Consider the following 57,242-nt stretch of genomic DNA (forward strand, 5'->3'; position numbering starts at 1 on the left):
CCCCGACTGGAGGCCCGTCACCAGCTGGTGACGGGCCTCCAGTCCGTCACGGGGTCGCGACGAATTCCTCCGCGGTGCCGCGGAGGGGCCTACCCCGAGAGCCTGCGGGAGGCAGCGCGTACCGTCCGGTGCATGACGAAGCACTGGGTGGCACCGCGGTTCGGCGGCAGCGAGGTCCTCGAGTACACCGATGCAGAGGTTCCCGCGCCCGGCCCCGGCGAGGTCACCATCCGCGTCCGCGCTGCCGGCATGAACCCCGCCGACACGAAGCACACCCGCCAGGGTGACCCGTCCGACCTGCCGATCGCCGTCGGCTACGAGGTCGCCGGCACCATCAGCGCGATCGGGCCCGACACCGAGATCGCGTCCGGAGGGGGAGCCGTCGGTGACGATGTCCTCGCGTTCCGCGTCCAGGGCGGGTGGGCCGAGGAACTGACGGTGCCTGCGCGCGACGTGTTCGCGAAGCCCGCCTCGCTCGGCTTCCCCGAGGCCGCGAACCTCCTCCTCGCCGGGACCACCGCGGCCGACATGCTCCGGGTGACCCGGGCCTCCGGGAACGACACCGTCCTCGTGCACGGCGCCGCCGGAGCCGTGGGGATCAGCCTGCTCCAGCAGCTCCGCCTGCTCGGCGCCCGGGTGATCGGGACCGCGTCCGAACGGAACGCCGACGTGGTCGCGGATTTCGGCGGAGAGTGGATCGCCTACGGGGACGGGCTCGAGGAGCGGGTCCGAGCGTTGGTCGCGGACGGCACGGGCGACGGCGTCGACGTGGCGCTCGACTGCGTCGGCACCGACGAGGCGGTGGACGTCTCCCTCGCGCTCGTCGCAGACCGCTCGCGCATCGTGACCATCGCAGCGCCCGTCCGGGCGGAGTCCGACGGCATCCGGGCGATCGGCGGCGCACAACCGGAGAGCAAGGCGTTCCGTGACTCCGTGCGGCAGCGGCTCATCGACCTCGCGGGTGCCGGGCACCTCGAGGTCCCGGTGGCGCGGACGTTCCCGCTGGCGGAGGCGAAGGCGGCGTCGGAGCTGCTGGAGTCCGGGCACCCCGGGGGCAAGCTCGCGCTCCTGCCCTGACCGCACGGTCGGATCAGGTGCACGGTCGGGACAGGAGTCGTCCGCACGGATGACGCTCGCCGGCTCGGGGGAGTGCCACACTCTGTGTGGACCGACAGCCCCCGCCGGAAGGAACGCACCGATGAGCGACCAGTACCCGTCCCGCGACCCGTACGGGCAGCAGCCGGGCCCGTACGGACAGCAGCCGTGGGGCCAGCAGCCTCCGGCGCAGTACGGGCAGTCGGCGCGGCCCGGTCCGGGGCAGCCGAGTGGTGGGAGGTCCGAGCCGCCGCTCTGGGCGCCCTGGTACGGCATCCCCTTCCCCCAAGCGTTCCTGCGGTTCTGGAAGAAGTACGTGCGGTTCGACGGTCGGGCCAGCCAGTCGGAGTACTGGTTCTGGGCGCTCTGGTACCTCATCGGCTCGGCGGTCGCCGGCATCATCGGCAGCGGGTTCGACGTGCTGCCGTTCGTCGACGACGGTTCGGACGGCCTCGGCAGCTTGTGGAGTCTCGCCTGTGCCCTCGGGTTCATCGCGTTGACGGTTCGGCGGCTGCACGACGTGAACCGCAGTGGCCTGCTCGCCCTGCTGTTCATCGTCCCGCCGATCGGCATCCTGTTCTCGCTGATCATCGGGCTGATGTCCTCGAACCCTCAGGGGCAGCAGTACGACCGCCCGCTGCAGGGCTGACGCGCGGACCCGGTTCTGACGGCCCCTCAGGAGTTCTGGTTGACTCGGACGAAAACGCCGGACACCACTCGAGGGGGACCACGTGAGCGACCAGTACCCGCAGGATCCGAACAACCAGCCGAACGCCCAGTTCGGCGGCGCACCGCAGTACGGCGGCGTACCGCAGTACGGCCAGCAGCCGCCGACCGGGCCCGACGGCGAACCGCCGCTCTGGGCGCCGTGGTACGGGATATCGTTCGGCAAGGCCGTCGGTCGCTTCTTCAAGAAGTACGCGACGTTCAGCGGTCGTGCCAGCCGGAGCGAGTTCTGGTGGTGGTACCTGGCGAACGGGATCGTGTTCGTCGTGCTCAGCATCCTGTACGGCATCGGTATCGGCACCTCAGAGCGCTCGACCGTGTCCACGTCGACCGCGACGTCCACCAGCGTCCAGTCGACCGTCACCGACCCGTCGGCACTCTTCGTCATCTCGGGCATCCTGTTCCTGCTCTGGGGCCTCGCGATCATCGTCCCGACGCTCGCCCTCGGATGGCGTCGCCTGCACGACGCGAACCTCCCTGGTGCGCTGTGGATCATCGCGCTCTTCGTCGGCATCGTCGGCATCGTCTTCGGCCTGCTGCCCTCGAACCCGCAGGGTGCGCGGTACGACCGCCCCGACTCGAGCCGATGAGCAACGACGGGACGCCCCAGTGGGGCCAGCCCGCGGGCGATCAGCAGCAGGGGCAGCCGGGCTCCGGGCAGCAGCCGGGATACGGGCAGCAGCCCGGTTACGGGCAGCAGCCTCAGTACGGGCAGCAGCGTCAGTACGGGCAGCAGCCGGGCTACGGACAGCAGCCGCACCAGCAGCCGTACGCGCAGCCGTACGCTGACCCGTACCCGCAGTTCGCGCAGCCGGTCCCGCTCGGGCCCGACGGTGTCCCGCCGATCTGGGCACCGTGGTACGGCATCGGGTTCCTCGACGCGTTCACCCGGTTCTTCAAGAAGTACGCCCGGTTCGACGGCCGCGCCAGCCGGAGCGAGTTCTGGTACTTCGTGCTCGCCAACGCCATCGTGACGATCGTGCTGTTCGGCGGGTTCTACGCCGTCCTCTTCGCGACGGTCGGGACGAGTGGCGCCGTCGACGAGTACGGCAACCCCACGGGGAGCAGCGCGCCGTCGCCGTTCGCCTTCGTCCTGCTCGCGCTCTACTTCATCTGGTGGCTCGCCACGATCGTGCCGGGTATCGCCCTCGGTTGGCGTCGCGTGCACGACGCGAACCTTGCAGGCCCGTTCTGGTTGATCGCGCTCTTCGTCAGCGCAGCTGCGATCGTGTTCGGCTGCCTGCCGTCGAACACTGCCGGTGCGCAGTACGACCGTCCCGACCTGCGCTAGCTCCACGAACCAGAACAGCCCGCCCCGCGCATCGAGCGCGGGGCGGGCTGTTCGTGTGTCGGCGGAGCTCAGACCGCCCGGAGACGGACGAGCGCACCGTCGACGACCAGGTCCCGAACGGTGGCCGAAGGGTCGGCGATCTGGAAGCGCAGCGCGCCGCCCGGCTGCTCGAACCACGGCTGGACGAAGCGGACGTTCACCAGGAACGGCCGGTCGACGACGTACCGGTGGGTCTCCGGCGACGCCGCCACGTGCGGGGGCAGCGACCGGCTGGGCAGCGGGGTATCGAGCGGGTGCAGCAGGTAGCCGTCCGGGCCACCGATGCGGTCGACGGGCACACCGGCCGGGATCTGGATGGTCAGCCCCTGCTCGCCGGCCTGCGCGACCTGCTGCGCGAGCTGCGGGTAGGTCGACGCTGCGCGGTCGCGGAGCCCGTCGAGCTCGTGGCGGGGGATGTCACGCGGTTCCGGGAACGGACGGTTCAGGAACCGGCGCAGCATCTCGACCGCGTCGTCCTCACCCGTGGCCTGCGCGAGACGACGAGCCGTGCCGTAGTCGACGACCTCGAGTGCGTAGCCGGAGGCGTCGGTCTGGACGACGCGGAGCGCTCCCTCGACCGGCGGTTCGTGCAGGGTCTCGCCGGGGAGCTGCACGTACCGGGTCGTGTAGCCGAGCTGGTCGAGGATGGGGCGGGTGTCCGCGAACGTCATGGTCGGGAGCCTATCGGTCGGCGTGGTGCTGGGCCTCGGACGGAGCCGGGACTACGCCCGGCCCCGCATGATCGCCTGCTTGACCTCGGAGATCGCCTTCGTGACCTGGATGCCGCGCGGGCACGCGTCGGTGCAGTTGAAGGTCGTGCGGCAGCGCCAGACGCCTTCCTTGTCGTTGAGGATGTCGAGGCGGACGTCCGCGGCGTCATCGCGGGAGTCGAAGATGAAGCGGTGGGCGTTCACGATCGCGGCGGGACCGAAGTACTGCCCGTCGGTCCAGAACACCGGGCAGGACGACGTGCACGCGGCGCAGAGGATGCACTTCGTGGTGTCGTCGAAGCGGGCGCGGTCGGCGACGGACTGCACACGCTCCTTGCCGGGCGTCGGGGCTGAGGACGACTGCAGGAACGGCTGGACCTCGCGGTAGCTCTGGAAGAAGGGCTCCATGTCGACGACGAGGTCCTTCTCGAGCGGCAGACCCTTGATCGCCTCGACGTAGATCGGCTTCGAGACGTCGAGGTCCTTGATCAGGGTCTTGCACGCCAGTCGGTTGCGACCGTTGATCCGCATGGCGTCGGAACCGCAGACGCCGTGTGCGCAGGATCGGCGGAAGGTCAGGGACCCGTCCTGCTCCCACTTGATCTTGTGCAGGGCGTCGAGGATGCGGTCGGTCGGCAGCATCATGACGTCGAAGTCCTGCCAGCGCGGCTCGTCGTCGACGTCGGGGTCGAAGCGACGGACGATGACCGTGACGGAGAAGGATCCGGGAGGGGCGTCCTGCACGGTGTCGGTGCGGGGCGCTTCGGAGACCAGGGTGTCGGTCATCTCAGTACTTCCTCTCCATCGGCTGGTACCGCGTGATGACGACGGGCTTCCAGTCGAGCGTGATGTGGTCGTCGGCGAGGGACGAGTGCGGGTCGCCCGTCAGGTACGCCATGGTGTGCTGCATGTAGTTCTCGTCGTCGCGCTTCGGGTAGTCGTCGCGCATGTGGCCGCCGCGGCTCTCCTTGCGGTTGCGTGCGGAGTACACGACGACCTCGGCCAGGTCGAGCAGGAACCCGAGCTCGACGGCCTCGAGCAGGTCGGTGTTGAACCGCTTGCCCTTGTCCTGCACGGAGACCTGCATGAAGCGGTTGCGGAGCGTGTGCAGGGTCTCGGTCACACGGGCGAGCGACTCGTCGGTGCGGAACACCTGCGCGTTCTTGTCCATCTCCTCCTGCAGTTCCTTGCGGAGCGCGGAGACGCGCTCGGTGCCGGTGGAAGCACGGAGCTGGTCGAGCATGGTGCGGACGCCGGCAGCCGGGTCTTCCGGCAGGGGGAGGAACTCGGCGGTCTTGACCCACTCGGCGGCGTTGTTGCCCGAGCGCTTGCCGAAGACGTTGATGTCGAGCAGCGAGTTCGTGCCGAGGCGGTTCGACCCGTGCACGGAGACGCAGGCGCACTCGCCGGCGGCGTAGAGGCCGGGGACGACGGTGGTGTTGTCGTACAGCACCTCGGCGTCGGTGTTGGTCGGGATGCCACCCATCGCGTAGTGCGCGGTCGGCATCACGGGCACCGGCTCGACCACGGGGTCGACGCCCAGGTACGTGCGGGCGAACTCCGTGATGTCCGGGAGCTTGGTCTCGAGGACCTCGGCCCCCAGGTGCGTGCAGTCGAGCAGCACGTAGTCCTTGTTCGGTCCGGCACCCCGGCCCTCGGCCACTTCCTGCACCATGCAGCGCGCGACGATGTCACGCGGAGCGAGGTCCTTGATGGTGGGGGCGTACCGCTCCATGAAGCGCTCGCCCGAGGCGTTCCGGAGGATCGCGCCCTCGCCGCGGGCGCCCTCGGTCAGCAGGATGCCGAGCCCGGCGAGCCCGGTCGGGTGGAACTGGAAGAACTCCATGTCCTCGAGCGGCAGGCCCTTGCGCCAGACGATGCCCACGCCGTCGCCGGTCAGGGTGTGCGCGTTCGAGGTGGTCTTGTACATCTTGCCGAAGCCGCCGGTCGCGAAGATCATCGCCTTGGCGTGGAAGACGTGCAGCTCACCGGTCGCGAGCTCGAACGCGACGACGCCGGCCGGCTGCTGGCGGGTGACGCCGTCGTCACCGACGACGTCGACCATGATGAGGTCGAGTGCGTAGAACTCGTTGTAGAACTCGACGCCGAGCTTCACGCAGTTCTGGAACAGCGTCTGCAGGATCATGTGCCCGGTGCGGTCGGCGGCGTAGCAGGCGCGGCGGACCGGGGACTTGCCGTGGTCGCGGGTGTGCCCACCGAAACGGCGCTGGTCGATCTTGCCCTCGGGCGTGCGGTTGAACGGCAGGCCCATGTTCTCGAGGTCGATGACGGCGTCGATCGCCTCCCTCGCGAGGATCTCGGCGGCGTCCTGGTCGACCAGGTAGTCGCCGCCCTTGATCGTGTCGAAGGTGTGCCACTCCCACGAGTCCTCTTCGACGTTCGCGAGGGCCGCGGCCATCCCGCCCTGCGCCGCACCGGTGTGCGACCGGGTGGGGTAGAGCTTCGAGATGACGGCCGTCTTCGCCTTCGGGCCGGCCTCGATCGCGGCTCGCATGCCCGCGCCTCCGGCGCCGATGATGACGATGTCGAACTGGTGGTGGTGGACGGTGGTCTCGGTCACAGGGGTCTTTCCGTAGACGGTGGGAACGCGGGCAGTGGCGGTGGTGGTGCTACTGCGCCGGGCAGAAGGACGGCAGGTCGGCGGCAGCCGCGCCGGCGGGGCACGGGTCGAAGGTCCAGCAGACGAGGAGCCCGAGGACGATCAGCACGACGCAGGCGGCCAGGATCGCGACGAGCAGCGTCTTGCGGATGCCGGGCTTCGACACGTAGTCGTTGACGATCGTGCGCATGCCGTTCGAGCCGTGGATGAGGGCGAGGACCAGCATGAGCGAGTCCCAGACCTGCCAGAAGGGATTGGCCCACTTGCCGGCGACGAAGGCGAAGTCGATCTGCTTGACGCCCTCGCCAGCCACCATGTTGACGAAGAGGTGGCCGAAGATCAGCACGACGAGCAGCACGCCCGAGGCGCGCATGTAGATCCAGCCCCACTTCTCCCAGTTGGTGGTGCTGCGGGCGGCTGCGGCCGAGCGGGGAGGTTCGACGATCTGCGTGGTCATGTCCGTGCCCCTCAGTTGAAGTCCGCGACGAGGTTCATGAGCTGGCGGGGCAGGAAGCCCGCGATCGCCACCGCCCACAGGACCATGACGATCCAGAACATGGCCCGCTGGTACTTCGGGCCCTTCGACCAGAAGTCGATCAGGATGATCCGCAGGCCGTTGAAGGCGTGGAACACGATGGCCATGACGAGCGCGATCTCGCCGAGGTTCATGATCGGGGTCTTGTACGTGCCGATGACCGCGTTGTACGCCTCTGGGGAGAGCCGCACGAGCGCCGTGTCGAGGATGTGCACGAGCAGGAAGAAGTAGATCGCCACGCCCGTGATGCGGTGGAGGACCCACGACCACATCCCGATCGAACCGCGGTAGAGCGTGCCCTGTGGCGTCCGAGAAGCCCGAGGGGCTTCGATCGAGACGTCGGGCACCGCGGTTGCCGTACCCCCGCCGGTGTGCTCAGCCATGAGCTCGTCCTTCCATAGGACGGGCTCGCCCGATCGGCGAGCCCTTGCCGTTCGTGTTCGTGTGGAACACGACCCATCCTATGCGCGGGCGCTGACCTTCTCGTCCCGACCGGCCCGGAGGCCCCGTCCGACGGGCGGCGCGCCGATGGTGCGGGCCGTGTCGTGGTGGTCGAGGAGCTGGTCGCCGACGGCTTCCCAGGTGGTTCCCTCGACCCGGAGCCGTCCGGCGGAACCCATCCGCTCCGCCAACGCGCGGTCGTGGTGCAGCCGCAGGACCGCGTGCCGCAGGGCCTGCGGAGCACCGGCGTCGTAGAGCTCGCCGTCGAGCCCCGGGGCGACCAGGTCGAGCGGGCCGCCGGACGCCGGTGCGATCACGGGCAGGCCGGAGGCGTGGGCCTCCTGCAGGGTCTGCCCGAAGGTCTCGGCCGGGCCGGTGTGCACGAACAGGTCGAGCGCTGCGTACGCGTCGGCGAGGGCGTCGCCGCGCAGGGGGCCGGTGAAGGTGACGTCGAGGTGCCGGAGCCGACGTTCGAGCATCGCCCGCGACGGACCTCCTCCGGCCACGACGACCCGGATGCCGGGGACGCCGCCGAGTTCGGCGAGCCGCTCGACCTCCTTCTCCGGGGCGAGTCGGCCGACGTAGCCGACGATGGTCTCGCCGTTCGGGGCCAGGCGGCGGCGGAGCGTCCGCACGTGCCCGGTCGACCGGCGCGCGGGGTGGAACAGCTCGGTGTCGACGCCGCGACCCCAGCGGGCGACGCGGGGCACGCCCTCCTCGGCGAGCATCGCGGCCGTCGCGCTCGACGGGGCGAGCGTCAGCGAGGCCCCGGCGTGGATGCGTCCGAGGATCTTCCGCACCAACGGGACGGTCGCGGTCAGGCCGTTGCGGCGGGCGAACCCGGCCACGTCGGTCTGGAAGACGGCGACGGAGGGGATGCCGAGCCTCCCGGCTGCCGTGATCGCGCGTCCACCCAACAGGAACGGACTGGCGGCGTGGAGCACGTCGGCGCCGGAGGCGGCGAGGATCGTGTCGAGCACCGGGTGGGGGAGTGCCACCGGGAACTGGCGGTAGGCGACGGCGGGGATGCGGTGGACGTCGAAGGAGCGGTAGCGCTCCACGGCGCTGCGCGACCGGAACTGGGCGAGCCCGGGGGTGTCCGGTGCGATCACGACCGCGCGGTGGCCCCGTCGTTCCAGGTGGTCGAGGACCGCCAGGACACTGGTGGTCACGCCGTTGAGGGTGGGCAGGAAGCTCTCGGTCACGACGGCGACGGTCCGGGGGGACGTGCCGCGCTCCACGCTGCGTGCGCTCATGGTGCTGCCCATGCTCCGGGCGGGACGTGACCCGGCGGGGCCGACGACGTGAACGGGACGCGCGCGCCGGGTGAACAACGCGGCGGCCGACGCTGCGGGAGCCCGCATGCGGGAATCGTGCGGAGACCACCCAGGATCCGCCCGGCGGGACCGGTACGGTGAGCGCGTGGCTGACGCTCTCGAAGACTTCTACGCGATCATCCCCGCAGGGGGCATCGGATCGCGCCTGTGGCCGTTGTCGCGTGCGGACGCACCCAAGTTCCTGCACGACCTGACGGGCTCCGGTACCTCGCTGCTGCGGCAGACCTGGGACCGCCTGGCGCCGCTCGCCGGCGACCAGCGGATCATGGTCGTCACCGGCCGTGCGCACCGGGTCGCGGTGGAGTCGCAGCTGCCCGGCGTCGAGGACCACAACGTGGTGCTCGAGAGCGAGCCGAAGGACTCCACGGCCGCCATCGGCCTGGCCGCGGCGATCCTGGTGCGCCGCGAGCCCGACGTCGTCATCGGCTCGTTCGCCGCCGACCACGTCATCGGGGACGCCCGTGGCTTCCGCCGTTCGGTGCGCGAGGCCGTCGCCGTCGCCCGCGCCGGCTACGTCACCACCATCGGCATCACCCCGACGGAACCCGCGATCGGCTTCGGCTACATCAACGCCGACACCGTCGCGCTCGACATCGAGGGCGCCCCGACCGCACACGCGGTGAAGTCGTTCGTCGAGAAGCCCGACCTCGACACCGCCCGCTCGTACGTCGAGCAGGGCAACTACCTCTGGAACGCCGGCATGTTCATCGCGCGCGCCGACGTGCTGCTCGCGGAGATCGGCCGGACGAAGCCGGAGCTGCTGGCGGGCATCAACGAGCTCGCCGACGCCTGGGACACCTCGGCCCGCGGCGCCGTCGTCGATGCCGTCTGGCCGATGCTGGAGAAGATCGCGATCGACTACACCGTCGCCGAGCCGGCCGCCGCCGCCGGACGCATGGCGGTCGTCCCCGGTGACTTCGACTGGGACGACGTGGGTGACTTCGCCTCCCTCGCCAAGTTGCAGTCCGGCGGTCGGCCGAACAACCTCGCCGTGCTGGGGGACGGTGCACGCATCCTGGCGGACTCGTCGAGCGGCATCGTGATCTCGCACAGCCAGCGACTCATCTCGCTCATCGGCGTCGAGGACATCGTCGTCGTGGACACCCCGGACGCCCTGCTCGTCACCACGAGCGCGAACGCGCAACGGGTGAAGAGCGTGGTGGATGCGCTGAAGATCAGCGGCCGCGGCGACGTCCTGTAGCGCTCCACCGACAAACCCCTCGAACTGGGGGTCTGTGCGCGACCCCGCGTTACGGGCGCGTTTCGGCGGGGTCGCGATCCCGTAACCGATCCGCAGGACCCCCGCAACGGGTCCTGTACCGACCCGACGGTCGTGTACTGTCGCCACGATCGCCCGGAACGCACGTGGTCCGGGCACGCTCCCCGGAGGAACCAACCCGTGACATCTCGTACCCGACAGGTCGTCCTCAGCGGCCTCGCGCTCGCCGGCACCGTCGCCGTCCTGGCCGGCTGCGCCTCGGCGCCGTCCACCACCGACTCGGCGAAGAAGACCGACTTCCGCCCCTGCATGGTCTCCGACGCCGGTGGGTTCGACGACAAGTCGTTCAACCAGCTCGGCTACGAGGGCATGAAGGACGCCGCCGAGGAACTCGGTGCCACCTACAAGGAGGCCGAGTCGAAGGACGCCACCGTCTACGACTCGAACATCGAGCAGCTCATCGGCCAGAACTGCAACCTCGTGGTGACCGTCGGCTTCAACCTGGCCGACGCCACGAAGAAGCAGGCCGCTGCGAACCCCGACACCGACTTCGCGATCATCGACGACAACTCGATCGACGCGAAGAACGTCAAGCCGATCACGTTCGACACCTCGCAGGCGGCGTTCCTCGCCGGCTACGCCGCGGCGTCCTACTCGAAGACCGGCGTCGTCGGCACCTTCGGCGGCATGCAGATCCCGACGGTCACCATCTTCATGGACGGCTTCGCGGACGGCGTGAAGTACTACAACGAGCAGAAGGACAAGGACGTCAAGGTCGTCGGCTGGAACGTCGACACCGGCAAGGGCTCCTTCACCGGTGGCTTCGAGGCCGGCACGCAGGCCAAGTCGGTCGCGCAGACGCTCCTCGACCAGGACGCCGACGTGATCCTCCCCGTCGGTGGCCCGATCTACCAGTCCGCTGCCGAGGCCATCAAGGACGCCGACAACGGTTCCGTCCTGATCGGTGCGGACAGCGACCTCTACGAGGCCGACCCCCGCTACAAGGACATCGCCTTCACCTCGGTCGAGAAGGGCATGCGCCCGGCCGTGAAGGACGTCGTCGAGCAGGCGGCTGACGACAAGTTCTCGAAGGACCCGTACGTGGGCACCCTCGAGAACGAGGGCGTCGGCATCGCCCCGTTCCACGACTTCGAGTCCAAGGTCGACAAGGGCCTGCAGGGCGAGCTCGACGACGTGAAGGCCGGCATCATCGACGGCTCGATCAAGGTCAAGACCCAGTCCTAATCCCATGGACGCGGGCGGGGGATCTTCCCTCGCCCGCGTTCTTGTGCGCCCGCGTGGCGCACGCGAGACAGAAATAGACTCCCGAACATGAAGCTCGAACTCCGCGGCATCACCAAGCGTTTCGGCGCCCTGGTCGCCAACGACCACATCTCGCTCACCGTCGAGCCGGGTGAGGTCCACTGCCTCCTGGGTGAGAACGGCGCCGGCAAGTCCACCCTGATGAACGTCCTGTACGGCCTGTACGACGCCGACGAGGGCGAGATCCTGCTCGACGACGTGGTGCAGGACTTCGACGGCCCCGGTGACGCCATGCGCGCCGGGATCGGCATGGTGCACCAGCACTTCATGCTCGTGCCGGTGTTCACCGTCGCCGAGAACGTGATGCTGGGGCAGGAGCAGACCACCTTCGGCGGGCGGCTCGACCTGGCCGGTGCCCGCAAGCGCGTGCAGGAGATCTCCGACCGCTTCGGGTTCGACGTCGACCCCGACGCCAAGGTCGAGGACCTGCCCGTCGGCGTGCAGCAGCGCGTCGAGATCATCAAGGCGCTGTCCCGCGACGCATCCGTGCTGGTGTTCGACGAGCCGACGGCCGTCCTCACCCCGCAGGAGACCGACGAGCTGATGGGCATCATGCGCCAGCTCCGCGAAGCCGGCACCGCGATCGTCTTCATCACCCACAAGCTGCGCGAGGTGCGCGAGGTCGCCGACCGCATCACGGTGATCCGTCTCGGCAAGGTCGTCGGCGAGGCGTCGCCGACCGCCACGAACAACGAGTTGGCCGCGCTGATGGTCGGCCGTGCCGTCTCGCTCGTGGTCGACAAGGCTCCCGCGGCCGGTGGCGCCGACGCCCTGGTCGTCGAGAACCTGACCGTGACCGACCCGTCCGGCATCGTGCTCGTCGACGACGTCTCCTTCACGGTGCGCCGGGGCGAGGTCCTGGCGATCGCCGGGGTGCAGGGCAACGGGCAGACCGAGCTCACCGAGGCGATCATCGGTCTCGAGCCCGTCCACGCCGGCCGCATCACCCTCGACGGCAAGGAACTCACCGGGCGGAGCGTCAAGCAGGTGCTCGACGCCGGCGTCGGCTTCGTCCCCGAGGACCGCAAGGAGGACGGCCTGGTCGGCGAGTTCACGATCGCCGAGAACCTGATGCTCGACCGGGCCGACCACGCCGAGTTCGTCCGTGCCGGCACGATCCGCGCCGCCGAGCGCGACGCCTTCGCCGACGAGAAGATCGCGGAGTTCGACATCCGGACCCCGGGGCGCACCACCGCTGCCGGTCGGCTGTCCGGCGGCAACCAGCAGAAGATCGTCCTGGCGCGCGAACTGAGCCGTGAGCTGCGGCTGTTCGTCGCCGCGCAGCCCACCCGCGGCATCGACGTCGGCTCGATCGAGTTCGTCCACAAGCGCATCGTCGCCACCCGCGACACCGGTGTGCCGGTCATCGTCGTCTCCACCGAGCTCGACGAGGTCGTGGCCCTGGCCGACCGGATCGCCGTGATGTACCGCGGCGGCATCGTCGGTATCGTCCCCGCGACCACCCCCCGTGACGTCCTCGGCCTCATGATGGCCGGGGAGATCCCCGAAGGAACGGAGCTGGCCGCGTGACCACCCCACCGCCAGACAACACGCAGCAGCCGACCCCGGCTGCGCACGGCACCGCGGAAGCCCCGCTCACCGACGACCGTCTGCAGGAGGTCGAGTCGACCCCGCACCTGATGACGGACTCGGCAGCGGACACCGAGCGCCGCAACGGCGCCGGTGGTGACCGCTGGCAGGCCGCCCTGCAGGGGATCCTGAACGGCTCCGTGCTCGTCACGGTGCTCGCCGTCGTCCTCGCGCTGGTCGCGTGCGGCATCCTCATCGCGGTGACCGACGAGAACGTCCGTGCCACCGCCGGCTACTTCTTCGCCCGCCCGACGGACATGCTCCAGGCGATCGGCACCGCGGTCGGCGGCGCCTACGCCTCGCTGTTCCAGGGCTCGGTGTTCAACTTCGGTGCGGACTCCTTCCAGCAGGCGATCGGGCCGCTCACGCGCTCCGTCGACTACTCGGTGCCGCTCATCGCCGCCGGGCTCGGGATCGCGCTGTCCTTCCGCGCCGGGCTGTTCAACATCGGCGGCCAGGGTCAGATCCTGATGGGGGCCGCGGCCGCCGGGTGGGTCGGGTTCTCGTTCGACGGACCCGCCGCGATCCACATCCCGCTCACGATCATCGCCGGCATCGTCGGCGGCGCGGTCTGGGGCGGCATCGTCGGGGTGCTCAAGGCCCGGACGGGCGCGAACGAGGTGGTCGTCACGATCATGCTCAACTACGTCGCGCTCTACCTGGTCAGCTACCTGCTCCGCACCCCGGGCCTGCTGCAGGCCCCGGGCAGCAGCAACCCGATCTCACCCGCCACGAAGGACAGCGCGCTCCTGCCGCAGCTCTTCGGCGTGCGGTACGGCGTGGACCTCGGGTTCATCGTCGCGATCATCGCGGTCGTCGTCGTCTGGTGGCTCGTCAACAAGTCGTCGCTCGGCTTCCGGTTCCGCACCATCGGTGAGAACCCCCGCGCCGCCCGTGTGGCCGGCATGAGCGTCCCGTCGCTGACCATCTGGGTCATGGTCATCTCCGGTGCCCTGGTCGGCATCGCCGGCGCCTACCAGGTGCAGGGCGCGGTCACCACGGGCTTCACCTCGGGCATCGACGCCGGCATCGGCTTCGACGCCATCACCGTGGCCCTGCTCGGCCGCTCGAAGCCGTGGGGCGTGTTCTGGGCGGCGATCCTGTTCGGCGTCCTGAAGAACGGCGGCTACGCGATGCAGGCCGCCAACGGCATCCCGATCGACATCGTCGGCGTCATCCAGGCACTCATCGTCCTCTTCATCGCGGCGCCGCCGCTCGTCCGCGCGATCTTCCGGATCCCGCAGCCGGGTGCCCGCAAGCGCACGAAGACGAGCAAGAACAGCAAGAAGGCGGTCGCCGCATGAGCACCCTCAGCCCCACCGCGGCCGCGCCGCGCATGCCCCTGGACGACCGCCCGGTCGAGACGACCCGCAGCTGGAAACTCCCGATCGGGTACGGCGTGTTCACGCTGCTCGCGCTCGTGCTGTTCGGCTTCGGACACCGTCCCGGAACGGCGACGCTCCGCCTGGCCTCGAAGGGCGACTTCTTCGCGCTGCCGAACGTCCCGCTGCCGGCGACGGCCACCGGGATCGTCGTGACCGTGCTGCTCGCGCTCGCTACGGTGTACGCGATCGTCGAGACCCGTGCCTCGCGTCGTGTGCCGCTCTGGGTGACCTCGGTGTTCGCGATCGTCTTCGTGGTCGGCTTCCTGGCGTGGGCGGTCGCCGGCGACTCGATCACCATCCCCGGCATGCTCTTCGGTGCGCTCGGCCTCGCGGTCCCGCTCGTCTTCGGTGCACTCGGCGGCGTGATCTCCGAGCGTGTCGGAGTGGTGAACATCGCGATCGAGGGGCAGTTCCTCGCCGGTGCGTTCACCTCGGCGCTCATCGCCTCGCTCACCGGGTCGCCGTGGGTCGGTCTCGTCGGAGCGCTCGTCGCGGGTGTGCTCGTGTCGTTCGTCCTCGCGGCGTTCAGCATCAAGTACCTGGTCGACCAGGTCATCGTCGGTGTCGTCATCAACGCCTTCATCTCGGGCCTGACCGGCTTCCTGTACTCGCAGGTGCTGTCGCCGAACCAGCAGACGCTCAACATCGGCATCCGGTTCCCGAAGTTCGAGGTGCCGGTGCTCCACCAGATCCCGATCATCGGACCGATCTTCTTCGAGCAGTCGGTCGTCGTCTACCTGGCCTACATCGCCGTCGCGGTCGTCACCTTCGGCCTGTTCAAGACCCGCTGGGGTCTGCGGCTCCGCGCCGTCGGCGAGCACCCGCAGGCCGCCGACACGGTGGGCATCAACGTCACGAGCACCCGGTTCTGGAACGTCTCGCTCGCCGGGGCGATCGCGGGCCTCGGCGGCGCGTACTTCACGCTCGACGCCACGGGCGGGTTCACGAAGGACATGACGGCGGGCGCGGGCTACATCGCCCTGGCCGCCGTCATCTTCGGCCGCTGGGACCCGATCAAGGCCACGCTCGCGGCGCTGCTGTTCGGCTTCGCGTCGAACCTGCAGAACACGCTCAGCGCGGTCGGCTCGCCCGTACCGAGCGAGTTCCTGCTGATGCTGCCGTACGTGGTGACGATCTTCGCGGTGGCCGGCCTGGTCGGCCAGTCGCGCGGCCCAGCCGCGTCCGGCAAGCCGTACATCAAGAGCTGACGGCCTGGAGGCACGACACATGACCGACACGCACGCTGCAGGTGACCAGGGGGTCACCGCCACCGCCCCGACGGACGCCGCCACGGGCCTCCCGGTCGACGACGTGGACTGGGGCGCCCTGCGGGACGCCGCCACGGCCGCGATGCGGCGCGCCTACGCGCCGTACTCGTCGTTCCCGGTGGGCGCCGCGGCGCTCACCGACGACGGCCGGATCGTCTCCGGCTGCAACATCGAGAACGCGAGCTACGGGGTGACGCTCTGCGCAGAGTGCTCCCTCGTGTCGCAGCTGCACATGACCGGCGGCGGCAAGCTCGTCGCGTTCACGTGCGTCGACGGTGACGGGGCGACCCTGATGCCGTGCGGGCGCTGCCGCCAGCTGCTGTTCGAGCACTCGACCGAGGGCATGCTCCTCGAGACGCTCTCCGGCATCCGCACCATCGACGAGGTCCTGCCGGACGCCTTCGGGCCGCGCACCCTCGCCACGTACCAGCAGGAGCACTGACATGGCCGTCGAGCCGTTCGACACCGTCGACCTCATCCGCACGAAGCGCTCCGGCGGGGCCCTGAGCACCGCCGAGGTCGACTGGCTCGTCGACGCGTACACCCGCGGCTACGTCGAGGACCCGCAGATGGCCGCGATGGCGATGGCGATCTTCCTGAACGGGATGGAGCGGCGCGAGATCAAGGACCTCACGCTCGCGATGATCGCGTCGGGGGAGCGGATGTCGTTCGGGTCGCTCGGCAAGACGACGGTCGACAAGCACTCCACGGGCGGCGTCGGCGACAAGATCACGCTGCCGCTCGCGCCGCTGGTGGCGTCGTTCGGCGTCGCCGTGCCGCAGCTGTCCGGCCGCGGTCTCGGCCACACCGGCGGGACGCTCGACAAGCTCGAGTCGATCCCCGGGTGGCAGGCTGCGCTGTCCAACGACCGGATGATGGAGATCCTGTCCGACGTCGGCGCGGTCATCTGCGCCGCCGGCTCGGGTCTCGCACCCGCCGACAAGAAGCTCTACGCGCTCCGCGACATCACCGGCACGGTCGAGTGCATCCCGTTGATCGCCTCGAGCATCATGTCGAAGAAGATCGCCGAGGGCACCGGTGCGCTCGTGCTCGACGTCAAGTTCGGGTCCGGGGCGTTCATGCCGACCTACGAGGCGTCCCGGGAGCTCGCGCAGACCATGGTCGACCTCGGCAACGACGCCGGGGTCGCGACCTCGGCGCTGCTGACCGACATGGAGGTCCCGCTCGGGCTGACGATCGGCAACGCGCTCGAGGTGCGGGAGTCGGTCGAGGTGCTCGCCGGCGGCGGCCCGGCCGACGTCGTCGAGCTGACCGTGGCGCTCGCGACCGAGATGCTCACGCTGGCCGGACTGCCCGACGCCGACCCTGCAGCCGCGCTCGCGGACGGCCGCGCGATGGACACCTGGCGTCGGATGATCGAGGCGCAGGGCGGCGACCCGTCCGCGGCGTTGCCCGTGGCCCGCGAACAGCACGTCGTCACCGCTGGGACGTCGGGGGTGCTCACGCAGCAGGACGCGCTGCCGTTCGGTGTCTCGGCCTGGCGGCTCGGGGCCGGTCGTGCCCGCGCGCAGGACCCGGTGCAGGCCGGCGCGGGCATCGAGCTCCACGTCAAGCCGGGGGACACCGTGACCGAGGGACAGCCGCTCTGGACGCTGCACTCCGACGACGCGTCGCGGATCCCGCGCGCGCTGGAGTCGCTCGAGGGCGCGTGGACCATCGGCGCGGCCGGCTCTGCTGCCGCGGCACGTGCGCCGATCGTGCGCGAGCGCATCGGGTCCTGAACCCGGTCACCCGACCGACCGGAGGCTCCCTGCACACCTGTGGGGAGCCTCCAGTGTCTTCCGTTGTGGGTTGTGCACACGTGCCTGCGCGGCGGCGGCGACCACCGATAGCCTGGGAGCATGAGCGCCGACGCCCCGACCTACCGCCTGCCCGACGCCGGGGCGGTCATCAACGACCTGCCGAAGGTCTCGCTGCACGACCACCTCGACGGCGGTCTGCGTCCCGCGACCATCATCGAGCTCGCGGCCTCGGCGGGTGTGACGCTCCCCACCACCGATCCGGCCGAACTCGGGCAGTGGTTCGCCGACCAGTCGAACTCCGGCTCCCTGGTCGAGTACCTGAAGACGTTCGACGTCACCACGTCGGTGATGCAGACCGCACCGCAGCTCACCCGGATCGCCCGCGAGTTCGTCGAGGACCTCGTGGCCGACGGTGTCGTCTACGGCGAGGTCCGCTGGGCGCCTGAGCAGCACCTGCAGGGCGGACTGACGCTCGACCAGACGGTCGAGGCCGTGCAGGCCGGCATCGAGGAAGCCGTCGACGCCGCCGGTGGGCGCATCCGCATCGGCCAGCTCGTCACCGCGATGCGGCACGCCGACCGGTCGCTCGAGATCGCCGAGCTCGCCGTCCGCCACCGTGACGCCGGGGTCGTCGGTTTCGACATCGCCGGTGCCGAAGCCGGGTTCCCCGCCTCGAACCACCGCGCCGCCTTCGACCACCTGGCGTCCGAACTGTTCCCCGTCACCGTGCACGCGGGCGAGGCGGACGGGCTCGCCTCCATCCGGTCCGCCCTCGTCGACGGCCGGGCGCTCCGCCTCGGGCACGGCGTCCGCATCTTCGAGGACGTCGCCCTGTCCGACGCCGGGGACGGCTCGACGCTGGCCTCCCTGGGCGAGGTCGCCTCGTGGGTCCGTGACCGCGAGATCCCGCTCGAGGTCTCGCCGTCGTCCAACCTGCAGACCGGGGCGATCGCCGCGTGGGGCGACGACCTCGCCGACCACCCGTTCGACGTGCTCTACCAGCTCGGCTTCCGCGTCACGGTGAACACCGACAACCGCCTGATGAGCGGGACCTCGCTGTCGAAGGAGCTCGCGCTGCTCGCCGGCACGTTCGGGTACGACCTCGACGACCTGGCGGCGTTCCAGATCAACGCCGCGCTCGGGTCGTTCCTGCCGCTCGAGGACCGCGAGGAGATCATCGCCACCATCACGGCCGGGTACCAGGAGGCCTGACGCATGGGACTGCCACCGCTGCCGGACACCGCCGTCCTCCTCGGTGCGGACGCGCCCGCGTGGCGTGACGCGATGCGCCTGGTCGGCGGTGCGCTCGTCGCCTCGGGCGCCACCACCGACGAGTACACCGACGCCATGATCGGCATGGTCGAGGAGCACGGGCCGTACATCGTCATCTCGCCGGGGCTCGCGTTCGCGCACGCCCGGCCGGGTGGTGCCGTCGTGCGGGACGGACTCGCGGTCGTGACGCTCGCGTCGCCGGTGGCGTTCGGACACCCGCACAACGACCCCGTCCGTGTGGTGCTCGGGCTCGCGGTGGCCGAGGTCGGCACCCACCTGGAGTCGATCGGCGAGATCGCGAACCTGTTCAACGACGCCTCCGTGACCGGGCGGATCGCGGCGGCGACCACCGCGGACGAGGTCCGCGCGATCATGGGGGTCTCCGCGTGAAGATCGTGACCATCTGCGGAGCCGGCATCGGGTCGAGCGGCATCCTCAAGGTGAACGCCGAGAAGGCGCTCGACGCCCTCGGACTGTCGGCGACGGTCGTCGCGGCCGACGTCGCGTCCGTGCGGGACGTCTCCGACGACGCGAACGTGATCCTGACGAGTCAGGAGTTCGTGGAGGCGATCGGGAACACCTACGCCGAGGTCATCGTCATCGCGAACCACTTCGACCAGGGCGAGATCACGGCGGCGGTGGACCGGGCCCTCGGCGAGCACTGAGCGCTCAGTCCGCCCTTTAGAGTTGGGGCATGAGCACCGAGAACCCGCTGAACGACCCCGCTGCCGACCCGTTCGAGGTCGCGCGGGACGCCGCAGCCGCCATCGCCGAACAGTCCGGCATCGAGCGGCACGACATCGCCTTGACCCTCGGGTCGGGCTGGGGCAAGGCCGCCGACATCATCGGTGAGACCGTGTCCGAGATCCCGGCCGAGCAGGTCCCCGGGTTCAGCGCCTCGGCCGTCCCCGGACACTCCGGCACGATCCGGTCGATCCGCCTCGCCGACGGCCGCCACGCGCTCGTCATCGGTGCCCGCACCCACTACTACGAGGGCCACGGGGTCCGTCGGGTCGTGCACAGCGTCCGCACGGCCGCGGCGACCGGTGCCTCGATCATGGTGCTGACCAACGGCGCCGGCGGCATCAAGGAGCACTGGACCCCGGGCACGCCGGTGCTCATCAGCGACCACATCAACCTGACCGCGGACAGCCCGCTCGAGGGTGCGACGTTCATCGACCTCACCGACCTGTACTCGGCGCGGCTGCGCTCGGTCGCGAGGTCCGTCGACGCGTCCCTCGACGAGGGCGTGTACACGCAGTTCCGTGGCCCGCACTACGAGACCCCGGCCGAGGTCCAGATGGCGAAGACCATCGGCGGGCACATCGTCGGCATGTCCACGGCGCTCGAGGCCATCGCGGCCCGTCAGGCCGGCATGGAGGTCCTCGGGTTCTCGCTCATCACGAACCTCGCCGCGGGCATCCAGAAGACCCCGTTGTCGCACACCGAGGTCCTCGAGGCCGGCAAGCAGGCCGAGCCGGTGATCGCGGACCTGCTCGCACGCGTGGTCGCCGCACTCGGGCAGTCGGCGTCGTGAAGCTCGACCTCGACCAGGTACTGGGCACCGCGCGGGCGTGGCTGGCGCAGGACCCGGACCCCGAGACCCGCGACGAGCTGGCCGCGGCGATCGATGCGGCGGCCGACGGCGACGGGCCCGCTGTCCGGGCGCTCGCCGAGCGGTTCGACGGCCGCCTGCAGTTCGGCACCGCCGGACTCCGCGCGGAGCTCGGCTGGGGCCCGCTGCGGATGAACCGGGTCGTCGTGACCCAGGCCGCTGCGGGGCTCGCCCGGTTCCTCATCGACACCGGTCGCTCGCGCAGCGTCGTGATCGGGTACGACGGCCGGGTGAACTCGGACGTCTTCGCACGCGACTCGGCCGAGGTCATGCGCGGCCTCGGGCTCGAGGTCACCCTGCTGCCGTCGGCCCTGCCGACGCCGGTGCTCGCGTTCGCCGTCCGGCACCTCGACGTCGGCGCGGGCGTCATGGTCACGGCGAGCCACAACCCGCCGCGGGACAACGGGTACAAGGTCTACCTCGGTCAGGACGACGACGGCTCGCAGATCGTGCCGCCCGTCGACGGCGAGATCGCGGACGCCATCGACGCGGTCGCCGCGGGATCCGTGACGGACCTGCCGCGCGACACGGACTACACCGTTGCGTCGTCGGCCCTGGTCGACGCCTACGTGGCCGCCACGGCAGCGATCGTGCCCGCTCCCGCACTCGGAGTCGACGAGCAGCCGAAGGTCGTCTACACGGCCATGCACGGCGTCGGGTGGGAGACCGCTCGCGCGGTGTTCGCGGCGGCCGGGTTCGCCGAGCCGGCGGTCGTGCCGGAGCAGATCGATCCCGATGGTGCGTTCCCGACGGTGTCGTTCCCGAACCCCGAGGAGCCGGGTGCGATGGACCTGGCGATCGCCCGCGGTCTCGCCGTCGGCGCGGATCTGGTGATCGCGAACGACCCCGACGCCGACCGGCTCGCGCTCGCGATCCCCACGGACTCGGACGCCGGTGCGCCGTCCTACCGTCGGCTGTCGGGCAACGAGGTCGGCTGGCTGCTCGGGTGGCGGGCTGCCGCACGGGCATCGGAGTCCGGTGCGACCGGCACGCTCGCCGCGTCGATCGTCTCGTCGCCGGCGTTGGCCCGGGTGGCTGCGCGACACGGGCTGGAGTACCGCGACACCCTGACCGGCTTCAAGTGGGTCTCACGGGTGCCCGAGCTGCTGTTCGGCTACGAAGAGGCCCTGGGTTACCTGGTCGACCCGTCGGTCGTGCGCGACAAGGACGGCATCTCGGCGGCACTGGAGCTGCTGTCCCTCGCCGACGAGCTCGCCGCGTCGGGCTCGACCATCGCCGACCACCTCGAGGCGTTCGCCGCCGAGTTCGGGGCGTTCGCGTCGGGACAGGTGGCGACGCGCGTCGACGACCTGTCGCGCATCGGCGGGATCATGGCGTCGCTCCGGTCCACGCCGCCGACGACGCTCGGCGGCCTCGACGTGCACACGGTGACGGACTACGCCGACGGGGTGGCGGGCTTCCCGCCCTCGGACATCCTGCGCTACGACCTGTCCGGCGACGCCCGGGTGATCGTCCGCCCGAGCGGGACCGAGCCCAAGGTGAAGGTCTACATCGACACCGTCGCGGGCACCCCCGCCGAGGCGCAGCGGCTCGTCGACGCCCTGGCGAGTTCGGTCCGCCCCTTGGTGTCGTAGGGCGCCGGTCCGCAAAACACCGGTGTTCGCGCTCTGAACACCCGCACAACGCGGTGCAGAGCGCGAACACCGGTGTTTTGCTGTTCCTCCACAGGGGGTGGGGGAGCGGGGGACTCCTCACAAGGAGCGGGTCGTCGTCGTGTGGGTCCTGCGGGAGCCGTGACGGTGGGGCCATGGCTCACATCACGGTGTTCGGCGCGGCTCCGGGCGATCCCGATCCGAGGGCGCACCGACGGCTCGCGGATGCCGCACGCCGAGGGACGCTCATCCGCCTCACGGCCGGCCGGTACGTCGACCGAGACGCGTTCGGAGCAGCGAGTGCAGCGGAACGCCATCGTGCACGGGTCGAAGCGGTCGCGCCGAGCATCCACCCCGCCCTCGTGATCTCCCACGAGTCGGCTGTGGCGATGCTCGGACTCCCGTGGCTCGGAGAGTTCCCCGAGCACATCGTCGCCACCGATCCGCGTCGAGCCACCGGTCAACGTCGCGCCCATCTGCAGAAGGTCGGAGGGGCGGGTCGTCCCATCGCTTGTGCGAGCGTCGGTGGCCTGCCCGTCACGACCCTCCTGGTCACCGGGGTCGACGTCGCGCTCCGAGCGTCGTTCCGCACTGCGGTGGTCGTGTTGGACGCGGTGCTGGCCCGAGGAGTGTCGCGCGAAGCGCTGCTCGCCGAACTGCGCAGTCGGGAGCCTCGTCCGCGGGCGTCCACCCGCGCGCGACGGGCGATCGAGTTCGCGGACGCGGCTGCTGACTCGCCGGGTGAGTCAGTGGCGCGGCTGTGTTGGGCAGCAGCGGGGTTCCCGGCGCCGATGCTGCAGCAGGAGTTCCGCGATGCGGCCGGCCTGATCGGCCGGGTGGACTTCTGGTTCGAGGACGCCGGCGTGGTCGTGGAGTTCGACGGGCTGGTCAAGTACCGCGACCGGACGATGCGCGCTGGTCGGACCCCTGAGCGTGTCGTCATCGACGAGAAGCTCCGAGAGGACCGGCTCCGTGCGCACCGCTCCGTCCGGAGGGTCGTCCGCGTGACGTGGCCGGACGTCGAGCCGGGCGGCAACGGCCCCGTGGCACTCGAGGCAGCCGGAGTGCGTCGTGTTCGATGAAGCAAAACACCGGTGTTCACGAGTCGAACCGCGGTGTGCGCGTGTTCAACCGGCGAACACCGGTGTTTTGCGGGAGCCCGCGCTACGCGAGCTCGAGCAGCACGTGACCGGACGAGACCGTCTGGCCGACCGGGGCGTTCAGCCCGGTGACGACGCCGTCCTTGTGGGCCTGCACGGGCTGCTCCATCTTCATGGCCTCGAGCACGACGAGCAGGTCGCCCTTCACCACGGTGTCACCCTCGGCGACCGCGAGCTTCACCACGGTGGCCTGCATCGGCGACGCCACGGACGACCCGGACTTCGCCAGGCCCCCGCGGACGGCCGACGAACGGCGCTTCGGGGGAGCGGAGGGGCCGGCCGGACGACGACCGGCGGCACCGCCACCGACGATCGACGGCATGGTGACCTCGATGCGCTTGCCCTGCACCTCGACCACGACGCTGTCGCGCGCGGCCGGCGTCGGGAGCTCCTCGGGGGAGCCGCTCCAAGCCGGGATGTCGTTGACGAAGTCGGTCTCGATCCACTGCGTGTACACCGAGAACGGCGCGGAGTCGTCGGTCGCGAAGGCGGGGTCGGACACGACCGCGCGGTGGAAGGGGAGCACGGTCGGCAGGCCGGTGACCTCGAACTCGGCGAGTGCGCGACGCGAACGCTCCAGCGCCTCGGCACGGGTGGCGCCGGTGACGATCAGCTTCGCGAGCATGGAGTCGAACGAGCCGGACACGACGTCGCCGGAGACGACGCCCGAGTCGACGCGCACGCCGGGGCCGGACGGCGCGTTGAAGGCGTGCACGGGGCCGGGCGCGGGGAAGAAGTTGCGACCCGGGTCCTCGCCGTTGATGCGGAACTCGAAGGAGTGTCCCCGCGGCATGGGATCCGAGTAGTCGAGCACGCCACCCTCGGCGATGCGGAACTGCTCGCGCACCAGGTCGATGCCGGTGACCTCTTCGGACACGCAGTGTTCGACCTGCAGGCGGGTGTTGACCTCGAGGAAGGACACGGTGCCGTCGGCGCCGATGAGGAACTCGCAGGTGCCGGCGCCCACGTAGCCGACCTCGCGCAGGATCGCCTTCGACGACTCGTACAGCGCGGTCTGCTGCTCGGGCGTCAGGTAGGGCGCCGGAGCTTCCTCGACGAGCTTCTGGTGGCGGCGCTGCAGCGAGCAGTCGCGTGTGGAGACGACGACGACGTTGCCGTGCTCGTCCGCCAGGCACTGGGTCTCGACGTGGCGGGGCTTGTCCAGGTACTTCTCGACGAAGCACTCGCCCCGACCGAAGGCGGCGATCGCCTCTCGCGTGGCGGACTCGAACTGCGAGGCGACCTCGTCGCGCGTCCGTGCGACCTTCAGGCCACGGCCGCCGCCGCCGAACGCCGCCTTGATGGCGACCGGCAGGCCGACCTCGTCGGCGAACGCGATGACCTCGGAGGCGTCCTTGACGGGCTCGATGGTGCCGGGGGCGAGCGGGGCGCCCACCTTCTCGGCGACGTGGCGCGCGGACACCTTGTCACCGAGACGCTCGATCGACTCCGGCGACGGGCCGATCCAGACGAGCCCGGCATCGATGACGGCGCGGGCGAAGTCGGCGTTCTCGGCGAGGAACCCGTAGCCCGGGTGCACGGCGTCCGCGCCGGAGCGGCGGGCGACCGAGATGATCTTGTCGATGACGAGGTACGTGTCGGCGCTCGTGGTGCCGTTCAGCGCGTAGGCCTCGTCGGCGAGGCGGGCGTGCAGGGCGTCGCGGTCCTGGTCGGCGTAGACCGCGACCGATGCCTTGCCCGCGTCGCGGGCCGCGCGGATGATGCGGACGGCGATCTCGCCGCGGTTCGCGATGAGGACCTTGCTGATACGGGGCATGACACATCAGCGTATTCGTGCGGCGGGAGTGCGTTTTGACTGGCACCCACAAAGAACCACCCCGAAGAGGTGCGGATGTCTACAGTGCCCAGAGGTCGTGCCAGGCGAGGCCGAAGCCCCGGAGGAGCATCGATCGCAGCACCGGCAGCGACATCCCGATCACGGCGGACGGTGCCCCGTCGATCCGCGTGATGTACGCCGCGGCCCGACCGTCGATCGTGAAGGCACCGGCCACCTCGAGCGGCTCGCCCGTCGCGACGTACGCGTCGATCTCGTCGACGGACACGTCGTCGGCGAAGGTCAGCACCGCGCTGTCGACCGCGACCACGCGGTCGCCACCGGCGGCCAGCGCCGACCCACCGGGCGCGACGTCACCCAGCTGCGGGACGCCGGCGGTGGACGTGACCAGGGGCCGGACGGGAGGCACGGTGCGGTCCGGAGCCGCGCCTCCAGGCCGTCCCGTGGCCGGGTCCGGGGCCCGGCGCCGGTCGTCGCGCCGTCGATCGATCACGCAGTGTCCGCTCCACAGCGTCCCGCCGCCCGCGGCGAGCATCTGCCGCCAGCGCTCCCGGGCGACCGCGGGGTCGTGCGGCTTGCCGTACAGCTGTCCGTCGACCTCGAACGCGGAGTCCCCGCCGAACACCACCCCGTCGACCGGCGACCCGGCGACGGCGGAGTCGGCGACTGCGGACGCCTTCGCGACGGCGAGGAGCGAGACGAGCTCCGGACCGCTCAGTGCGCGGCCGAGCGATGCCGCTGCGGCGGCACCGACGGCGTCCTCGTCGACCCCGGGGGACACGAGCACGGGTTCGATCCCGGACTGGGCGAGGAGTGCTCGGCGGGCGGGGGATGTACTCGCGAGGTACAGACGCATGGGACCATCTCACCATGGGTGAATCCGTCGGCACGCTGCTCGAACTCGACGTCACCGGGATCGCCCACGGCGGCATCTCGGTGGCACGGCACGAAGGACGGGTGGTCTTCGTGTCGGACGCGATCCCCGGGGAGCGCGTTGTCGCCCGGGTGACCGAGGACCGCAAGAAGTCGTTCTGGCGCGCCGACACGGTCAGCGTCGTCACGCCGAGCGAGCACCGCGTCGACCACGTCTGGCCCGAGGCCGCGCTCGGGCGTGACCCCGAGACGCGCCCGGGTGGTGCCGAGTTCGGTCACATCGCCCTCGCACACCAGCGCACGCTCAAGCACGACGTCCTCGTCGACTCGTTCGCGCGGTTCGCACGGATGGACCTCGCCGAGGTGCTCGGCCACGACGTCGTCGTCGAGGCCGCGCCCGGCGACGACGCCGCGAACGGCCTGGGCTGGCGCACCCGCGTCCGGCTGCACGTCGACGAGCAGGGCACCGCCGGTCCGTTCGCGGCCCGCTCCCACTCCGTCATCCCGGTGACCGGCCTGCCGCTCGCGACCGCCGTCGTGCAGCAGAGCGCCCCGCTCGGCCGTGGGGCACTGCCGGGCTCGTCGGTCATCGACGTCCTCGCACCGAGTGGTTCCGAGGGCGCGCGGCTCGTCATCGACGACCAGAAGCCGACCGTGGTGACCGAGGTCGTGGGCGAGCGCACGTTCCAGGTCGACGACAACGGGTTCTGGCAGGTGCACCGCGCCGCGGCGACCGTGCTCAGCGAGGCCGTGCAGGACCTGGTCGACCGCGACCGCCTCGACCCCGAGGGCACCCACCTGGACCTGTACGGCGGTGTCGGCCTGCTCGCCGCCGCCCTCGGCGACCTGGTCGGCCCGAAGGCGCGCATCACGAGCGTCGAGAGCGCCGCCCGTGCCACCGAGCACGCGCAGGAGAACCTGTCCGAGTGGCTCGGCGCCCGCGCCGAGACCGGCCGCGTGGACCGCTGGCTGACGAACACGGTGGCGAACGCCTCGCGCGCCGAGAAGGACCGCTTCCGCGCCGGCACGATCGTGCTCGACCCGCCCCGCGCCGGTGCCGGTCGTGACGTGGTCGTGCAGATCGCCGCGCTCCAGCCGGAGCAGGTCGTCTACGTGGCGTGCGACCCGGTGGCGCTGGCCCGCGACGTCGCGACGTTCGCCGACCTCGGCTACCGGCTCGAAGCACTGCGGGCCTTCGACCTGTTCCCGCACACCCACCACCTGGAAGCCGTCGCACGCCTGGTCCCCGCCCGCTGAGGCCCGGGCACGACCCGGGCGCGACCGGGGCGGGTCCGGCTGCCGCTCCTTGCGTGCCGGGGTGTCCACCAATCGGCGGACCGGCCAGCGTGGCGCAGCCCAGAAGCCCCGCACCTGAGTCCGGGCTGGGTATCCTGGGTCGTTGATGGCACTCCGGTTTCAGGGGCCGGCGTCGCGCATCGGAACGAGAGGCCACTGTGGCAGCAGGAACGACAACCACCAGCACCGAGACGTCAGGGGCGGCCACCAGGCCGGTCCGGGTCGCGATCGTCGACGACCACGAGTCCGTCCGACTCGGGATCCAGGCGGCGTGCCAGAACGAGGGGTTCGAGGTGGTACTCACCGCCGCGAGCGTCCCGGAGTACGTCCAGAACCTCGACGGGCGAGAGGTCGACGTCGTCGTCCTCGACCTGTCCCTCGGCGACGGCTCGACCGTCACCGAGAACGTCAAGGGCGTGCAGGGGACGGGATCGGCGGTGCTCGTGCACTCCATCGCGGACCGGGTCGCCAACGTGCGTGAGGCGCTCGCAGCAGGGGCTGCCGGCGTCATCCCGAAATCCTCGGCCACCAAGACCGTGATGGCCGCGGTCGCCACCGTCGCACGCGGTGACGTGCTCAACAACCTCGAGTGGGCGAGCGCCATCGACGCCGACCGCGACTTCGCGAAGGCACAGCTCGGCCGCCGGGAGCGCGAGATCCTGCACCTCTACGCCTCGGGCCTCCCGCTCAAGCTCGCCGCCCAGCAGCTCGGCATCGGCTACTCGACGGCGCGTGAGTACCTCGACCGGATCCGGGTGAAGTACGTCGAGGTCGGCCGCCCGGCCCCGACGAAGGTCGACCTGCTGCGTCGAGCCGTCGAGGACGGGATCCTCCCCGGGCTCGACTCGGGCATCGACCCCGACGGCGACGGTCGCTGACACGGATGGCGACCGCGGCTGAGTCGGCGCGGACGGTCGTCGAACCGGCGCCGTTCGGCGCCGATCCGGCGCGCAGCGTCCGCGCTTCGATCACGCAGGCGTCGGTGGAGCGCGCGTTCGCGATCCTCCTCGCGATGGCGGCGATCGGCCTCGGCATCGTCGACGCGCCCGCGGTCCTGCAGCAGCTGCCGTACCTCGACCCGTTCTGGGGTCCGACGCTGATGCTCGCCCTCGCGGCGTCGTTCGTGTTCGTCGGGGTCTCCGCCTTCGTGCAGCGGGTCGCGCAGCTGGCGCAGATCGTCTGCGCGCTGCTGTTCCTCGTCGTGCTCGTGACGTGGACGGCGACCGTGCAGGAGCCCATCCCGTCGTCGCAGCAGCCGTGGCCGTGGTGGTTCTGCACGGTCGGCTGCACGGCAGCGGCGATGGGCTTCGCGACGTGGCGCGCGACGGTCTACACGGCGCTCGTGCCCGCGGTCTACGTGGTGATCCGGCTCAGCCCGCTCGGCGGCGACGTCGGGGTCCTCGCGGTCCTGCTCGACGGCGTCTACACGGCACTGCTCAGCGGCGCGGTGCTCGTCATCGCGGTGGTGCTGCGGCGTGCGGCCACGTCGGTCGACACGGCGCAGTCCACGGCCGTGCGGCGGTACTCGCTCGCCATCCGGGAGCACGCCACCGAGGTCGAGCGGGTCCAGGTGGACGCCATCGTGCACGACAGCGTGCTCACGACGCTGCTCTCCGCCGCTCGCGCCGACACGCTCGAGGCCAAGACCCTCGCCGCGCGGATGGCCCGGAACGCGATCGACCACCTCGAGGCCGCGGCCACCGACGGTCCCGGTGACGTCGCGCCGGTCGCCCTCGGGGAACTCCGGGCGCGCATCCGCGAGGGGGTGGGTGCCTTGCCCGCCCCGGTCCGTCTGGTCCCGACACCGACCGGGGCGGTCCGCCTGCCCGCGTCGGTCGCCGACGCGCTCGCCTCGGCGGCGCTGCAGGCCGCGGTGAACAGCGTGCAGCACGCCGGCGACGGTGACGTCTCGCGCTGGGTCCGCATCGAGCAGCAGGGCCAGGGCGTGCTCGTCGAGGTCGGTGACGACGGGCGCGGGTTCGACGTCGCGGCCATCCCCGCCGAACGGCTCGGTGTCCGCCGCTCCATCGTGGAGCGGGTCGCGACCGTCGACGGTCGCGCCGAGGTACACACTGCACCGGGCGAGGGCACCCGCATCGTGCTGACGTGGTCACCTTCCGCGAAGGTGACCGCATGAAGGTCTCCCTGCCGGCGAGCATCGCCATCGGCCTGGCGTCGCTGTTCTCCCTCTACCACCTGGTCCTCGCCGCGGCCACGCTCCCGCGCGTCGACCAGGTCGCCCCGATCATCGCGTGCATGGTCCTGTACGCCGCGGCCACCGGCCTCGCACTGTTCGTCCCCGGCAGGGTCCTACCGGTCTGGACGGCCTGCTTCTCCCTCGCCACCGCCATCGTGATGCCGGTGATCGCCGCCCCCGTCGTCGTCGATGGTCGTGGTCCGGGCTCCGCCACGTGGTGGATCGCGGCCATCGGCACGCTCATGGTGGTGCTCGTCGTGCGCGGCCGGGGCCCCTTCGCATGGGCCGGCGTGCTGTTCCTGACCGTGTACACCGTCGCGTGGGCCGGTCTCGGCTCGCTCGGCGGGCTCGGCGTGGTCGGCAGCGTCGCCTGGGTCGCGATCGCGACGGTCTTCGCCGCCGCGATGAGTCGCGCCACCCGGAACACCCGTGAGCTCGTCCTCGCCGAGCAGGAGACCGCCGACTGGCAGGCCGCGCAGGACGCCCACGTGTTCGAGCGGCAGTTCCGGCTGAGCCAGACCACCCGGATGGCCCTGCCGATGCTGCAGCGCATCATCGACTCCTGCGGCGACCTCGACGACGCCGACCGTGCCGAGTGCCTGCACCTCGAGCAGGCCATCCGCGACGAGATCCGCGGCCGGTCCCTGCTGTCCGACGACGTCCGCGACGAGGTGATGCGCCTGCGCCGCCGCGGAGCGACCGTCCAGCTGCACGACGACGGCGGGCTCGACGACCTGGACGCCCCGGACATCCGCCGCATACACGCCCGCGTCGCCGAGGCCCTCCGGCAGGCCCGCGATGCCGACAACGTCATCGTCCGGACCGTCAGCGAGGGCTCCGACTCCGCGGTGACCGTCGTCGGACTCCGGCTCGACGGCGCGGCCAGCGAGTCCGCGGCGCTCGGAGCGGGGATGGACGACGACGACGGGGACGAGGACGACTCCGTCGCGCTCTGGCTGGAGATCCCGCGGCACGAGCCGGCGTAGCGCGCGGCACGCGGACGCACGCCCCGCCCGGCACGCGTGTCGCGACGATGCACCACGTGATCGACGCGTGGATCGTCGCGAACGTGGTGTGGAGGGCGCTGCGGAGGCGGGTGGCGCGGCCGGGCGTGCGGGCGGCGGTGGACGTGATGGGGGACAGCCGGGAGGCCCGTGGCGGCGCCGCCACGGGCCTCCCGGCCGTCACGTGGGAGCGCCGGGCTGGCGCGCGCACGGAGGCGACCGCGTCGTCGTCGGACGACGTCGACGGCGTCGTTCCGCATCGGCTCCGTCCACGCCCTGGCCAGCCGCACCTGCGCCCGCCCGCACCGGCGACAAGCCCCGGGGACGGGGAACGGGCCGGTCGGATACCGACCGGCCCGTTCACGACCCGAGGCTGAGCGACAACCCGAATGTCGCCCTGCCTCGCAGCGGACGGTGGCTTCGTACCCTAGTCGGCCACCGACCTGCGATGTCTTTCGTTGAAGGACACCGAACACCACCAACTATGCCCACACCCGTGTTGCATGTCAGTCGTCATTATGGGGGACAATTCCGGCGTTTCCGGTCCGCATCCGCTGATCGTGTCCCCCGAGTGAGGGGATACCGACCGGGAAGTACGCCCTGCGACCGTTCTCGGACGCCTGCGCACCAGGGGTACATCAGCGGAGCGATCGGCCCCAGGCACCCGGTCCGTGGTCGAGCGGGCGGCGCAGTCCGCGGGCCGCGGCGTCCCATCCGGTGCGGGGCTCGACGACCACGGCGGCGCGTCCGGCCGCTGCGGCTTCGTCGGCCTGGCGCTGCAGGACGGCCACGACGGCGGCGAGCTCCTCGGGGCTGGGGTCGCCGGAGACCACCCGGACGTCCGCCACCGAGGCCGGTTCGTCCGAGGGCACGGCTGCTGCGTGGCGACCCATCAGGCCGCGGGACCGTGATGATCCCGTGCGCGGCGATTCGACCGGTTCCATCAGAGGGGGATGTTCCCGTGCTTCTTCGGGGGCAGCGTGGCGCGCTTGCCCCGCAGCGACCGGAGGGCCTTGATGACCGACACCCGGGTGGCGTGCGGCTGGATGATGCCGTCGAGCTCACCGCGCTCGGCCGCCAGGTACGGGGACGCGACGTTGTACGTGTACTCGTTCGCGAGCTTCGTGCGGACCGCGGCGACGTCCTCGCCGGACTCCTCGGCGCGCTTGATCTCGGCGCGGTACAGGATGTTGACGGCACCCTGGCCGCCCATGACGGCGATCTCGGCGGTCGGCCACGCCAGGTTGATGTCGGCACCGAGCTGCTTCGAGCCCATCACGATGTACGCGCCGCCGTAGGCCTTGCGGGTGATGACGGTGACGAGCGGGACGGTGGCCTCGGCGTACGCGTACAGCAGCTTCGCGCCGCGGCGGATGACGCCGGTCCACTCCTGGTCGGTGCCGGGCAGGTAGCCGGGCACGTCCACCAGGGTCAGGATCGGGATGCCGAAGGCGTCGCAGAACCGAACGAAGCGGGCGGCCTTCTCGCCGGCGTCGATGTTCAAGGTGCCGGCCATCGCCTGCGGCTGGTTCGCGATGATGCCGACCGTGCGGCCCTCGACCCGGCCGAAGCCGATCAGGATGTTCGGCGCGAAGAGCGGCTGGACCTCGAGGAACTCACCGTCGTCGACGATGTGCTCGATGATCGTGGTGACGTCGTACGGCTGGTTCGTCGAGTCCGGGATCACGAGGTCGAGCTCGTGGTCGGCGTCGGTGGTCTCGAGCTCGGGGGCGACGTCGTAGGCCGGCGGGTCGGACAGGTTGTTGTCCGGCAGGAACCCGATGAGCGAGCGCGCGTAGTCGAGCGCGTCGGTCTCGTCCTCGGCCAGGTAGTGGGCCACGCCGGAGACCGCGTTGTGCGTCTGGGCGCCGCCGAGCTCCTCGAAGCCGACGTCCTCGCCGGTGACGGTCTTGATGACGTCGGGGCCGGTGACGAACATGTGGCTGGTCTTGTCGACCATGATGACGAAGTCGGTGAGGGCGGGGGAGTACACGGCACCGCCGGCCGCCGGGCCCATCACGATCGACAGCTGCGGGATGACCCCGGACGCCTGCGTGTTCAGGCGGAAGATCTCGCCGTACTTGCCGAGGGCGACGACGCCTTCCTGGATGCGGGCGCCGCCGGAGTCGAGGATGCCGATGATCGGCACGCCCGTCTTCAGCGCGTGCTGCATGACCTTGATGATCTTCTCGCCGGCGACCTCGCCGAGCGACCCGCCGAAGACCGTGAAGTCCTGCGCGTAGACGGCGACGTTGCGGCCGTGGATCGTGCCGACGCCGGTGACGACCGCGTCGCCGTAGGGGCGCTTGGCGTCCATGCCGAACGACGTGGTGCGGTGCCGCACGAACTCGTCGAACTCCACGAAGGAGTTCTCGTCGAGCAGCTGCTCGATGCGTTCGCGCGCGGTGCCCTTGCCCTTCGCGTGCTGCTTGGCGATGGCGGATTCGCCCGCGGCGGTCACGGCCTCGTGGTACCGGTCGCGGAGGTCGGCCAGTCGGCCGGCCGTCGTCGACAGATCGGGGGTGTCTCCTGAAGTCACCCGCTCACCCTACCGGCGGGTGGGACGGTGCCGGTTGGAGGACCCCCACGGTTCCTGCCCGTACATTTGCGTGCATGTCCACATCCCCGTCGCCGTCGTTCCCCGCCACCAGCGCGGCCGTCCGGTCGGCGGGCGCGACGATCACCGCTCCCGCCCAGACCGGGTCCACCAACGCGGACCTGCTCGCCGCCGCCCCCGAGCAGCAGCACGGCAGCGTCGTCGCCACCCTGCACCAGACCGCGGGTCGGGGCCGGCTGGACCGCACCTGGACCGCTCCGGCCGGTGAGACGCTCGCCGCCAGCGTGCTCGTCCGTGCGGACCTGGACGACCACGACCGCGGCTGGTTGCCGCTGGTCGCCGGGGCGGCGATGCGCGACGCGATCGCGTCGGTGCTCCCCGCCGGCGCCGACGTCGTCGTGAAGTGGCCGAACGACGTGCAGGTCGCCGGGGACAAGGTGTGCGGGATCCTCTGCCAGGTCGCCGCGGACGGCAGCGTCGTGGTCGGGGCCGGCGTGAACCTGACGATCCCGACGGATCGACTGCCCACCCCGACGTCCACCTCGCTCCTGCTCGCCGGCGCGGTCGACGACGCACCCGCCCTGGCCGACGCGGTCCTGGCCGCCTTCCTGCGGTCCGTCCTGGAGGCGGTGGCCGGCCTGGTCACGGGTGGTCCCGCCGCTGAGACGGTCCGGTCCCACGTCCGCGCCGCGTGTGGGACGATCGGTCGCCGCATCCGCCTCGAGCTGCCGGACGGCACCGTCGAGGAGGCCGACGCAACCGGCATCGACGACGCCGGCCGCATCACGATCCGGGACCAGGCGGGCGTCACCAGGGGCGTCGCGGTGGGGGACGTCACCCACCTGCGGTATGCATGACGGCATGACCGCCGAGCCCCCGCCCGAACGTGTCGTCGCACGCCTGCGACCGCACGCCCGTCGGCTGGTGCGCCCGGCGGTGTTCGTCGTGCTCGTCACCGCGGCCGGCGGGTTCGGCTTCGGCGTGTTCCAGGCACAGCTGGCGTGGCTGAACGCCGTCGTCGCGCTCGTCGTCGTGGTGCTCGTCGTGTTCGGCGGCGCCGTCCCGCTGTTCCGCTGGATGTCGGAGCGGTACGTCGTCACCACCCGTCGCCTGGTCGTGGTCAACGGACTCGGTACGCGTACCCGACGGGAACTCCTGCACTCCCGCGGCTACGACGTCACGGTACGGCGCCGCGGGCTGCAGGGGCTGTTCCGCTCCGGCGACGTGCTCGTGTTCCCCGGGGACGACCCCGCGGTGGTGCTCGCAGACGTGCCGCACGCCGACCTCGTCGTCGCCGTCCTGCACGACCTGGTGGAGGCGTACGAGGCCAGGCGTCGGCACCGTGAGCCGGACTGGGACGAGATCGTCGGCGGACCGGACCGTCCGCCGTGGGGCGACGTGCGGGCCTGACCGGGCGCTGCGAGCGTCGCTGCGGGCGCCGTGATGAGACTTCGGCGAGAAACCGGTACCTTCTTCGACGTGCGTATCTCAGTGATCGGCTGCGGCTACCTCGGTGCCGTGCACGCCGCCTCCATGGCCAAACTCGGACACGAGGTCGTCGCCGTGGACGTCGACCCCACCAAGATCGAGCGGCTCGCCGCGGGCGAGGCCCCCTTCTTCGAGCCCGGCCTGCCCGAGATCCTGACCGAGGCCCTCGAGTCCGGTCGGATCCGCTTCACCACCGACATGGCCGAGGTCGCCGGTGCCCGCGTGCACTTCCTCGCCGTCGGCACCCCGCAGGGTCCCACCGGTGCTGCGGACCTGACCTACGTGAACGCCGCCGTCGCCGCGCTCACCCCGCACCTGTCCGCCGGCGAGTTCGTCGTCGGCAAGTCGACCGTGCCCGTCGGCACCGCCGCACGGCTGGCCGCCGAGGTCAGCGAAGCCGTCCCCGGTGCCACGCTCGTCTGGAACCCCGAGTTCCTGCGTGAGGGCTTCGCCGTGCAGGACACCATCGCGCCGGACCGCTTCGTCTACGGTGTGCCGGACGGCGAGGCCGGCGAACAGGCCGTCGCCACCCTCGACGAGGTCTACGCCGAGGCGCTGTCCGCCGGCACGCCCCGACTCGTCGTCAACCTGCCCACCGCCGAGCTCGTGAAGATCAGCGCCAACGCGTTCCTCGCCACCAAGATCTCGTTCATCAACTCGATGGCCGAGATCGCCGAGGTCGCCGGTGCCGACGTCACGGCGCTCGCCGACGCGATCGGTCACGACGCCCGCATCGGCCGCAAGTTCCTGAACGCCGGCCTCGGCTTCGGTGGCGGTTGCCTGCCGAAGGACATCCGTGCGTTCCAGGCGCGGGCGAACGAGCTGGGGGTCGGGGAGTCCCTGGCGTTCCTGGCCGACGTCGACGCCACGAACCTGCGACGTCGCGCCCACGTCGTCGAGCTGGCGCAGGAGCTGCTCGGCGGGGTCGTCAGCGGCAAGCGTGTCGCGGTGCTCGGCCTGGCCTTCAAGCCGAACTCCGACGACGTGCGCGACTCGCCGGCCCTCGACATCGCAGCCCGCCTGCACGAGCTCGGCGCCGTCGTCTCGGCGTACGACCCCGAGGCCGTCGTCACCGCCCGCCGCGTGCACCCCGAGCTCGACTACGTCGAGAGCGCGGCCGAGGCGCTCGGCGGGGCGGAGCTCGTGCTCGTGCTCACCGAGTGGACCGAGTTCCGCGAGCTCGATGCGTCCGCCGCCGCTGCACTCGTGGCGTCGCCCGTCGTCATCGACGGCCGCAACTGCCTCGACCGTGACGCGTGGACAGCCGCCGGCTTCACGTACCGCGGCATGGGACGCTGACGTCGCCTGACGTGCGGCGGCACCCCCGGCGTTCCGACCGCGTCCACGCGCTGCTCACCACGGGGTTCCGCGGCCGGGACTGGGCGACACCGGTCGTCCTCGCCGCCACGCTGCTCGTCCTGACCGCCTCGGTGGCACGGACGTTCTCGTCGATGCCGCTCGCGAGCGTCGACGAGTCCGCGCACGTGGACTACGTGCTGCGGGTGTGGCACGGGCAGCTGCCCGTGCTGCTCGACGGCATCCGCTTCCGGCCGGGCTTCGGCGGGACGCCTCCCGTGCAGTGGGTCGCCCAGCACCCGCCGCTGTACTACGTCCTGCTCGCCCCGGTGGTCGGACCGCTCGTGGACGCCGGCCACCCGGTGCAGGCGGTCGTGTTCGGTCGGCTGGTCAACGCCGTGTTCGCCGCCGCGGTCGTGCCGAGTGCGGCGTGGGCGGCGGCACGCTGCTTCCCGGGCGTCGTGCGGTTGCCCGCGACCGTCGCCGTCGTCACCGCGTCCACCAGTGTCCTCGTGGTGCAGGGTGGTGTCGTCTACAACGACTCGCTGGCGGCGTTGACCTGCGCCCTCGCGTGCGGGGTGGCCGGTGCGGCGCTCCGCTCCGGAGTGGGCCCGGGGCTCGCGGTCGGGGGAGCACTCGTCGCCGCCGCCGGGATGACGACGCGACTGACGTTCGCGCTCTGGCTCGTGGCGATCGTCGTCGCGTTCGCGCTGTCCCGGACGGTGCGGCTCGGTCGCCTGCGGGGGCTCGGCGCCCGTGTCCTGGTCGCCGCGGTGCCCCTCGCCGCCGCGGCCGTGGCGTCCGGGTGGTTCTGGCTCCGCAACCAGGCGTTGACCGGCTCGTTCAGCGGTCGGCCGACCGCGTGGCCCGGGTACACGCCCCGGCCGCACTACTCCGAGGTCGAGGTCGTCTCGATGTTGGGGTTCTGGCGTCAGCTCTTCGCGCTCTTCCGCGGCGCACTGCCCGTCGCGTCACCGCTGCCGTGGGTGCTCCTGCTCCTGCCGGTCCTGCTGTTCGTGGCCGCCCTGGCGGCGCGTCGCCTGCGGCCCTGGGCCCCGGCCGATGACGACCGGTGGTCGCGCCGGCTCGTCGTCGCGATGCTCGTGGTCGTCACCGTGCTGTTCGTCGTCGTCGAGATCCGCTACGCCGCCGGCGGTGGGGCGCCGCTGAACCGCTACACGCTCACCGTCCTGGTGCCGATCGCTCTGGCGATGTCGGCGGGGTTCCTCGCCTGGGGCCGGGTCGGCACGTGGGCCGCGCTGGCCTGGGCACTGGCGGCCGTCGTGCCGACTTGGTCGCTCGTCGACACCGCGGGGTCCGAGCTCGTGGGCCACTCCGGCACCGTCGTCGTGTTGGCGTCCTCGGCCGCGGCGGTGTGCGCCGCGGCCGTCGTGGTGCTCTACGCGATGGCCGCGCGCAGCACCGCCCGGTAGCGCTCGCCGATCCGTTCGGTGGAGAACTCCGCAGCCGAGACGACGGCCTGCTCCTGGTAGCGCGAGCGCGCTGCGTCGTCGGTGAGCACGCGCTGCAGTGCTGCGCGGAGCGCCGGGACGTCGCCCGGGGGCACGAGCACGCCGGACTCGTCGTCCTGCACGACGTCCCGGATGCCCGGCAGGTCGCTCGCCACGATCGCGGCCCCGACCGCCGCGGCCTCGAGCAGGGTGACCGGCAGGCCCTCCTGGTCGCCGTTCGCCGCGGGGATCGACGGCACCGCGACGACGGTGGCCGACGCGAGGGTCTCGAGCACCTCGGTGCGGCCCCGCTGGCCGAGGAACGTCACCGGCAGCCCCGCCGCCTGCTGTTCGAGCTGGGCGCGGTAGGGCCCGTCGCCGACGATGTTGAGGCGCCACGGCACGTCGTCGCCCAGGCCGCGGAGCGCCTCGATCAGGTTGCCGAAGCCCTTCTTCTCGACCAGACGACCGACAGCGACGACGTGGTGCTCCTGCGGCGCGACACGGGCGCGGGTGTCGCGGGCCGGGCCGAGGTCGACACCCATCGGGATCACGGTCGAGCGCGACTCGGGGACGCCCCACTCGGTCAGGCGCTCGCGCATCTCCGAGTTGACGGTGGTGACGTGCGCCGATCGTCCGAAGATCCAGCGCTTGAGCCGGACCAGGGGAGCCGCGCGGAGCGCGTAGATGTCCCCGCCGTGGGTCGTCACGACGACGGGCACGCCCGGGGCCGCCAGGGTCGCGACGAGGGCCTGCGGGATGGCCCAGTGCGCGTGGATGACGTCGGGCTTCGCGGAGCGCACCACGCGCCGCACGGCCAGGTACTGCGCCAGCACCAGCGCGGGCACCTGCACGATGCGGGAGCGTCGCTCCTTGAGGTTGTCGAGGATCGCGCCGTCGGCCAGGTCCTCGAAGCGACGCGGGAAGTACGGGTAGCGGCGCACCGCGACCTCGCCGATGCGCTCCTTCGCGGCACCGCCCGGCACGCGGGGGGTGAGCACGAGGGTGTCGAACTCGGTGGCCTCCTGGTGGGCGAGGTCGAGCACGAACGCCGGCACGCCGTCGTCCGGATGGGCCGGGAAGGTCGATCCGAGCACCAGCAGGCGGGGCCGGGGAGCGTGGGGACGGGCGGAGCGGGTGCTGCGGGACATCGTGCCTTTCCGGGGCTGGCGGTGGACGGTCCGGTAGGCTCTCCACCCGTGCGCGTACTGATCCACAATAGCGATTCGCCCCACAACCGCGGGGACCGGGCGATCCTCGCCGGCAACGTCGAGCTCGTCCGTCGACGGTGGCCGGACGCCGAGATCGTGTCCCTGTCCCAGTACCCCGAGCGGGACGCCGCGTGGTTCGGGATACGGTTCCTGCCGGTCTCCCCGTACAGCACCGGCATCGGCGACCTGTTCGCGCTGCTCCGTGCCGCCCGCGGCGCCGACGTGGTGCTGTGGGGTGGCGGCGAGATCCTGAAGGACTACACGAACAAGCTCGGCCTCGTGTACTGGTTCGGCAAGATGCTGCTCGTCCGTGCGGTCAACAAGCACCTCGTCGGGGCGTTCCAGGGCATCGGCCCGACCACCGCCGGGGTCAGCAAGCGACTGATCCGTGCCACCGTGGACCTCTGCAGCGCGTTCGCCGTCCGCGACGACGAGTCCCGCGAGAAGCTCCTGTCCTGGGGCGTGAAGACACCGATCGTGTCGTCCTTCGACCCCGCGGTCGTCGGGACGGTCACCCCGCCCGACGCGGACGTGCTCGAGCGGCTCGAGCGCACCACGGGCCTGACGGCCGAGCAGCTCGAGGGCTCGATCGGCTTCGGCGTCCGTCGCTGGTTCCACTACAAGCGCAGCGGCTGGATCCCGTTCCGCTTCCTGCCGAAGCGCTTCCGCCAGACCGGTGTCGACAGCGACAAGCTCGTGACATACCGGCAGGCCGTCGCCGACCTCGCCGATCGTGTGATCGACCGCTGGGACGCCGACGTCGTGTTCTACCCGATGCACATGGAAGCGTCCGAGGGCGACGCCGCCTTCGCCCGCGAGGTCATCGCGCTGATGCGGCACGCCGACCGCACCCACGTGGTCGAGGCCGACGAGTTCTCGCCGTCCGAGTACGCCGGTCTGATGTCGCGCAGCCGCCTGTTCCTGGCGAGCCGCCTGCACTCGGCGATCGTCGCGACCATCGCCGGGGTCCCCGCCGCGGTCCTCTACTACGTCGACAAGGGTCGGCTGTTCTTCGAGCAGATGGGCCAGCAGGCCTACTCGAAGCCGATCGAGGCCGCACTCGAGCCCACCTTCGTCGACGACGTCACGGCGCAGCTCGAGGCGCTCGACGCGGACCGCGACGCGGTCCGCGCGCAGCTCGCGCAGGGCGTGGCCCGCATGGCGACCGCCCTCGACGCCGACTTCGCCGAGGCGACGCGCGACGTCCGCTGACACCGTGCGCTGACACGGCGGGTGCGAACGCGCGCCCGTGACGGACAGGAGGCCCGTGGCGACACCGCCACGGGCCTCCTGTCCGTTCGTGGTGGCGGAGCGCCGGGGGCGCGCCCCTAGGCTGACGACATGAGCGAACGTCGAGCCCTCACCATCGCCGGCGGCGTCACCGCCGCCCTCGGCGGAGCCGTCTCCGGAACCGGGGCGCTGATCCTGACCGTGTCCGCCGCGACCGGCGGGAGCTTCCCGTTCGGCGCGGCGTTCCTCGTCTTCGCGGGTGGGCCGTTCCTGCTCGTCGGCGCGGTGCTGTTCGCCGTCGGCTGGTGGCAGGGCCGTCGGTCGCAGCGCCGTCCCTGACGGGCGTCAGCTCGTCCGGGACGCGAAGCGCTTCAGGTACGTGATGTCGTTGCGGTAGACGTCCTGGTCGCCGGGGAGCGTGCCGCTGGCCGCCCACTGCCAGAAGGTCCACTTCGACCAGCTGCGTCCGAGGGTGCCGGGGGTGGTGAAGTTCTTCACCGGGTAGATCGCGACGAACAACGGGTTCTTCGAGAACTGGTTGCTGTTGTTCGTGCAGCGCTTCCACCAGTCGGTCGTGGTGTAGATCGCGGGGTACCGGCCCGTCTTGGCGACGACGGTCCTGTTGAAGTCCTTGATCCAACTCCGCATCGACGACCACGACTTGCCGTAGCAGGTGCCCTGGGCAGCGCTGCCGTACTCGATGTCGAGCAGCGGTGGCAGGGTCTTGCCGTCCTTGCTCCACTGGCCGCCGTGGGCGAAGAAGTAGTTCGCGGTCGCGGCGCCGCTGGCCTGGCTCGGCTGTGCGTAGACGTAGCCGCCGCGGTACAGGTTGCGCTGCTTGGCGGTGGCGTACTGCTGCTTGTAGGTGGAACTGACGTACGAGGTGCCCTCGGTCGCCTTCACGTACACGAACCGGGCGCCGTTGCGGTAGGCCTGCAGGAAGTTGACGCTCGGCTGCCACGCGCTGATGTCGAAGCCCTGCACCCGGCCGGGGGGTGGCCCGCCTGCGGTGGCGGCAGCGGCCGACGAGCTGAGGGACTGTGCGCTCACCCCGCCGCCCGAGGTCGCGTCGGGGGAGGTCGTCACGTGGGTCTCACCGGCGTGGGCGGCGATGCCGGCACCCATCGTGTGGTTACCGGTGCGGTCCATCTCGGCGATGGAGAGCTGCTGGCCGGTGTCGGCGGGTTCCGTCGCGGTCGCGCCGACCGCCGGGCCGCTGCCGAAGGTGATGGCCCCGGCGACGGCGGCAGCGGTGCCGAGCCCGAGGATCCTGCTGATGGGTGCGCGCATGTGGTCTCGTCTTCCCTGTCGAGATGCCGTGGGCCTGATCTCCCACGCCGCGGTCCGGGCGATGCTACCCGGCCTCGGCGACACCTGTCCGTGAGACGCACCCGGACGGCGTCGACCGCAGCGTCCCCTGTCGGGGCTAGCGGTCGGTGCGGGTGCGCTCGTCGTCCGTCTCGACCTCGGGCAGGCGACCCCGCGAGGAGACCTCGCGGGTGGCGTGCTTCTGCCGGCGGTTCAGGAAGTTGCGCTCCACGAGCCACCACATGCCGACGCAGATCGCCAGGGTGATCGGGATCACCACGAAGACCATCATCAGGAACTGCCACTTCGGGTAGAGGCCCATCGGCAGGAGCAGCAGGTTGCCGAGTCCGAGCAACGGACTGTGGAAGAGGTAGATCGTGTACGACACGAGGCCGGCGAGCACGAAGGGCTTCCAGGCGAAGAACCGTGCGAGCCAGGTGTGCTGCCCGGTGACCGCCTTGCGCCCCATCCAGGTCAGCAGGATGCCGGCGAAGATGCCGAGGACGACCTCGGACGGCCAGGTCTGGTGCTGCCAGTAGTCGCGGTTGCGGAAGAAGACGAGGAGCATGCCCACGAACATCGCGGCCACGAACACGCCGCTCTGCCACCGCGGCCCGCCGAGCTTCGAGGTGTTCAGCTTGCCGGTCAGGTGCTCGTCACGGGCCTTCACCGTGAGCTCGGCCGCGAGCATGCCGACCGCGAAGAGGCCGACGAACCACGGGTGCATCCACGAGTAGCGGCTCTCGGAGCCCATCCACATGCCGATGAGGACCAGCGAGGACGCGGTCGCCCACCCACCGAAGACCTTCCAGAGCGGCAGGATCAGCAGCGGCATGAGGAAGTAGATCTGCCACTCGACGGCGACCGTCCACATCGGGCCGTTGATCTTGCCGATGTACTGCGGGAAGAAGTCGTGCACCAGGAAGAAGTGCGTGAGGAAGGTGCCCCAGCCCATCGGGAGCTTCGTGTCCCACTGGGTGCCGCCGGGCTGCCCCATCACCGGGACGAACAGGATGATGAGCGCGAAGACGACGAGCGACGCCCAGTACGGCGGGATGATCCGTCGGGCGCGGCGCCAGATGAACTTCCAGAAGCCGCCGGGCAGCCGGTAGCGGTCGAACCGGGTCACGACGGGCAGCATCAGGACGTAGCCGGACAGGACGATGAACAGCGGGACGCCGAGGTAGCCCCACCCGATGAACGGTCTGAGCCACGGCAGTTCGGTGGGCCCGGTGCCGGTCGTCCCGGTGAAGAGGTACGCGTGGTAGAACACCACGGCCAGGGCGGCGAGACCGCGGAGCCCGTCCAGGTACGGGAACTCGAGCCGACCCCCTGCGCGGGGAGCGGCCGCCGTCGGTTCGGCTGCGGATTCGGCTGCGCGGGTTTCGGTGGCCAACGAACGTCCTCGAGGTGGTCGGAGCGGGGTCCCCGGCAGTCTCCCACACGCCGAGCGGGGCTCGCGATCCGCCTCGGTGCGGTCCGACAAGCGAACGGATGTCATGATGAAGCACGTGACCGTGACGACGACCGCAGCACATCAGGCCACCCACGAGCCCGCACGGCGGCGTTCGGGGGCGGGTGCGCGACGGTACCGGCACGTCGTCGCGCCCCTGATCCTGGGCGTCCTCGTGGTGATCGGGGTCGCCCTGAGCGCCGCCGTGGCGTACCACAACCGCCTCGGCGTGACGAACGTCGACGGCATCTCCTACATGGGCATCGCGCGCGAGTACGCGAACGGCTGGCTGCCCGACGCGATCAACGCGTACTGGTCGCCGCTGGTCTCGTGGACGATGGCGCCGTTCATCGCCCTCGGCCTCGGCATGCAGACGGCCTTCGCGATCGTGAACTGCTTCGCCGTGGCCGTCGTGCTCGGCATCGGCGGGTGGCTCGTCTGGTCACAGAACCACCGCATCGTCCCCGCCGTGCTCTTCATGGTCACCGCGATCCCCGCCCTGATGAGCGCGGTGTCGGTGCAGACCCCGGACCTGCTCGTCGTCGCGTGGGTCGTCGGGTTCCTCTGGGCGCTCCGGTGGGCCGACCAGGCGCTGCACGGCTCGACGCGCGCGCGGGTCGTCTCCGGCGCGGTCCTCGGCGTCGTCGCGGCGCTCGGGTACTTCACCAAGCTCTTCCTGCTGCCGGTGGCCGTCGGTGCCGTGATCCTCTGGTTGCTGCTGCGCGTCTGGTCCGCCCGCCGACGCCGTGAGCCCGTCCGGCACTGGTGGACGGCCCCGGTCGCCACGATCGTCGTGTTCGCCGTCGTGATCGCCCCGTGGGTCGGCGCGCTGACCGTCAAGTACGGCACGGTGACGCTCGGGTCGTCGCTGTCGGTCAACATCGGCTCGAAGTTCGACGACGGCGGCCGTGCCACGGACTGGCCGTTCCTGCCGGTCCCGCCCAACGACCACGCCTTCTCGCCCAACGAGGACTTCACCCCGTCGGTCTACAAGCAGGGCCCGATGGACAACCCGGACCCCGCCGTGGTGCCGCCGCCCACGCAGTCGACCACCGAGGACACCGCGCCGAAGGTCACGAAGGAGTCCGGCATCGCGGCCCGCGCCGGGTACTACCTGCACGAGCGCATGCTCGCTCTGCCGTACTACCTGCAGAAGATCAGCACCTTCGCCCCGTTCGCGGCGCCGATCGCCCTGCTCTTCGCGGCAGCCCTCGTCATCGGTGTCGTGCGGTTCCGCCGCTACGCGTTCACCTGCATCGTCGCGGCGACGACCCTGGTGTACTTCGTCGGCTACGGCATGATCACGTCGTCGTCGAGCGGCGGGGGCAACGCCCGGTACTACTGGCCGCTGTTCTACCTGACGGCGATGATCGGGGCGCTCATGCTGCCGGCCGTCTGGCGGCTGGTGCGCCGTCGGGGTGTCGTCCGGACGATCGTGGCGTGCGTCGCGATCGCGGTCGTGCCGATCGCCTCGTACACGCAGAACTGGTTCGGGTCCCCGGCGCCGTTCTACCCGTCGGTCAACCGCACCGAGGCGCTGCGCGTGTTCGGGCCGACCGACGTGCCGGAGATCGTCCGTCTCGCCGACCAGATCCGGGCGAGCGGCGCGCTGCCCGAGGACGCCACCGTCATCGGCTCGAACTACCGTTCGCTCTCCTCGCTCGCGTTCCTGACCGACACGCGTGTGTACGGTCGCTCAGGTCAGGGCTACACCTACCACTCGGACGCGATGCGCAACCTGTTCATCGACGAGGGCGTGCAGTACTTCGTGCAGTTCGACCCGGCGACCGCCCCGGCGCGCGACTACTCGGTGGCAGGCAAGCTGGTCGGCACGTACAACGCGACGATCTCGTGCAGCGCGGACCGCTCCACCGACCCGGAGATCCCCTGCCGCGTGCAGATCGTCAAGCTCGCCCGGTGACGCTCGACCGGTGACCGTGCCCGCGACCCGCTCCCTGCAGCAGCACCGCAGGGAGCGGCCCGCCCCACCGTCTACCATGACCTGAGCCCGTGACCTGAGCAGGAGACCCGTTTGTCCGCAAGCACCAGCGACACCCCCGCGCCCGAGGGGAAGCGTCCGTCGAAGCGACGACGGTTCCTCGGCAAGGCGATCCCCATCGTCTTCTACGTCCTGCTCGCGGTGTTCCTCGTGCTGTACCTGCGTGGCGTCGACTGGGGACAGCTCGCCGGGCTCGACTGGCAGTGGTCCTGGGTGGTCGTCGCGACCGTGATCAGCCTCGGGTTCCGCTACTGGGGCGTCGGGATCTGGTTCTACCTGCTGCGACGGCTCGGTGCCACCGGGCTCAAGGGCAGCGGCGTCACCCTGACGTACGTGTACGCGAAGTCGTGGATGGGCCGCTACATCCCCGGCGCCGCGACCTGGATCATCGGCAAGGTCTACTTCGCCTCGAAGCACGGCGTCTCGAAGGCGCGGCTCGGTGTGAGCGGCCTGCTCGAGGGCGCCCTGCAGATCGCCGCCACCCTGGCCCTGGCGCTCGTGCTGCTGCTCATCGACCCGCGGACGCACGACCTCGACCCGTGGTTGATCGTCCTGATGATCGCGGCGTTCGTCGGCTGCGTCGTCTGCCTGATCCCGCGCGTGTTCGTGTTCCTGATCGGCATCGCGCTGAAGATCCTGCGTCGCAAGCCGCTCGAGGCCGACGTCCGTCCGAACCTCGGCACGGTGCTCGGCGGTGCCGGGCTGTACGTCGCCGGCGCGGTGCTCTCGGGGACGGCCTACTACTTCATCACGCTGGCGGTGTACCCGTCGCTGAAGCTCTCCGATGCGGCGTTCGTGATCGGTGCGGCGAGCATGGCCTCGGCGATCAGCATGCTGGCCGTCTTCGCTCCCGGCGGGCTCGGCGTCCGCGAGGGCGTGCAGGCCCTCCTGCTGGCGCTCGTGATGCCGGTGCCGGTCGCCCTCGTGGTGGTCGTGGTCACCCGTATCTGGAGCCTGGCGGTCGACGGACTCTTCCTGCTCTGCGCCGCGGCACCCACGTGGTTCCGGCGCAACCGCCCGACCGACGACGCCTCAGCGGTCGAGGGCGGCGTGCCCGCCGCCTGACGCGCGTCGCGCGGCGTTCCGTGCGCAGTGATGGTCGGATCCGGATGACGGACCCGACCACCGCTGCGCACGGAGTGGGCACGGGTCGCGCGTCACGACGGCCGAGCCTGGAGGGATGGTGCCAGCCGGCACCGGGCCTCCCGTCCGCCCCGTGGGGACGTCCACCCCACGCCGCGCGCCGTCCGCCGAGGGGCCACGACGCGTCGTCTGGGGCGGCGTCCGCCGACGGTTCGCGACCCCTCGGGGCCGCACCTGCGGCAGGTCGTGCCGCCCCGGCGCTCCGCGGCCGGGCGTGTCAGCGGACGGGAACCGTCGTCGCCAGGGCCCGACGGTCGGCGCGCGTGACAAGCACGACCGACGCGACGAGGCCCACCGCGACCAGGGCCACGACGACGACGAGCACCGCGGGCGGCACGGGCCCGATCTCGGAGTACCGCAGCAGCCCGCGGCCCGTCACCGGGAACAGCGCCGCGTTCCAGAACCAGGCCGACGCCACCGCGAAGCCGTACACGCCCACCGCGGGCAGCACGACGGCCAGCGTCACCGCGGCCCAGGTGCGTGCCCGGCCGGCCGGCACCAGTCGTCGCCACGCGAGCGCGCTGAGCACGATCAGGCAGATGATCGCGGGGAAGTAGTACCGGCCCTGGGTGGCGGCGACCTCGGTGGTGGTGAGGTACGAGTGCGCGCTCGTGCGGTTCTGGATGCCGATCAGCAGCGCCGGGAACACGGCGAGGCACAGTGCCACCCGCAGGTCCGGCCCCCGGCGGAACGCCCAGCCGACGAGCACCACGAGGGCGACCAGGGTCAGGACGGCGGTGAGCAGGTCGCCGATGGTCACCTGGGCCCGACCGCCGAAGCTGCCCCAGAACGTGCGCGACAGGGTGCCCCAGCTGACGTCGAGGAAGTGTCCGAGCGTGGGGCTCTCGCCGGGCGGGAAGTCCTTCGGGGGCCGCATCGCCGTGTAGCCGTTCGGCTGGATCCGGCCGTACGAGACGACGTTGTGCAGCCACCACCAGGCACCGATGCCGCCGGAGACCGCCATCGTGACGACCGTGCGGACGATCCGGTGCCGCAGGGAGAGCACCCCCGCCCCCGCGAACAGCACCACCACCGCGACGAACGGCACCGCCGGCAACCCGGTGCCCTTGACCCAGACCAGGGCACCGAGGGCCACCGCCAGTGCGATCGTGGTGCGCCAGCGGGTGTCGCCGGTGAGCAGGCGGGTGGCGAGCCAGACGACGATCCCGGCGACCAGCAGCACCGGGGCGTCGTTCGAGAACGACGAGCCGATGGACGCGAGCTCGGGCGTCGCGAACACGGCGAGGGCCCCGATCAGCGCGGCGCGGGGGCTGCGGGTCACCCGGCGCACCGACGCCCAGGCGAGCAGGGGGAGCGCGGTGACGGCCAGCACGTCGGCCAGGCGGAGGGCGATGAACGCGTGGTCCCAGCGGAGCTCGCCGAAGTCGACGGCCCGGAGCACGGCGGCTCCGGCCAGGTAGGCGGTCGGCGGGTGCTGGGTCATCTGGTTGACCGTCGCCGAGGGTCCCGGGGCGTTCTGCAGCAGCTCGCTCACCGTCGACCACTCGTCGGACGGCTTCGTCGCCTGTTCGACCTTCGCGGCCTGCACGGCGTTGGTGACGTGCAGCTCGCCGGGGGCCGCCCACTCGTCACCGAGGGCGACGTGCACGGCGGCGTCGATGTGCGCGGTCTCGTCCGGGGCCTCGAACACCGGGACGAGCAACGCCCACGCCACCAGCCAGAGCCCGAAGGTCGCCGTGACCACCGCGATCGCGACACGTTCCCAGCGCGCGGTGCGGGGTGGGGTGGGGGTGGTGGTCGTCTCGGCCGTCACCCCACCGATCCTAGGTCAGGCGTCGTGGGGGACCCGCGGCCCGTCGGACACCGACTCGTCGGCGGCGATCGGCTGCGTGGCCGTGCGCTCGGGGTGGTAGACCCAGACCTTGTAGAGCCAGAACCGGAAGACCGTGCCGAGCACGAGCCCGATGACGTTCGCGACGTTGTCGGCGAGCACCGAGGTGAGCCCCATCGCGTAGTGCGACACCCCGAGGCAGGCGAGCGCGATGACCATGCCGCCGAGCGACACGACGACGAACTCGACGCCCTCGCGGGTGGCCACGGCGCGACGCTGCTCGCGGAACGTCCAGTACCGGTTGCCCATCCAGTTCACGAAGATCGCCACGACGGTGGAGATGACCTTCGCCCAGAACGGTCCCGAGTGGACGTCCTCGGGGTCCAGGACGGTGATGCGCAGCACGTTGAACACCGTGGTGTCCACGACGAAGCCGACGGCACCGACGACGCCGAAGCGTGCCAGCTGGGCGATGAGGCGCCGCACGAGCCCTCCAGGATCCGTAGAGTTGTGACCGGTCGTGCAGAGCTCGACCCGAACAGCGATTGTAGACAACGCGTTCCCACCGCACGGTGGGAACGCCGGAAGGATCACACAGCATGGCGTTGCGCGTCGGGGTCATCGGTGGAGGGCAGCTGGCACGGATGATGGTGCCGGCCGCGGTCGAACTCGGGGTCGACATCCGGGTGCTCGCCGAGGGACCGGGCATGTCCGCCGCGATCGCCGCCACCGCGGAGGGCGACTACCACGATGCCGACACGGTGCTCGAGTTCGCCCGACAGGTCGACGTCGTGACCTTCGACCACGAGCACGTGCCGCAGGACGTCCTGCGCAGCCTCGTCGACGCGGGCGTGTCGGTCCACCCCGGACCGGACGCGCTGGCCGTCGCCCAGGACAAGATCACCATGCGTCGCCGGCTGAGCGAACTCGGGCTGCCGGTGCCCGACTGGGCCGCCGTGCACGGGCCCGACGAACTCCGCGCGTTCCTGGCGGACCACGGTGGCCGTGCCGTCGTCAAGACGCCGCGAGGCGGGTACGACGGCAAGGGCGTCCGGGTCGTCTCCGACGCGTCCGACGTCGACGACTGGTTCATCGCCGTGGCCGAGGCCGGCGGCGACCAGGCCCTCCTGGTCGAGGAGCTCGTCCCCTTCACCCGCGAGCTCGCGCAGTCCGTGGCACGCCGTCCCTCCGGGCAGGTGGTCGCCTGGCCGCTCGTCGAGACCGTGCAGCGCGACGGGGTCTGCGCCGAGGTCATCGCACCCGCCCCGGACAGCGCCGGCCGGGTCGCCGACCTGACCGAGTCGATCGCCGTCCGCATCGCGGAGGAACTCGGTGTCACCGGTGTGCTGGCGGTCGAGCTGTTCCAGACCGACGACGAGCGCATCCTGATCAACGAGCTCGCGATGCGTCCGCACAACACCGGGCACTGGACGATCGACGGCGCCACCACGAGCCAGTTCGAGCAGCACCTGCGGGCCGTCCTCGACCTGCCGCTCGGAGCCACCGGATCGTTCGCCCCCGCGGCCGTCATGGTCAACGTGCTCGGCGGACCCGCAGACGGTGACCTCGCCGCCCGGTACCCCGCAGCGCTCCGAGCGTTCCCCGAGGCGAAGTACCACTTCTACGGCAAGGCCCCGCGGCCCGGCCGGAAGATCGGGCACGTCACGGTGCTCGGCGACGACGTCGACGACGTCGTCTACCGCGCCCGCGCCGCCGCGGCCCACTTCGACGACTGAGACGGTGTCCGCCACACCGGGTCGCGTCCGCGACGTGACCGGCTGACGGACGGGAGGCCCGTGGCGACGCCGCCACGGGCCTCCCGTCCGTCGATCGTGCGGGACACACTCGTCGGTCGCTCTGCGGACACCCCATCGGGTGGCACCCGCTCGGGAGGCTGGCGGGGGCCGGGAGCGCGTGTTCCCCTGGAACAGTCCGTGCCCACCGTCCAGGGAGTCTCCATGCGCCGCCGTCCGCGTCGTGCCGCCGTCTTCGGTGCAACCGTCGCCCTCGTCGCAGCCGTCGCCGGCCTGCTGCCGACCGCGACCGCTTCCGCAGCGACCTCGGCCTCGACCATCCGCTCGGCCACGTCGGCGTCGCTCTACGGCGCCGGGCCGTACCGGTCGCCCACGAGCGAGGCCGCGAAGGCGCAGGCCGCCCTCGCCGCCACCGACCCGGCCGGGGCTGCTGCGGCGGCGAAGATCGCCGGCTACCCGGTCGCCACCTGGCTCGGCGACTGGAGCCAGGGGACGCAGCTGACCAAGACGATCAGCACCGCCCTCACCGGTGCCGAGCAGTCCGGCACCACCCCCGTGTTCGTGCTCTACGCGATCCCCGACCGTGACTGCGGCGGGTACTCCGCCGGCGGTTTCGACGAGGGGTCCTACGACGCCTGGGTCGACCAGGTCACCGCGGCGCTCGCCGGGCACCGCGCGGCAGTCATCGTCGAACCGGACTCCCTCGCGATGCTCAGCAACGCCGCGTGCAGCACCGCGCTCGACGAGCAGCGCTACCGGATCCTGTCGCGCACCGTCGCCGGGCTGACCGCCGCCGGGGTCCCCGCCTACCTGGATGCCGGCAACTCGAACTGGGTGCAGCCCGCGCTGATGGCGTCGCGGCTGAACAGTGCGGGCGTGCAGCAGGCCCGTGGGTTCTTCACGAACGTCGCGAACTACTACCCGACCGCGCAGGAGCAGGCGTACGCGCAGAAGGTGTCCGCCGCCACCGGGGGGTCGCACTACGTGATCGACACCTCGCGCAACGGGCAGGGCTGGCGCGGCACCTGGTGCAACGGGCCGGGCGCCGGGCTGGGCACCTCGCCCCGGGTGGTGTCCGACGGCACGGCGCTCGACGCCCTGCTGTGGGTCAAGACCCCCGGCGCGAGCGACGGCACCTGCAACGGGGCCCCGGCCGCCGGCAAGTGGTTCTCGACCTACGCGCAGGCGCTCGTCGCGAACGCACGCCTGGGTGTGGCCGCCGCCGACCTGACGCCCCGTGGCACGCTCGAGACCGTCGCCGGGGCCGGCGGCGGCGTCCGCGTGTCCGGGTGGGCCTACGACGAGGACGACCCCACGCAGCCCGTGCGGGTCCGTGCCACCGTCGACGGTGTCTCGGCCGGCGTCACCACCGCCGGGCTCGACCGGCCCGACGTCGACGCACGCTCCGGCGTCGGTGCGACCCACGGCTTCGACGTCGTCGTGCCGGCAGCGGCCGGCGCTCGCCGCGTCTGCGTCACCGCGGTGAACATCGGCGCGGGCTCGGACACCCCGCTCGGGTGCTCGACCGTCCGCGCGTACCGGCACGACCCGTACGCCGCACTGGAGTCCGCCACGGCCGCGACCCGGGGCATCGCGGTGCGCGGCTGGGCGTTCGACGGCGACGCGGTGGCCTCGGCGAGCCGGGTGGCGATCACCGTCGACGGCAAGCGGGTGACGTCGCTGGACGCCGGCCGCAAGCGCGCCGACGTGGACGCGACCTGGGGCTCCGGTGCGTCGCACGGTTTCTCGGGCACCGTCCGGGCGGCGGCCGGCAAGCACATCGTCTGCGCGATCGTCCACAACACCGGGAGCGGAGCGGACCGCAGGGCGTCGCCGTGTCGGACGGTGACGGTGCGCTGAAGCGGCGGCACCGTTCGCGAGTGACCTCGCACGCTGCGAGGCATGCGAGAGGATGGGGGCATGCCGCGTGATCTCGTCCGCCGGGCCGCCCGACGCCTGCGCCGCGCCGTCGCCGGGGCCCCACCGCAGCCGGCGCCCCTGCCCGTCCTCGGGTACGTCGTCGCCGGTGGTGGGGGCGCGCACCCGGCCTCGGCACACGTCCGTGTCGTCCGCCGCACCGAGCACCTGGCGGCGAGCGGCACCGCAGAGGTGCGTCAGGTCGACCCGGTAGCGTTCGTCGACGGCTCCGACCAGACGCCGTACGCCGCGCTCCTGGTGCAGCGGGACATCCTTCCCCGGGACGGTGTGCAGCCCTTCCTGGCAACCGCCGCCTCCCGGGGCATCCGTGTCGTGGCCGAGGTCGACGACGACTTCTTCACCGAGTCCGGACGCGCGCGTTTGGCCCGCGCCGAGTACGACCCCGACCGGCTCGCCTCGATCGACGCCCTGGTGCGCGGTGCCGACACCGTCGTCGTGAGCACGCCCGAACTCGCCGACGTGGTCCGTCCGGTCGCGCGGGACGTCGTCGTCGTGCCGAACGCCCTCGACCCGGCGATCTGGACTGCCGGCGCACCGGCGGAGGACGACGAGCGGCCCGCGGGGGAGCACCGGGTGCTGTACATGGGCACGCTCACCCACGCCGCGGACCTCGAGCTCCTGCGTGGCGTCTTCGCCGACCTCGCCACCGCCGACGGCACCCCGATCCGGCTCGAGGTCATCGGGGTGACCGAGGAAGGCGGCGCCGACTGGTTCCGCCGCGTCGAGGTCCCAGACGGGCACTACCCGGCGTTCTCCCGATGGCTCGTGGCGCACCGGGAGCGTTGGCGGGCGGGCGTCGCGCCGCTCCGCGACGAGGAGTTCAACCGAGCGAAGAGCGACCTGAAGTTCCTCGAGTACACCGCGCTCGGACTGCCGGCCGTGGTGTCCGACCGTCCGTCCTACGCCGTCGCACGGGGCCACGGGGCCGTGGCCGTGCCGGACGACGTGCAGGCGTGGCGGGACGCCGTCCGCACCGCCGTCGACCGTGGCCGGGCCGACGAGGGGGCGGCGCGCTGGGTCGACGAGGACCGCACGATCGGCCGTGACGGCGACACCTGGCGACGGGTGCTGCTCGGCTAGGCTCGTCGCGTGACCGCCACCGCCGCACCCGCACAGCCGCTCGTCTCGATCATCATGGGGTCGGACTCCGACTGGCCGACGATGCGGGCCGCGGCGGACATCCTCACCGAACTCGGCATCCCGTTCGAGGCGGACGTCGTGTCGGCGCACCGCACCCCGGACAAGATGACCCGCTTCGCCCGCGGCGCCGCCGACCGTGGCATCCGGGTCGTCATCGCCGGGGCCGGCGGGGCGGCGCACCTGCCGGGCATGGTGGCCTCGATGACGACGCTCCCGGTGATCGGTGTCCCGGTGCAGCTCGCGCGTCTCGACGGCCTCGACTCGCTGCTCTCGATCGTGCAGATGCCGGCGGGGATCCCGGTCGCGACGATGGCGATCAACGGTGCCGCCAACGCCGGTCTGCTGGCCGCGCGCATCATCGGTTCCTCGGAGCCGCCCGTCGCCGCTCGCCTGACCGACTACGCCGACGGGCTCGAGCGCCTGGTCGAGGAGAAGGCGGCGCGCCTCCGCGACTCGCTCTGAGGTCGCCGCTGGGGGGTCCGAGCCGCGCTACGGTAGCGGGATGCGCCGCGCCGTCCCCGTCCTCGTCCTCTCCGTGGTCGCCGTGGTCGCCGCGGTGGTCTGCGTGGTCGCTGCGGGCGCGGCCGGTCCGATGAACCCCGTGGCGGGGTGGTTCCGTGGCGCGGGCCAGGACGTCGTGGCGACGAAGTCGCAGTTCGACTCGTGGTTCGCGGCGCTCCACGTCGCCGAGGCCGCAGCGGTCGTCGCCGTCCTCGCCGTGGTGGCCGCCGTCGTGGTCGCCGTGGTCGCTCGACGCCGTCGCGCACGGCCCTGACCCCACCACGCGACGTCTGCGCGCGGCTGATCCGAACGATGCGGACGCCACGGCACGCCCACTGACCAGGACTTCTTGCCCGACGGCTGATCCTCCCGCAAGACCCGTGTACTGGGGGTGCTCAGTCGTGTCAACCCCCGGGCGCAGATTGTGGACAGCAACTACCGTGAACGCCGGGCAGTCGAGATCCGACCGCCCGGCATCCACGGGAACGGGTGCGAACAGTCACGTCAGGGAGTGACCGACCTCATGCAGAAGCGCACCACCAGGAGGGCCGCACTCGCCGTCGTGCTCCTCGGAGCAGCACTCGTCGCCGGACCGCTCGGTCAAGGGACCGCAGCGACCGCCAGCTCGGCACCGCTCGGCGACGTCGGGAACTTCAAGCAGACCTTCCGCGAGCAGTTCAGCACCGCGGCGAGCGCCAAGGGGGCCTTCGCCAAGAAGTACGCGAACTCGTGGCAGCCGTACCCGGACGGGACCGGCGGCATGTACTACTCGGGTTCGCAGATCAGCTCGCACAACGGGTACATGGACGTCAAGCTCGACGGCAAGCACGGCGCCGCCGGCACCTTCGGCACGCCGACGGGAGCCTGGGGCCACAAGGGCGGCAAGTTCATCGTCCGCGCCAAGGCCACCGGCGGTGCCGGCAACGGCGCGGCCTTCATGCTCTGGCCGTCGTCCGACCGGTGGGCCGACGGCGAGATCGACTACCCCGAGGCCAACTTCGACCAGCAGCCGATGCTGCACCACCACTCGATGATCGCGGGCCAGGAGGCCAACGCGACGAGCATGAGCACCGGCGTCTCGTGGCGTTCGTGGCACACGTACTCGATCGAGTGGGTGCCCGGGAAGTCCGTGCGGTACCGCCTCGACGGCAAGGTGATCAAGACGATCACCACACACGTGCCGAAGACCGCGCACCGGTACATGTTCCAGGTGGGCGACTGGGGCGACGCCGGTCACCTGTACATCGACTGGGTCAGCACCTACACGTACAAGGGCTGACGCGCTCCGACCGTCAGAGGTCGGCGTGCAACTGCCAGGTCTCCGCGGCGGAGTCGGACCAGTCGTACATGCGTGCGCGGTCCGGCCCCGCGACGGCGAGCTGGCTGGCCAGGTGCGGGTCGTTCACGACCTGGTAGACCGCCTGTGCGAGCCGTGCCGGGTAGGACTCCCGCGGTGACCGTGCCACGGTGACGCCGGCGTCCGAGGCGACCTCCGCCACGGCGGGGTCGTCGGAGTGGATCACCGGGGTGCCGAAGCTCATCGCCTCGACCACGGGCAGGCCGAAGCCCTCGGCGAGGCTGGGGAACACGAACACGGTCGCACGGTCGTAGACCACCGCGAGGTCCGCGTCGTCGATGCGGCCGAGGACCTTCACCCGGTCGCGGGACAGGCCCGCGCGCTCCGCGGTGCCGTACACGTCGACGTCGCCCCAGCCGTCCGGACCGGAGATGACCAGGGGCACGTCGCCGGGGGCGTCCGGGTGGGCCATCGCCTCGATCAGGGACGCGAGGGCCTTGCGCGGTTCGAGCGTGCCGACCGCGAGCACGTAGCGGTCGGGCAGGCCGAGGCGCTCGGCGCGCAGGTCGGCGTCGACGGGCAGGCGGAGGCGTCCGCTCGGCGCGCCGCCGATCACGCGGAGCCGGTCGTCGAACCGGTGGATCTCGTTCAGCGCCCCCGCCACGGCGTGGGTCGGCACCACGACGGCGTCGGCGTGCTTCCACGCCCGCTTCACCATCGCCTTGTGGAAGTGGACGCCGCGCGGCGTCAGCGTCTCGGGGTTGGTCCACGGCACCACGTCGTGGACGGTCACCACGGTCTGCCTACCCGGGTCCTGGAAACGGTCGTGCTTGACCAGTGGTGCGAGCACGCTCGGCGCGTGCACCATGCCCTTCGCGATGCCGCCCACGAACCCGCCCTGCCAGGCGAGCGACAGCTCGCGACGCGGCAGCGGCAGTCGCTGCAGGTCGGACAGCCCGGGCAGGAGCGTCCGCAGGTGCGCCATCTCGTCGGACCCGACGGCGGAGACCACACCCGCGACCTCGCAGCCGCTCGGCGCGTGCTCGACGAGGTGACGTGCGAGCTCCTCGGCGTAGCGCCCGATGCCGCCCGGCACGGGCGCGACGATCTGGTCGACGATGACGTGGAGGGTGGTCATGGTGCTGTGCTCCTCGTCGTGGTTCGTGGACCCGTGGGCAGGGGGCCGAGGGCCGGCCCCGCGCTCGGCTGCCCGACACTACCAGGGTGGTCCCGGCGCCCCCTGGGCGCGGTCGGTGGTCGGACAGGAGGCGCGGGTCGGGTCCGCGGTGTGCGGGAACCGACCCGCGCCTCCGGGTCGAGAGCCGTGCCTACGCGGTCAGCGCACCCGCCGCGACCGCAGCGTGCAACGCGTCGCGCCAGTCGCGCATCGGCGCGAGTCCGGCGCGTGACCAGCCGTCGTGCCCGAGCACGCTGTACGCCGGACGCGGTGCCGGTCGGACGAACGCGGCGCTGTCCGTGGGCAGCACGCGCTCCGGGTCGAGCCCGAGTTCGCGGTAGATGGCCTGCGTGAAGTCGAACCAGGAACCCTGGCCGGCGTTCGTGCCGTGGTACGTGCCCGCAGGGGCGTCCACGTCGACGAGTTCGACGATCCGTGCGGCGAGGTCGCCCGTCCACGTCGGCTGGCCGACCTGGTCGGTGACGACGCTGACGGTGTCGTGCGACCCCGCGAGCCGGAGCATGGTCGCGGCGAAGTTCGGCCCGTGCGCGCCGTAGATCCACGCGGTGCGGACGACGTACGAGGTGTCCGGAGCGATCGCACGGACGAACGCCTCGCCGGCGGCCTTCGTGCGGCCGTAGGCGTTGATCGGGTCGGTCGGCGCGTCCTCGGCGTAGGGCGCGGTGCCGTTGCCGTCGAAGACGTAGTCGGTCGACACGGTGACGAGCTTCGCGCCGTGGCGGACCGACGCTTCGGCCAGCAGCTTCGGCCCCGTCGCGTTGACCGCGTGGGCGTCGTCCTCGTGGTCTTCCGCGTCGTCGACCTTCGTGTAGGCGGCCGAGTTGATCACGACGTCGTGTCCGGCGACGGCAGCGTCCACCGCGGCCGGGTCGGTGATGTCGAGGTCGGCCCGCGACAGCGCGGTGACGTCGCGGCCGGCGAGTGCGGCCTGGAGGTCCTGACCGAGCATGCCGGCGGCGCCGGTAATGAGGTACCTGGTCACGGTGTGCCGGTTCAGCTCAGCGCCGCACGCTGCTTGAGCGGCTCCCACCAGGCGCGGTTGTCGCGGTACCACTGCACGACGTCGGCCAGGCCCTGCTCGAAGGGCACGAGCGGCTCGTAGCCGAGCTCGGCCTGGATCTTCGAGATGTCGACCGAGTACCGCAGGTCGTGGCCGAGACGGTCGGCGACGCGGTCGACGTACGACCAGTCCTTGCCGGTCGCGTCGAGCAGCAGCTGCGTGAGCTCCTTGTTGGTCAGCTCGGTGCCGCCGCCGATGTTGTAGATCTCGCCGGCGCGGCCACGGGTCAGGACCATCGCGATGCCACGGGTGTGGTCGTCGACGTGCAGCCAGTCGCGGATGTTGTTGCCCTCGCCGTACAGCGGCACGTGCTGGTCGTCGATGAGGTTGGTCACGAACAGCGGGATGACCTTCTCGGGGAAGTGGTACGGCCCGTAGTTGTTCGAGCAGCGCGTGATCGAGAGGTTCAGCCCGTGCGTGCGGTGGTAGCTGCGGGCGAGCAGGTCGCTGCCGGCCTTCGACGCCGAGTACGGCGAGTTCGGCTCGAGCGGGCGCTCCTCGTCCCACGAGCCTTCGCTGATGGAGCCGTAGACCTCGTCGGTGGAGACGTGCACGAAGCGCTCGGTGCCGTGGCGGAGCGCGGCGTCGAGCAGGCGCTGCGTGCCCACGACGTTGGTCTCGACGAAGATGCCGGAGTCGCGGACCGAGCGGTCGACGTGGGACTCGGCGGCGAAGTGCACGATGGCGTCGACGGTCGGGACGACCTCGTCGAGCTTCGCGGCGTCGCGGATGTCGCCGTGCACGAAGGTGTAGCGGGGGGAGTCGGCGACCGGGGCGAGGTTCGCTTCGTTGCCGGAGTAGGTCAGTGCGTCGTAGACGACGACCTCGGCGCCCTCGAGGCCGGGGTACGCGTCCTCCAGCGTGCGGCGGACGAAGTTCGAGCCGATGAAGCCGGCTCCTCCGGTGACGAGGATCTTCACGAGTTCTCTTTCCTGACGGTCGGTTCGTGGGTCGGCGGCGATTCTAGCGGGCCACCGGTGGGGTCGGCGGCGGTGCGCCACACCAGGACGACGGTCGCGACGGCGGCGGCCGCGAACACCACGGCGACCAGCGCGATCACGGCCGGCCCGGTGAGTGCGCCGCCGGCCATCGCGGAGATCCCGCCGGGCGTGACGCGGAACTGCGTGTTCTCCCATCCGCCGCGGTAGGTCAGGCCGATGCCGTACGTGCCGATCGCGAGGGAACCGACGACCGCCGACCGGGCCAGGCGCCGACGCAGCTCCGGACGGACGACGAGGGCGTGCCAGGCGACCGCCTGG

At 71.5% G+C, this 57,242-nt stretch carries 54 protein-coding genes (1 of these 54 running past the window's edge); 35 read left to right on the plus strand and 19 right to left on the minus strand.

Annotated features, from left to right (window positions below):
• Positions 1-132: 132 nt before the first annotated feature.
• From H7A73_RS09900 to H7A73_RS09915, 4 genes are all read left to right on the plus strand, one after another.
• Positions 133-1,077 (plus strand): NADP-dependent oxidoreductase, encoded by a 945-nt coding sequence (locus H7A73_RS09900; protein ID WP_182065812.1) that lies wholly within the window; start codon positions 133-135, stop codon positions 1,075-1,077.
• A 121-nt stretch (positions 1,078-1,198) separates the two neighbouring features.
• Positions 1,199-1,744, plus strand: a complete 546-nt coding sequence (locus tag H7A73_RS09905) for a DUF805 domain-containing protein (RefSeq protein ID WP_182065813.1) — start codon at positions 1,199-1,201, stop codon at positions 1,742-1,744.
• An 82-nt stretch (positions 1,745-1,826) separates the two neighbouring features.
• Positions 1,827-2,411 (plus strand): DUF805 domain-containing protein, encoded by a 585-nt coding sequence (locus H7A73_RS09910; protein WP_182065814.1) that lies wholly within the window; start codon positions 1,827-1,829, stop codon positions 2,409-2,411.
• Positions 2,408-3,112: a DUF805 domain-containing protein gene (locus H7A73_RS09915; protein ID WP_182065815.1), complete on the plus strand. Its 705-nt coding sequence runs from the start codon at positions 2,408-2,410 to the stop codon at positions 3,110-3,112. Before H7A73_RS09910 ends, H7A73_RS09915 begins: the two co-directional genes overlap by 4 nt.
• A gap of 68 nt (positions 3,113-3,180) precedes the next feature.
• Here the strand turns inward: H7A73_RS09915 and H7A73_RS09920 are convergent, their stop codons facing one another.
• The 6 genes from H7A73_RS09920 to H7A73_RS09945 all read right to left on the minus strand — a co-directional run bounded on the left by H7A73_RS09920 (position 3,181) and on the right by H7A73_RS09945 (position 8,713).
• Positions 3,181-3,822 (minus strand): TNT domain-containing protein, encoded by a 642-nt coding sequence (locus tag H7A73_RS09920; RefSeq protein WP_182065816.1) that lies wholly within the window; start codon positions 3,820-3,822, stop codon positions 3,181-3,183.
• Positions 3,823-3,873: 51 nt separating this feature from the next.
• Entirely contained in the window at positions 3,874-4,647 is a 774-nt protein-coding gene (locus tag H7A73_RS09925; RefSeq protein WP_182065817.1) for a succinate dehydrogenase iron-sulfur subunit, read from the minus strand.
• Position 4,648: 1 nt separating this feature from the next.
• Positions 4,649-6,442: a succinate dehydrogenase flavoprotein subunit gene (sdhA, locus tag H7A73_RS09930; RefSeq protein ID WP_182065818.1), complete on the minus strand. Its 1,794-nt coding sequence runs from the start codon at positions 6,440-6,442 to the stop codon at positions 4,649-4,651.
• Positions 6,443-6,491: 49 nt separating this feature from the next.
• On the minus strand, positions 6,492-6,938 hold the full coding sequence (gene sdhD / locus H7A73_RS09935) for a succinate dehydrogenase, hydrophobic membrane anchor protein (protein ID WP_027466446.1): 447 nt from the start codon (positions 6,936-6,938) through the stop codon (positions 6,492-6,494).
• An 11-nt stretch (positions 6,939-6,949) separates the two neighbouring features.
• On the minus strand, positions 6,950-7,399 hold the full coding sequence (gene sdhC / locus H7A73_RS09940) for a succinate dehydrogenase, cytochrome b556 subunit (protein ID WP_017888739.1): 450 nt from the start codon (positions 7,397-7,399) through the stop codon (positions 6,950-6,952).
• Positions 7,400-7,477: 78 nt separating this feature from the next.
• Entirely contained in the window at positions 7,478-8,713 is a 1,236-nt protein-coding gene (locus tag H7A73_RS09945; protein ID WP_247737939.1) for a glycosyltransferase family 4 protein, read from the minus strand.
• A gap of 166 nt (positions 8,714-8,879) precedes the next feature.
• On the opposite strand from H7A73_RS09945, the gene H7A73_RS09950 reads away from it, so the two are divergent.
• The 13 genes from H7A73_RS09950 (at position 8,880) to H7A73_RS10010 (ending at position 22,924) form a co-directional block, all read left to right on the plus strand.
• Entirely contained in the window at positions 8,880-9,995 is a 1,116-nt protein-coding gene (locus H7A73_RS09950) for a mannose-1-phosphate guanylyltransferase (protein ID WP_110861300.1), read from the plus strand.
• A gap of 198 nt (positions 9,996-10,193) precedes the next feature.
• Entirely contained in the window at positions 10,194-11,258 is a 1,065-nt protein-coding gene (locus H7A73_RS09955) for a BMP family protein (protein WP_182065819.1), read from the plus strand.
• 87 nt (positions 11,259-11,345) lie between these two features.
• Positions 11,346-12,866 carry an ABC transporter ATP-binding protein gene (locus H7A73_RS09960; RefSeq protein ID WP_182065820.1) on the plus strand — a complete coding sequence of 507 codons (1,521 nt, stop codon included), beginning with the start codon at positions 11,346-11,348 and terminating at the stop codon, positions 12,864-12,866.
• The gene (locus H7A73_RS09965; RefSeq protein ID WP_182065821.1) at positions 12,863-14,230 is read left to right on the plus strand and encodes an ABC transporter permease; all 1,368 of its coding nucleotides are present in this window, start codon (positions 12,863-12,865) and stop codon (positions 14,228-14,230) included. The genes H7A73_RS09960 and H7A73_RS09965 overlap by 4 nt, the downstream gene beginning before the upstream one ends.
• The gene (locus H7A73_RS09970) at positions 14,227-15,519 is read left to right on the plus strand and encodes an ABC transporter permease (protein ID WP_182065822.1); all 1,293 of its coding nucleotides are present in this window, start codon (positions 14,227-14,229) and stop codon (positions 15,517-15,519) included. The genes H7A73_RS09965 and H7A73_RS09970 overlap by 4 nt, the downstream gene beginning before the upstream one ends.
• Before the next feature lie 19 nt (positions 15,520-15,538).
• The gene (locus H7A73_RS09975) at positions 15,539-16,021 is read left to right on the plus strand and encodes a cytidine deaminase (protein WP_182065823.1); all 483 of its coding nucleotides are present in this window, start codon (positions 15,539-15,541) and stop codon (positions 16,019-16,021) included.
• Between the two features lies 1 nt (position 16,022).
• Entirely contained in the window at positions 16,023-17,321 is a 1,299-nt protein-coding gene (locus H7A73_RS09980) for a thymidine phosphorylase (protein ID WP_182065824.1), read from the plus strand.
• A gap of 120 nt (positions 17,322-17,441) precedes the next feature.
• Positions 17,442-18,554, plus strand: a complete 1,113-nt coding sequence (locus tag H7A73_RS09985; RefSeq protein ID WP_182065825.1) for an adenosine deaminase — start codon at positions 17,442-17,444, stop codon at positions 18,552-18,554.
• Positions 18,555-18,557: 3 nt separating this feature from the next.
• Entirely contained in the window at positions 18,558-19,004 is a 447-nt protein-coding gene (locus tag H7A73_RS09990; RefSeq protein WP_182065826.1) for a PTS sugar transporter subunit IIA, read from the plus strand.
• Positions 19,001-19,279 (plus strand): PTS sugar transporter subunit IIB, encoded by a 279-nt coding sequence (locus tag H7A73_RS09995; RefSeq protein ID WP_182065827.1) that lies wholly within the window; start codon positions 19,001-19,003, stop codon positions 19,277-19,279. Before H7A73_RS09990 ends, H7A73_RS09995 begins: the two co-directional genes overlap by 4 nt.
• A gap of 29 nt (positions 19,280-19,308) precedes the next feature.
• Complete coding sequence (locus tag H7A73_RS10000; protein ID WP_182065828.1) at positions 19,309-20,151, plus strand: purine-nucleoside phosphorylase; 843 nt, start codon at positions 19,309-19,311, stop codon at positions 20,149-20,151.
• The gene (locus tag H7A73_RS10005) at positions 20,148-21,824 is read left to right on the plus strand and encodes a phospho-sugar mutase (protein WP_182065829.1); all 1,677 of its coding nucleotides are present in this window, start codon (positions 20,148-20,150) and stop codon (positions 21,822-21,824) included. Before H7A73_RS10000 ends, H7A73_RS10005 begins: the two co-directional genes overlap by 4 nt.
• 173 nt (positions 21,825-21,997) lie before the next feature.
• Positions 21,998-22,924, plus strand: a complete 927-nt coding sequence (locus tag H7A73_RS10010; protein WP_182065830.1) for a hypothetical protein — start codon at positions 21,998-22,000, stop codon at positions 22,922-22,924.
• Between the two features lie 82 nt (positions 22,925-23,006).
• On the opposite strand, the gene H7A73_RS10015 is transcribed toward H7A73_RS10010, so the two are convergent.
• Positions 23,007-24,779 (minus strand): acetyl/propionyl/methylcrotonyl-CoA carboxylase subunit alpha, encoded by a 1,773-nt coding sequence (locus H7A73_RS10015; RefSeq protein WP_182065831.1) that lies wholly within the window; start codon positions 24,777-24,779, stop codon positions 23,007-23,009.
• Between the two features lie 79 nt (positions 24,780-24,858).
• Positions 24,859-25,653 carry a Maf family protein gene (locus H7A73_RS10020; RefSeq protein ID WP_182065832.1) on the minus strand — a complete coding sequence of 265 codons (795 nt, stop codon included), beginning with the start codon at positions 25,651-25,653 and terminating at the stop codon, positions 24,859-24,861.
• A 14-nt stretch (positions 25,654-25,667) separates the two neighbouring features.
• Between H7A73_RS10020 and H7A73_RS10025 the strand changes: the two genes are divergently transcribed.
• The 4 genes from H7A73_RS10025 (at position 25,668) to H7A73_RS10040 (ending at position 30,149) form a co-directional block, all read left to right on the plus strand.
• A complete protein-coding gene (locus H7A73_RS10025; protein WP_182065833.1) occupies positions 25,668-26,927 on the plus strand; it encodes a class I SAM-dependent RNA methyltransferase in 1,260 nt (419 codons plus the stop codon).
• 197 nt (positions 26,928-27,124) lie between these two features.
• On the plus strand, positions 27,125-27,844 hold the full coding sequence (locus H7A73_RS10030; RefSeq protein WP_017888757.1) for a response regulator transcription factor: 720 nt from the start codon (positions 27,125-27,127) through the stop codon (positions 27,842-27,844).
• A gap of 5 nt (positions 27,845-27,849) precedes the next feature.
• On the plus strand, positions 27,850-29,103 hold the full coding sequence (locus H7A73_RS10035; RefSeq protein WP_182065834.1) for a sensor histidine kinase: 1,254 nt from the start codon (positions 27,850-27,852) through the stop codon (positions 29,101-29,103).
• The gene (locus H7A73_RS10040; protein WP_182065835.1) at positions 29,100-30,149 is read left to right on the plus strand and encodes a hypothetical protein; all 1,050 of its coding nucleotides are present in this window, start codon (positions 29,100-29,102) and stop codon (positions 30,147-30,149) included. The genes H7A73_RS10035 and H7A73_RS10040 overlap by 4 nt, the downstream gene beginning before the upstream one ends.
• Positions 30,150-30,805: 656 nt before the next feature.
• Here H7A73_RS10040 and H7A73_RS10045 read toward each other — a convergent pair.
• On the minus strand, positions 30,806-31,039 hold the full coding sequence (locus H7A73_RS10045; RefSeq protein WP_209135095.1) for an acyl-CoA carboxylase subunit epsilon: 234 nt from the start codon (positions 31,037-31,039) through the stop codon (positions 30,806-30,808).
• A 71-nt stretch (positions 31,040-31,110) separates the two neighbouring features.
• Positions 31,111-32,706, minus strand: coding sequence for an acyl-CoA carboxylase subunit beta (locus tag H7A73_RS10050; protein WP_071406413.1), 1,596 nt, complete (start codon positions 32,704-32,706; stop codon positions 31,111-31,113).
• Positions 32,707-32,780: 74 nt separating this feature from the next.
• Here H7A73_RS10050 and H7A73_RS10055 point away from each other — a divergent pair, with 74 nt between their 5' ends.
• The 4 genes from H7A73_RS10055 (at position 32,781) to H7A73_RS10070 (ending at position 36,941) form a co-directional block, all read left to right on the plus strand.
• Complete coding sequence (locus H7A73_RS10055; protein WP_182065836.1) at positions 32,781-33,581, plus strand: biotin--[acetyl-CoA-carboxylase] ligase; 801 nt, start codon at positions 32,781-32,783, stop codon at positions 33,579-33,581.
• A gap of 4 nt (positions 33,582-33,585) precedes the next feature.
• Positions 33,586-34,134 (plus strand): PH domain-containing protein, encoded by a 549-nt coding sequence (locus H7A73_RS10060; RefSeq protein ID WP_071244247.1) that lies wholly within the window; start codon positions 33,586-33,588, stop codon positions 34,132-34,134.
• 69 nt (positions 34,135-34,203) lie between these two features.
• On the plus strand, positions 34,204-35,511 hold the full coding sequence (locus H7A73_RS10065; protein WP_182065837.1) for a UDP-glucose dehydrogenase family protein: 1,308 nt from the start codon (positions 34,204-34,206) through the stop codon (positions 35,509-35,511).
• An 11-nt stretch (positions 35,512-35,522) separates the two neighbouring features.
• Positions 35,523-36,941 (plus strand): hypothetical protein, encoded by a 1,419-nt coding sequence (locus H7A73_RS10070; protein ID WP_182065838.1) that lies wholly within the window; start codon positions 35,523-35,525, stop codon positions 36,939-36,941.
• Here the strand turns inward: H7A73_RS10070 and H7A73_RS10075 are convergent.
• Positions 36,908-38,110 carry a glycosyltransferase gene (locus H7A73_RS10075; RefSeq protein WP_182065839.1) on the minus strand — a complete coding sequence of 401 codons (1,203 nt, stop codon included), beginning with the start codon at positions 38,108-38,110 and terminating at the stop codon, positions 36,908-36,910. The genes H7A73_RS10070 and H7A73_RS10075 overlap by 34 nt on opposite strands.
• A 48-nt stretch (positions 38,111-38,158) precedes the next feature.
• Between H7A73_RS10075 and H7A73_RS10080 the strand changes: the two genes are divergently transcribed.
• Together H7A73_RS10080 and H7A73_RS10085 are read left to right on the plus strand one after the other, a co-directional pair.
• Positions 38,159-39,382 (plus strand): polysaccharide pyruvyl transferase family protein, encoded by a 1,224-nt coding sequence (locus tag H7A73_RS10080; protein ID WP_146237631.1) that lies wholly within the window; start codon positions 38,159-38,161, stop codon positions 39,380-39,382.
• Between the two features lie 129 nt (positions 39,383-39,511).
• Positions 39,512-39,739 carry a hypothetical protein gene (locus H7A73_RS10085; protein WP_182065840.1) on the plus strand — a complete coding sequence of 76 codons (228 nt, stop codon included), beginning with the start codon at positions 39,512-39,514 and terminating at the stop codon, positions 39,737-39,739.
• A gap of 6 nt (positions 39,740-39,745) precedes the next feature.
• Here H7A73_RS10085 and H7A73_RS10090 read toward each other — a convergent pair whose 3' ends face one another.
• Positions 39,746-40,690, minus strand: a complete 945-nt coding sequence (locus H7A73_RS10090) for a GH25 family lysozyme (protein ID WP_111235530.1) — start codon at positions 40,688-40,690, stop codon at positions 39,746-39,748.
• Between the two features lie 136 nt (positions 40,691-40,826).
• Positions 40,827-42,104, minus strand: coding sequence for an acyltransferase family protein (locus tag H7A73_RS10095; RefSeq protein ID WP_182065841.1), 1,278 nt, complete (start codon positions 42,102-42,104; stop codon positions 40,827-40,829).
• A 106-nt stretch (positions 42,105-42,210) separates the two neighbouring features.
• On the opposite strand from H7A73_RS10095, the gene H7A73_RS10100 reads away from it, so the two are divergent.
• Positions 42,211-44,082, plus strand: coding sequence for an ArnT family glycosyltransferase (locus tag H7A73_RS10100; RefSeq protein ID WP_182065842.1), 1,872 nt, complete (start codon positions 42,211-42,213; stop codon positions 44,080-44,082).
• 111 nt (positions 44,083-44,193) lie between these two features.
• Positions 44,194-45,225 carry a lysylphosphatidylglycerol synthase domain-containing protein gene (locus H7A73_RS10105; protein WP_182065843.1) on the plus strand — a complete coding sequence of 344 codons (1,032 nt, stop codon included), beginning with the start codon at positions 44,194-44,196 and terminating at the stop codon, positions 45,223-45,225.
• 295 nt (positions 45,226-45,520) lie between these two features.
• Here H7A73_RS10105 and H7A73_RS10110 read toward each other — a convergent pair whose 3' ends face one another.
• Together H7A73_RS10110 and H7A73_RS10115 are read right to left on the minus strand one after the other, a co-directional pair.
• Positions 45,521-47,077: a DUF2142 domain-containing protein gene (locus H7A73_RS10110; protein ID WP_182065844.1), complete on the minus strand. Its 1,557-nt coding sequence runs from the start codon at positions 47,075-47,077 to the stop codon at positions 45,521-45,523.
• 15 nt (positions 47,078-47,092) lie between these two features.
• Positions 47,093-47,581, minus strand: coding sequence for a GtrA family protein (locus H7A73_RS10115; RefSeq protein ID WP_182065845.1), 489 nt, complete (start codon positions 47,579-47,581; stop codon positions 47,093-47,095).
• Positions 47,582-47,694: 113 nt separating this feature from the next.
• Between H7A73_RS10115 and H7A73_RS10120 the strand changes: the two genes are divergently transcribed.
• The 6 genes from H7A73_RS10120 to H7A73_RS10145 all read left to right on the plus strand — a co-directional run bounded on the left by H7A73_RS10120 (position 47,695) and on the right by H7A73_RS10145 (position 53,707).
• Positions 47,695-48,831: a 5-(carboxyamino)imidazole ribonucleotide synthase gene (locus H7A73_RS10120; protein WP_182065846.1), complete on the plus strand. Its 1,137-nt coding sequence runs from the start codon at positions 47,695-47,697 to the stop codon at positions 48,829-48,831.
• 222 nt (positions 48,832-49,053) lie between these two features.
• Positions 49,054-50,709, plus strand: a complete 1,656-nt coding sequence (locus H7A73_RS10125) for a glycoside hydrolase family 6 protein (protein ID WP_182065847.1) — start codon at positions 49,054-49,056, stop codon at positions 50,707-50,709.
• A gap of 60 nt (positions 50,710-50,769) precedes the next feature.
• Complete coding sequence (locus H7A73_RS10130) at positions 50,770-51,867, plus strand: glycosyltransferase (RefSeq protein ID WP_182065848.1); 1,098 nt, start codon at positions 50,770-50,772, stop codon at positions 51,865-51,867.
• 54 nt (positions 51,868-51,921) lie between these two features.
• Positions 51,922-52,389: a 5-(carboxyamino)imidazole ribonucleotide mutase gene (purE, locus tag H7A73_RS10135; protein WP_182065864.1), complete on the plus strand. Its 468-nt coding sequence runs from the start codon at positions 51,922-51,924 to the stop codon at positions 52,387-52,389.
• 40 nt (positions 52,390-52,429) lie between these two features.
• Positions 52,430-52,702 (plus strand): hypothetical protein, encoded by a 273-nt coding sequence (locus H7A73_RS10140; RefSeq protein ID WP_182065849.1) that lies wholly within the window; start codon positions 52,430-52,432, stop codon positions 52,700-52,702.
• Between the two features lie 237 nt (positions 52,703-52,939).
• Complete coding sequence (locus tag H7A73_RS10145) at positions 52,940-53,707, plus strand: family 16 glycosylhydrolase (RefSeq protein WP_111235521.1); 768 nt, start codon at positions 52,940-52,942, stop codon at positions 53,705-53,707.
• Between the two features lie 13 nt (positions 53,708-53,720).
• Here H7A73_RS10145 and H7A73_RS10150 read toward each other — a convergent pair whose 3' ends face one another.
• From H7A73_RS10150 to H7A73_RS10165, 4 genes are all read right to left on the minus strand, one after another.
• Positions 53,721-54,863 (minus strand): glycosyltransferase family 4 protein, encoded by a 1,143-nt coding sequence (locus H7A73_RS10150; protein ID WP_182065850.1) that lies wholly within the window; start codon positions 54,861-54,863, stop codon positions 53,721-53,723.
• 190 nt (positions 54,864-55,053) lie between these two features.
• Positions 55,054-55,905, minus strand: coding sequence for a dTDP-4-dehydrorhamnose reductase (rfbD, locus tag H7A73_RS10155; protein ID WP_182065851.1), 852 nt, complete (start codon positions 55,903-55,905; stop codon positions 55,054-55,056).
• A gap of 11 nt (positions 55,906-55,916) precedes the next feature.
• The gene (gene rfbB, locus H7A73_RS10160) at positions 55,917-56,903 is read right to left on the minus strand and encodes a dTDP-glucose 4,6-dehydratase (protein ID WP_110892679.1); all 987 of its coding nucleotides are present in this window, start codon (positions 56,901-56,903) and stop codon (positions 55,917-55,919) included.
• Positions 56,900-57,242, minus strand: the end of a protein-coding gene (locus tag H7A73_RS10165) for a glycosyltransferase family 39 protein (protein WP_182065852.1). It continues 1,214 nt past the right edge of the window; the window shows 343 of its 1,557 coding nt (coding positions 1,215-1,557); its start codon lies beyond the right edge, outside the window; its stop codon occupies positions 56,900-56,902. Before H7A73_RS10165 ends, rfbB begins: the two co-directional genes overlap by 4 nt.

It is taken from the genome of Curtobacterium sp. ME12, from assembly GCF_903970855.1.
In the GTDB taxonomy this organism is placed as follows: Bacteria; Actinomycetota; Actinomycetes; order Actinomycetales; family Microbacteriaceae; genus Curtobacterium; species Curtobacterium poinsettiae_A.

Excerpts from the sequence above, each read along its gene's own strand:
- H7A73_RS09900 (WP_182065812.1), top strand. The coding sequence starts at position 133 with ATGACGAAGCACTGGGTGGCACCGCGGTTCGGCGGCAGCGAGGTCCTC.
- H7A73_RS09905 (WP_182065813.1), top strand. The coding sequence starts at position 1,199 with ATGAGCGACCAGTACCCGTCCCGCGACCCGTACGGGCAGCAGCCGGGC.
- H7A73_RS09915 (WP_182065815.1), top strand. The coding sequence starts at position 2,408 with ATGAGCAACGACGGGACGCCCCAGTGGGGCCAGCCCGCGGGCGATCAG.
- H7A73_RS09920 (WP_182065816.1), bottom strand. The coding sequence starts at position 3,822 with ATGACGTTCGCGGACACCCGCCCCATCCTCGACCAGCTCGGCTACACG.
- H7A73_RS09925 (WP_182065817.1), bottom strand. The coding sequence starts at position 4,647 with ATGACCGACACCCTGGTCTCCGAAGCGCCCCGCACCGACACCGTGCAG.
- sdhD (WP_027466446.1), bottom strand. The coding sequence starts at position 6,938 with ATGACCACGCAGATCGTCGAACCTCCCCGCTCGGCCGCAGCCGCCCGC.
- sdhC (WP_017888739.1), bottom strand. The coding sequence starts at position 7,399 with ATGGCTGAGCACACCGGCGGGGGTACGGCAACCGCGGTGCCCGACGTC.
- H7A73_RS09945 (WP_247737939.1), bottom strand. The coding sequence starts at position 8,713 with ATGAGCGCACGCAGCGTGGAGCGCGGCACGTCCCCCCGGACCGTCGCC.
- H7A73_RS09960 (WP_182065820.1), top strand. The coding sequence starts at position 11,346 with ATGAAGCTCGAACTCCGCGGCATCACCAAGCGTTTCGGCGCCCTGGTC.
- H7A73_RS09970 (WP_182065822.1), top strand. The coding sequence starts at position 14,227 with ATGAGCACCCTCAGCCCCACCGCGGCCGCGCCGCGCATGCCCCTGGAC.
- H7A73_RS09975 (WP_182065823.1), top strand. The coding sequence starts at position 15,539 with ATGACCGACACGCACGCTGCAGGTGACCAGGGGGTCACCGCCACCGCC.
- H7A73_RS09980 (WP_182065824.1), top strand. The coding sequence starts at position 16,023 with ATGGCCGTCGAGCCGTTCGACACCGTCGACCTCATCCGCACGAAGCGC.
- H7A73_RS09985 (WP_182065825.1), top strand. The coding sequence starts at position 17,442 with ATGAGCGCCGACGCCCCGACCTACCGCCTGCCCGACGCCGGGGCGGTC.
- H7A73_RS09990 (WP_182065826.1), top strand. The coding sequence starts at position 18,558 with ATGGGACTGCCACCGCTGCCGGACACCGCCGTCCTCCTCGGTGCGGAC.
- H7A73_RS10000 (WP_182065828.1), top strand. The coding sequence starts at position 19,309 with ATGAGCACCGAGAACCCGCTGAACGACCCCGCTGCCGACCCGTTCGAG.
- H7A73_RS10010 (WP_182065830.1), top strand. The coding sequence starts at position 21,998 with ATGGCTCACATCACGGTGTTCGGCGCGGCTCCGGGCGATCCCGATCCG.
- H7A73_RS10015 (WP_182065831.1), bottom strand. The coding sequence starts at position 24,779 with ATGCCCCGTATCAGCAAGGTCCTCATCGCGAACCGCGGCGAGATCGCC.
- H7A73_RS10020 (WP_182065832.1), bottom strand. The coding sequence starts at position 25,653 with ATGCGTCTGTACCTCGCGAGTACATCCCCCGCCCGCCGAGCACTCCTC.
- H7A73_RS10025 (WP_182065833.1), top strand. The coding sequence starts at position 25,668 with ATGGGTGAATCCGTCGGCACGCTGCTCGAACTCGACGTCACCGGGATC.
- H7A73_RS10035 (WP_182065834.1), top strand. The coding sequence starts at position 27,850 with ATGGCGACCGCGGCTGAGTCGGCGCGGACGGTCGTCGAACCGGCGCCG.
- H7A73_RS10040 (WP_182065835.1), top strand. The coding sequence starts at position 29,100 with ATGAAGGTCTCCCTGCCGGCGAGCATCGCCATCGGCCTGGCGTCGCTG.
- H7A73_RS10055 (WP_182065836.1), top strand. The coding sequence starts at position 32,781 with ATGTCCACATCCCCGTCGCCGTCGTTCCCCGCCACCAGCGCGGCCGTC.
- H7A73_RS10060 (WP_071244247.1), top strand. The coding sequence starts at position 33,586 with ATGACCGCCGAGCCCCCGCCCGAACGTGTCGTCGCACGCCTGCGACCG.
- H7A73_RS10075 (WP_182065839.1), bottom strand. The coding sequence starts at position 38,110 with ATGTCCCGCAGCACCCGCTCCGCCCGTCCCCACGCTCCCCGGCCCCGC.
- H7A73_RS10085 (WP_182065840.1), top strand. The coding sequence starts at position 39,512 with ATGAGCGAACGTCGAGCCCTCACCATCGCCGGCGGCGTCACCGCCGCC.
- H7A73_RS10090 (WP_111235530.1), bottom strand. The coding sequence starts at position 40,690 with ATGCGCGCACCCATCAGCAGGATCCTCGGGCTCGGCACCGCTGCCGCC.
- H7A73_RS10100 (WP_182065842.1), top strand. The coding sequence starts at position 42,211 with ATGAAGCACGTGACCGTGACGACGACCGCAGCACATCAGGCCACCCAC.
- H7A73_RS10120 (WP_182065846.1), top strand. The coding sequence starts at position 47,695 with ATGGCGTTGCGCGTCGGGGTCATCGGTGGAGGGCAGCTGGCACGGATG.
- H7A73_RS10125 (WP_182065847.1), top strand. The coding sequence starts at position 49,054 with ATGCGCCGCCGTCCGCGTCGTGCCGCCGTCTTCGGTGCAACCGTCGCC.
- H7A73_RS10130 (WP_182065848.1), top strand. The coding sequence starts at position 50,770 with ATGCCGCGTGATCTCGTCCGCCGGGCCGCCCGACGCCTGCGCCGCGCC.
- purE (WP_182065864.1), top strand. The coding sequence starts at position 51,922 with ATGGGGTCGGACTCCGACTGGCCGACGATGCGGGCCGCGGCGGACATC.
- H7A73_RS10140 (WP_182065849.1), top strand. The coding sequence starts at position 52,430 with ATGCGCCGCGCCGTCCCCGTCCTCGTCCTCTCCGTGGTCGCCGTGGTC.
- H7A73_RS10150 (WP_182065850.1), bottom strand. The coding sequence starts at position 54,863 with ATGACCACCCTCCACGTCATCGTCGACCAGATCGTCGCGCCCGTGCCG.